51 protein-coding genes and 2 pseudogenes (1 of these 53 only partly in view) are annotated in these 57,027 nt (G+C 60.2%); 29 read left to right on the top strand and 24 right to left on the bottom strand.

Annotated elements, in window-relative coordinates; translation table 11 throughout:
- Both LDO41_RS13335 and LDO41_RS13330 read left to right on the top strand, forming a co-directional pair.
- A protein-coding gene (locus LDO41_RS13335) for a hypothetical protein (protein WP_223988829.1) crosses the window boundary here: on the top strand, positions 1–2,035 show its 3' portion. It extends 527 nt beyond the left edge of the window; the window shows 2,035 of its 2,562 coding nt (coding positions 528–2,562); its start codon lies off the left edge, out of view; it ends in the stop codon at positions 2,033–2,035.
- 139 nt (positions 2,036–2,174) lie between these two features.
- Entirely contained in the window at positions 2,175–2,504 is a 330-nt protein-coding gene (locus LDO41_RS13330; RefSeq protein WP_223988827.1) for a DUF4148 domain-containing protein, read from the top strand.
- A gap of 17 nt (positions 2,505–2,521) precedes the next feature.
- Here LDO41_RS13330 and LDO41_RS13325 read toward each other — a convergent pair whose 3' ends face one another.
- Complete coding sequence (locus LDO41_RS13325; RefSeq protein WP_223988825.1) at positions 2,522–2,893, bottom strand: winged helix-turn-helix transcriptional regulator; 372 nt, start codon at positions 2,891–2,893, stop codon at positions 2,522–2,524.
- Positions 2,894–2,981: 88 nt separating this feature from the next.
- On the opposite strand from LDO41_RS13325, the gene LDO41_RS13320 reads away from it, so the two are divergent.
- Positions 2,982–3,761 (top strand): SDR family oxidoreductase, encoded by a 780-nt coding sequence (locus tag LDO41_RS13320; protein ID WP_223988823.1) that lies wholly within the window; start codon positions 2,982–2,984, stop codon positions 3,759–3,761.
- On the opposite strand, the gene LDO41_RS13315 is transcribed toward LDO41_RS13320, so the two are convergent.
- Complete coding sequence (locus LDO41_RS13315) at positions 3,751–4,521, bottom strand: GAF domain-containing protein (protein ID WP_223988821.1); 771 nt, start codon at positions 4,519–4,521, stop codon at positions 3,751–3,753. The genes LDO41_RS13320 and LDO41_RS13315 overlap by 11 nt on opposite strands.
- 178 nt (positions 4,522–4,699) lie before the next feature.
- Here LDO41_RS13315 and LDO41_RS13310 point away from each other — a divergent pair, with 178 nt between their 5' ends.
- On the top strand, positions 4,700–6,247 hold the full coding sequence (locus tag LDO41_RS13310) for a GMC family oxidoreductase (protein WP_223988819.1): 1,548 nt from the start codon (positions 4,700–4,702) through the stop codon (positions 6,245–6,247).
- Between the two features lie 53 nt (positions 6,248–6,300).
- On the opposite strand, the gene LDO41_RS13305 is transcribed toward LDO41_RS13310, so the two are convergent.
- Positions 6,301–7,647, bottom strand: coding sequence for an MFS transporter (locus LDO41_RS13305; protein ID WP_223988817.1), 1,347 nt, complete (start codon positions 7,645–7,647; stop codon positions 6,301–6,303).
- Positions 7,648–7,935: 288 nt separating this feature from the next.
- Here LDO41_RS13305 and LDO41_RS13300 point away from each other — a divergent pair, with 288 nt between their 5' ends.
- The 3 genes from LDO41_RS13300 (at position 7,936) to LDO41_RS13290 (ending at position 12,082) form a co-directional block, all read left to right on the top strand.
- Complete coding sequence (locus LDO41_RS13300) at positions 7,936–8,973, top strand: LacI family DNA-binding transcriptional regulator (RefSeq protein WP_377741586.1); 1,038 nt, start codon at positions 7,936–7,938, stop codon at positions 8,971–8,973.
- Between the two features lie 105 nt (positions 8,974–9,078).
- Complete coding sequence (locus tag LDO41_RS13295; protein ID WP_223988813.1) at positions 9,079–10,860, top strand: IlvD/Edd family dehydratase; 1,782 nt, start codon at positions 9,079–9,081, stop codon at positions 10,858–10,860.
- A gap of 40 nt (positions 10,861–10,900) precedes the next feature.
- Positions 10,901–12,082, top strand: coding sequence for a fumarylacetoacetate hydrolase family protein (locus LDO41_RS13290; RefSeq protein ID WP_223988811.1), 1,182 nt, complete (start codon positions 10,901–10,903; stop codon positions 12,080–12,082).
- Between the two features lie 10 nt (positions 12,083–12,092).
- Here the strand turns inward: LDO41_RS13290 and LDO41_RS13285 are convergent, their stop codons facing one another.
- The gene (locus LDO41_RS13285; protein ID WP_223988809.1) at positions 12,093–13,232 is read right to left on the bottom strand and encodes an alkene reductase; all 1,140 of its coding nucleotides are present in this window, start codon (positions 13,230–13,232) and stop codon (positions 12,093–12,095) included.
- Positions 13,233–13,318: 86 nt separating this feature from the next.
- On the opposite strand from LDO41_RS13285, the gene LDO41_RS13280 reads away from it, so the two are divergent.
- Complete coding sequence (locus LDO41_RS13280) at positions 13,319–13,696, top strand: winged helix-turn-helix transcriptional regulator (RefSeq protein ID WP_223988807.1); 378 nt, start codon at positions 13,319–13,321, stop codon at positions 13,694–13,696.
- 41 nt (positions 13,697–13,737) lie between these two features.
- On the opposite strand, the gene LDO41_RS13275 is transcribed toward LDO41_RS13280, so the two are convergent.
- Together LDO41_RS13275 and LDO41_RS13270 are read right to left on the bottom strand one after the other, a co-directional pair.
- Entirely contained in the window at positions 13,738–14,262 is a 525-nt protein-coding gene (locus tag LDO41_RS13275) for a molybdopterin-binding protein (protein ID WP_223988805.1), read from the bottom strand.
- 96 nt (positions 14,263–14,358) lie between these two features.
- Positions 14,359–15,243: a LysR family transcriptional regulator gene (locus tag LDO41_RS13270; RefSeq protein ID WP_223988803.1), complete on the bottom strand. Its 885-nt coding sequence runs from the start codon at positions 15,241–15,243 to the stop codon at positions 14,359–14,361.
- 126 nt (positions 15,244–15,369) lie between these two features.
- Here LDO41_RS13270 and argC point away from each other — a divergent pair, with 126 nt between their 5' ends.
- Both argC and LDO41_RS13260 read left to right on the top strand, forming a co-directional pair.
- Positions 15,370–16,311: an N-acetyl-gamma-glutamyl-phosphate reductase gene (argC, locus tag LDO41_RS13265; protein WP_223988801.1), complete on the top strand. Its 942-nt coding sequence runs from the start codon at positions 15,370–15,372 to the stop codon at positions 16,309–16,311.
- 78 nt (positions 16,312–16,389) lie between these two features.
- A pseudogene (locus LDO41_RS13260) lies at positions 16,390–16,893 on the top strand (metal-dependent hydrolase); the annotation flags it as partial.
- Positions 16,894–16,984: 91 nt separating this feature from the next.
- Here LDO41_RS13260 and LDO41_RS13255 read toward each other — a convergent pair.
- From LDO41_RS13255 to LDO41_RS13245, 3 genes are all read right to left on the bottom strand, one after another.
- Positions 16,985–18,472 carry a peroxidase family protein gene (locus LDO41_RS13255; RefSeq protein WP_223988799.1) on the bottom strand — a complete coding sequence of 496 codons (1,488 nt, stop codon included), beginning with the start codon at positions 18,470–18,472 and terminating at the stop codon, positions 16,985–16,987.
- A 203-nt stretch (positions 18,473–18,675) separates the two neighbouring features.
- The gene (locus LDO41_RS13250; RefSeq protein WP_223988796.1) at positions 18,676–20,907 is read right to left on the bottom strand and encodes a hypothetical protein; all 2,232 of its coding nucleotides are present in this window, start codon (positions 20,905–20,907) and stop codon (positions 18,676–18,678) included.
- 185 nt (positions 20,908–21,092) lie between these two features.
- Positions 21,093–21,428, bottom strand: coding sequence for a hypothetical protein (locus LDO41_RS13245; RefSeq protein ID WP_223988794.1), 336 nt, complete (start codon positions 21,426–21,428; stop codon positions 21,093–21,095).
- Positions 21,429–21,569: 141 nt separating this feature from the next.
- On the opposite strand from LDO41_RS13245, the gene LDO41_RS13240 reads away from it, so the two are divergent.
- Both LDO41_RS13240 and LDO41_RS13235 read left to right on the top strand, forming a co-directional pair.
- Entirely contained in the window at positions 21,570–22,028 is a 459-nt protein-coding gene (locus tag LDO41_RS13240) for a DUF4437 domain-containing protein (RefSeq protein ID WP_223988792.1), read from the top strand.
- On the top strand, positions 22,025–23,542 hold the full coding sequence (locus tag LDO41_RS13235; protein ID WP_223988790.1) for an MFS transporter: 1,518 nt from the start codon (positions 22,025–22,027) through the stop codon (positions 23,540–23,542). Before LDO41_RS13240 ends, LDO41_RS13235 begins: the two co-directional genes overlap by 4 nt.
- On the opposite strand, the gene LDO41_RS13230 is transcribed toward LDO41_RS13235, so the two are convergent.
- Positions 23,507–24,493 (bottom strand): LysR family transcriptional regulator, encoded by a 987-nt coding sequence (locus tag LDO41_RS13230; RefSeq protein ID WP_318036288.1) that lies wholly within the window; start codon positions 24,491–24,493, stop codon positions 23,507–23,509. The two genes, LDO41_RS13235 and LDO41_RS13230, sit on opposite strands and share 36 nt — an antisense overlap.
- Here LDO41_RS13230 and LDO41_RS13225 point away from each other — a divergent pair.
- The 3 genes from LDO41_RS13225 to LDO41_RS13215 all read left to right on the top strand — a co-directional run bounded on the left by LDO41_RS13225 (position 24,480) and on the right by LDO41_RS13215 (position 26,989).
- Complete coding sequence (locus LDO41_RS13225; RefSeq protein WP_223988788.1) at positions 24,480–25,238, top strand: sulfite exporter TauE/SafE family protein; 759 nt, start codon at positions 24,480–24,482, stop codon at positions 25,236–25,238. The two genes, LDO41_RS13230 and LDO41_RS13225, sit on opposite strands and share 14 nt — an antisense overlap.
- Before the next feature lie 187 nt (positions 25,239–25,425).
- A complete protein-coding gene (locus tag LDO41_RS13220) occupies positions 25,426–25,980 on the top strand; it encodes a cysteine hydrolase family protein (RefSeq protein ID WP_223988786.1) in 555 nt (184 codons plus the stop codon).
- An 82-nt stretch (positions 25,981–26,062) separates the two neighbouring features.
- Positions 26,063–26,989 (top strand): LysR family transcriptional regulator, encoded by a 927-nt coding sequence (locus tag LDO41_RS13215; RefSeq protein ID WP_223988784.1) that lies wholly within the window; start codon positions 26,063–26,065, stop codon positions 26,987–26,989.
- Between the two features lie 5 nt (positions 26,990–26,994).
- On the opposite strand, the gene LDO41_RS13210 is transcribed toward LDO41_RS13215, so the two are convergent.
- Positions 26,995–27,666 carry a response regulator transcription factor gene (locus LDO41_RS13210; protein WP_223988782.1) on the bottom strand — a complete coding sequence of 224 codons (672 nt, stop codon included), beginning with the start codon at positions 27,664–27,666 and terminating at the stop codon, positions 26,995–26,997.
- 484 nt (positions 27,667–28,150) lie between these two features.
- On the opposite strand from LDO41_RS13210, the gene LDO41_RS13205 reads away from it, so the two are divergent.
- From LDO41_RS13205 to LDO41_RS13195, 3 genes are all read left to right on the top strand, one after another.
- Positions 28,151–29,029 carry a LysR family transcriptional regulator gene (locus LDO41_RS13205; protein ID WP_223988781.1) on the top strand — a complete coding sequence of 293 codons (879 nt, stop codon included), beginning with the start codon at positions 28,151–28,153 and terminating at the stop codon, positions 29,027–29,029.
- 131 nt (positions 29,030–29,160) lie between these two features.
- Entirely contained in the window at positions 29,161–30,156 is a 996-nt protein-coding gene (locus LDO41_RS13200; protein ID WP_223988779.1) for an NAD(P)H-quinone oxidoreductase, read from the top strand.
- Between the two features lie 60 nt (positions 30,157–30,216).
- Positions 30,217–30,819, top strand: a complete 603-nt coding sequence (locus LDO41_RS13195) for a hypothetical protein (protein WP_223988777.1) — start codon at positions 30,217–30,219, stop codon at positions 30,817–30,819.
- A 56-nt stretch (positions 30,820–30,875) separates the two neighbouring features.
- On the opposite strand, the gene LDO41_RS13190 is transcribed toward LDO41_RS13195, so the two are convergent.
- Positions 30,876–32,366, bottom strand: a complete 1,491-nt coding sequence (locus LDO41_RS13190) for a Dyp-type peroxidase (RefSeq protein WP_223988775.1) — start codon at positions 32,364–32,366, stop codon at positions 30,876–30,878.
- Positions 32,367–33,348: 982 nt separating this feature from the next.
- Here LDO41_RS13190 and LDO41_RS13185 point away from each other — a divergent pair.
- From LDO41_RS13185 to LDO41_RS13175, 3 genes are read left to right on the top strand one after another with little or no spacing between them, the layout of a single operon-like run.
- Positions 33,349–33,723: a hypothetical protein gene (locus LDO41_RS13185; RefSeq protein WP_223988773.1), complete on the top strand. Its 375-nt coding sequence runs from the start codon at positions 33,349–33,351 to the stop codon at positions 33,721–33,723.
- A gap of 27 nt (positions 33,724–33,750) precedes the next feature.
- Positions 33,751–37,371 (top strand): patatin-like phospholipase family protein, encoded by a 3,621-nt coding sequence (locus LDO41_RS13180; protein ID WP_223988771.1) that lies wholly within the window; start codon positions 33,751–33,753, stop codon positions 37,369–37,371.
- A gap of 37 nt (positions 37,372–37,408) precedes the next feature.
- Entirely contained in the window at positions 37,409–37,849 is a 441-nt protein-coding gene (locus tag LDO41_RS13175; protein WP_223988769.1) for a hypothetical protein, read from the top strand.
- A gap of 8 nt (positions 37,850–37,857) precedes the next feature.
- Here the strand turns inward: LDO41_RS13175 and LDO41_RS13170 are convergent, their stop codons facing one another.
- Together LDO41_RS13170 and LDO41_RS13165 are read right to left on the bottom strand one after the other, a co-directional pair.
- The gene (locus LDO41_RS13170; protein ID WP_223988767.1) at positions 37,858–39,000 is read right to left on the bottom strand and encodes a 3-deoxy-7-phosphoheptulonate synthase; all 1,143 of its coding nucleotides are present in this window, start codon (positions 38,998–39,000) and stop codon (positions 37,858–37,860) included.
- An 866-nt stretch (positions 39,001–39,866) separates the two neighbouring features.
- Positions 39,867–41,762, bottom strand: coding sequence for a cyanobactin maturation protease PatG family protein (locus LDO41_RS13165; protein ID WP_223988765.1), 1,896 nt, complete (start codon positions 41,760–41,762; stop codon positions 39,867–39,869).
- 747 nt (positions 41,763–42,509) lie between these two features.
- On the opposite strand from LDO41_RS13165, the gene LDO41_RS13160 reads away from it, so the two are divergent.
- Positions 42,510–43,556 carry a porin gene (locus LDO41_RS13160; protein WP_223988763.1) on the top strand — a complete coding sequence of 349 codons (1,047 nt, stop codon included), beginning with the start codon at positions 42,510–42,512 and terminating at the stop codon, positions 43,554–43,556.
- 23 nt (positions 43,557–43,579) lie between these two features.
- Here LDO41_RS13160 and LDO41_RS13155 read toward each other — a convergent pair whose 3' ends face one another.
- Positions 43,580–43,756 (bottom strand): hypothetical protein, encoded by a 177-nt coding sequence (locus tag LDO41_RS13155; protein ID WP_223988761.1) that lies wholly within the window; start codon positions 43,754–43,756, stop codon positions 43,580–43,582.
- On the opposite strand from LDO41_RS13155, the gene LDO41_RS13150 reads away from it, so the two are divergent.
- Positions 43,755–44,507, top strand: coding sequence for an IclR family transcriptional regulator (locus LDO41_RS13150; protein ID WP_223988758.1), 753 nt, complete (start codon positions 43,755–43,757; stop codon positions 44,505–44,507). The two genes, LDO41_RS13155 and LDO41_RS13150, sit on opposite strands and share 2 nt — an antisense overlap.
- A 284-nt stretch (positions 44,508–44,791) precedes the next feature.
- Here the strand turns inward: LDO41_RS13150 and LDO41_RS13145 are convergent, their stop codons facing one another.
- The 4 genes from LDO41_RS13145 to LDO41_RS13130 form a co-directional block, all read right to left on the bottom strand.
- Positions 44,792–45,511: an SDR family NAD(P)-dependent oxidoreductase gene (locus LDO41_RS13145; RefSeq protein ID WP_223988756.1), complete on the bottom strand. Its 720-nt coding sequence runs from the start codon at positions 45,509–45,511 to the stop codon at positions 44,792–44,794.
- Complete coding sequence (locus tag LDO41_RS13140; RefSeq protein WP_223988755.1) at positions 45,508–46,476, bottom strand: Bug family tripartite tricarboxylate transporter substrate binding protein; 969 nt, start codon at positions 46,474–46,476, stop codon at positions 45,508–45,510. Before LDO41_RS13140 ends, LDO41_RS13145 begins: the two co-directional genes overlap by 4 nt.
- A 140-nt stretch (positions 46,477–46,616) precedes the next feature.
- On the bottom strand, positions 46,617–47,399 hold the full coding sequence (locus LDO41_RS13135) for an SDR family NAD(P)-dependent oxidoreductase (protein WP_223988753.1): 783 nt from the start codon (positions 47,397–47,399) through the stop codon (positions 46,617–46,619).
- Positions 47,396–47,923 (bottom strand): 2,4'-dihydroxyacetophenone dioxygenase family protein, encoded by a 528-nt coding sequence (locus LDO41_RS13130; RefSeq protein WP_223988751.1) that lies wholly within the window; start codon positions 47,921–47,923, stop codon positions 47,396–47,398. Before LDO41_RS13130 ends, LDO41_RS13135 begins: the two co-directional genes overlap by 4 nt.
- A gap of 385 nt (positions 47,924–48,308) precedes the next feature.
- Between LDO41_RS13130 and LDO41_RS13125 the strand changes: the two are divergent.
- The 3 genes and pseudogenes from LDO41_RS13125 to LDO41_RS13115 all read left to right on the top strand — a co-directional run.
- Positions 48,309–48,896 (top strand): annotated as a pseudogene (locus tag LDO41_RS13125) (hypothetical protein); the annotation flags it as partial.
- A gap of 62 nt (positions 48,897–48,958) precedes the next feature.
- Positions 48,959–49,915, top strand: a complete 957-nt coding sequence (locus tag LDO41_RS13120; RefSeq protein ID WP_223988746.1) for a LysR family transcriptional regulator — start codon at positions 48,959–48,961, stop codon at positions 49,913–49,915.
- A gap of 152 nt (positions 49,916–50,067) precedes the next feature.
- Positions 50,068–50,301, top strand: a complete 234-nt coding sequence (locus LDO41_RS13115; RefSeq protein WP_223988744.1) for a hypothetical protein — start codon at positions 50,068–50,070, stop codon at positions 50,299–50,301.
- A gap of 9 nt (positions 50,302–50,310) precedes the next feature.
- Here the strand turns inward: LDO41_RS13115 and LDO41_RS13110 are convergent, their stop codons facing one another.
- Genes LDO41_RS13110 through LDO41_RS13100 form a run of 3 tightly spaced genes read right to left on the bottom strand, consistent with a single transcriptional unit; the run spans position 50,311 to position 53,424 of the window.
- Positions 50,311–52,533 carry a xanthine dehydrogenase family protein molybdopterin-binding subunit gene (locus LDO41_RS13110; RefSeq protein ID WP_377741588.1) on the bottom strand — a complete coding sequence of 741 codons (2,223 nt, stop codon included), beginning with the start codon at positions 52,531–52,533 and terminating at the stop codon, positions 50,311–50,313.
- Complete coding sequence (locus LDO41_RS13105) at positions 52,530–53,018, bottom strand: (2Fe-2S)-binding protein (protein WP_223988740.1); 489 nt, start codon at positions 53,016–53,018, stop codon at positions 52,530–52,532. The genes LDO41_RS13110 and LDO41_RS13105 overlap by 4 nt, the downstream gene beginning before the upstream one ends.
- Positions 53,019–53,034: 16 nt before the next feature.
- Positions 53,035–53,424, bottom strand: coding sequence for a response regulator transcription factor (locus LDO41_RS13100; RefSeq protein ID WP_223988738.1), 390 nt, complete (start codon positions 53,422–53,424; stop codon positions 53,035–53,037).
- Between the two features lie 273 nt (positions 53,425–53,697).
- On the opposite strand from LDO41_RS13100, the gene LDO41_RS13095 reads away from it, so the two are divergent.
- Together LDO41_RS13095 and LDO41_RS13090 are read left to right on the top strand one after the other, a co-directional pair.
- On the top strand, positions 53,698–54,312 hold the full coding sequence (locus LDO41_RS13095; protein WP_223988736.1) for a response regulator transcription factor: 615 nt from the start codon (positions 53,698–53,700) through the stop codon (positions 54,310–54,312).
- Positions 54,309–55,358, top strand: a complete 1,050-nt coding sequence (locus LDO41_RS13090) for a sensor histidine kinase (RefSeq protein WP_223988734.1) — start codon at positions 54,309–54,311, stop codon at positions 55,356–55,358. Before LDO41_RS13095 ends, LDO41_RS13090 begins: the two co-directional genes overlap by 4 nt.
- Here the strand turns inward: LDO41_RS13090 and LDO41_RS13085 are convergent.
- Both LDO41_RS13085 and LDO41_RS13080 read right to left on the bottom strand, forming a co-directional pair.
- A complete protein-coding gene (locus LDO41_RS13085; RefSeq protein ID WP_223988732.1) occupies positions 55,307–55,501 on the bottom strand; it encodes a hypothetical protein in 195 nt (64 codons plus the stop codon). The genes LDO41_RS13090 and LDO41_RS13085 overlap by 52 nt on opposite strands.
- Positions 55,502–55,782: 281 nt before the next feature.
- On the bottom strand, positions 55,783–56,133 hold the full coding sequence (locus LDO41_RS13080) for a hypothetical protein (RefSeq protein ID WP_223988730.1): 351 nt from the start codon (positions 56,131–56,133) through the stop codon (positions 55,783–55,785).
- Between the two features lie 552 nt (positions 56,134–56,685).
- Here LDO41_RS13080 and LDO41_RS13075 point away from each other — a divergent pair.
- On the top strand, positions 56,686–57,027 hold a 342-nt coding region (locus LDO41_RS13075; protein ID WP_223988728.1), incomplete at its 3' end, for a two-partner secretion domain-containing protein.

Here is a 57,027-nt window from a genome sequence, read left to right as displayed (position 1 = left end):
TCGCATCGAGTTTCGCTTTAATGGTACCGACGGCAATTCCAACGGCTTCCGCATTCTCGATGTGCAACTGCAGGACAACAGCGGCCGCGATCTGCTGAGCATGCCAAAGCGATGGAAAGATATCGCGGCGGAAAAGGTGACCACCGCCTACACCGTGTCGGATGCGCAGGCAGGCAGCGCGCTCTGGCATGGCGGCAATGTCCTGCGTAAATCGCCGATCGTGGCCCGGACATTGCGCGCGGCATGCGCATCGTGCCATGCCAGCGATGGACGCGATCTGCAGTACTTCAATTACTCGAATAATTCGATCGTGCAGCGTGCGCGCTTCCACGGCCTGAGCACGGAGCAGGGCAATCAGATCGTGGCGTATCTGCGTACGTCGCTGGCTTCATCGGTGCCGCACGTGGCACAGGCCGCGCCGTGGAATCCGCCGTATCAGCCGGGCCCCGGTCTCGACAGCCGCCCCGTGGCAGAGTGGGCCGCAGGCGCGGGGCTGGATGCCGTGTTGCCGGATGCCGCGTCCTTCCTCAACGCCTTCACAGGCAAACCTGCTGGCAGCGCCGCAGCGGTCACGCAAAGCGATCTCGATGCCGCGATGGACCCGAGCCCCGGCAAGGTCCTCAACACGCGCGAGATGCCGATTCCGTTGGAGTTACCGGACTGGAACGCCTGGCTCCCGATCGAAAGCCCGCTGGATATCTGGGCGCCGGAAGCGGGTCAGAGCGCGGGATTGTTCGAGACGCGTGGCATCCCGGATCAGAACCCGCAGCAGGTTTTTCAACGCATCGACGATTGGCTGAAGGCCAACAGGAATCCCGCTGGTGGCTACGGCGACTGGAGCCATCTGAGCACGCCCCAACGTGAACGCGCGCAGGCGTGGCTCGGCGATCTTGGTGCCCGTACCATCGAATTCGGCGGCGGCGGACGCGGCTCGCATCTCTCGCCGGATCCGTCGCAGCCCTATGGCGGCGAGATTGGCGGCAGAATCCTGCAAGCCAGAATGTCCGCGCAAACGGCTGGGCTAGCGAACCTGCCCGCGGCGTTCACGCGAGAGGCGTTCGTCGAACGCGCGCAGTTTGGCGTGATGCACTGGATGGGCGTCAGGCAATGGGAGCTCGCGCATCGCCACGGTCTGGAAGGCCCGCAGGCATGGCTGCATGGATCGCGCGATGGCAATGGCGCATGGGTCGGGCAGGGCGAACGGCGCGGCTGGCCGTTCAGCTGGCCGAGCGTGTTCTATGTCGCGCCGCACATGCTGTACGTGCAGCAGGGTGGCCGCGAGAACTACTTCTCGTGGGAGCCGCGTCTGGTGTCGTTCTATCGCACCAACCAGTGGTATCAGTTGCAGATGACGATCAACCCCGGATGGCCTGGCGCATCGGTCGGCCCGATGGACTGGCCGTATCACATGGGGTTCATTACGGGCCTCGCCGATGATTTGATCACCGCCAAAGCACCGGGACCGGTCACGTCGATGCATCTGGTGCGGTTCTTCGAGGTACGGACCAAGCTGGCGCAGCTCGCCAATACCAATCTGCCGTTCGATGCGCCGGACCCGAACGATCCCAATAATCTGTTCAGAAACGGCGGCCTGCAGAGTCGGGCCGACCTCGCCAACCACAAGCTCGGTGTCGGCGAGGTAGTGGATCGCGGTCCGGATACATGGGAGAAGTCACGCTTCCGCGAACTCGAGACCGTGACACCGGGCTTGCACCTGAAATTCATCAACAGCTCGATCTCGCTCTACAACAGGATGTACGCGGATACGACCTATGCGCAGTGGCGTCGCTGCGATCCGAACGCGCGCTTCGGTGACGAGATCGAGAGCAAATCAGGATTCCGCTTCTGCCTGGACCCTCAACGCACGCCGCTGCCATTGAACAGCAAGGGGCAGCCCCATCTGGTGGGCGGCTGGGTCGATTGGACGACGCAGCAATACACGCTATGGAGCGTCATGTCCGCCCGCAATCACGGCGCGGAGCCCACACGCCTGAAGGTGTTCTCCGATTGGGTGGATCGGATGTGGCCGAATTGATGTGAAGGGGGTGCATGCTGACAATCTTGTAATGATTCGGTCAGTCTCGGGTCAGTGCTCAACGCCAATACTGCGTACAAGTTCATCGCATGATGATCTCCCGCCAAAAGGCAAACCAACCCAGAGAGAGGTACCAATCATGAAAACACTTGCACGCACCCTGCTGATCGCCTGCACCCTGGCTGTTCCCGCTGTCTCGTTCGCTCAAACCGTTGATCAGAATGGCCCGGTGACGCGCGCTGAAGTCCGTGCGGATCTGGTCCGTGTCGAAAAGGCCGGTTTCACCCCGTTCCGTGGCGACAACTACACCTACCCGGCTGCCATCCAGGCTGCTGAAGCGAAGATCGCCAAGCAGGACCATACGGCCGCAGTGGGCATGTCGGTGCAGCCGCAGGCTTCGGGCTTCCACCTCATGGCCGCGCACTATCGCATCGACGATCCGCGTAGCGTCTACACCGATGGCGCCTGATACGGTTGCGGTATGAATTATCTTCCGCGCTCTTCTCCCTCGGGGAGAAGAGCTGTGGATGACTGCGCCTCACGTTGTTCCCCCCACATCAGCATCGCATCCAACGCAGGACATAGCGCCTGGCCCCATTCGGTCAAACGGTATTCGCCCTTTGGCGGCACCTCCGCATACATCTTTCGCGACACGATTCCATCCGCTTCCAGTTGTCGAAGCTGCTGGGCGAGCATCTTCTGCGAGATGCCGGGAATCAATTTCTCGAGGTCGGAATAGCGCTGAATCTTTCCGTCGAACAGATGGAACAGGATGATCAGCTTCCAGCGGCCTTCCAGTTTCCGAAGAACCTCTTCGACCCCTAGTGCGGCGGTTTCCGGCGTGTAGACCTTTCTCATGAGTCAGTGACTTACCTTTTCGTGCGTTCTTGCGGAGTCATTAGTCTATGCCGAGAATTCCGTACGGCAACAATCATAGTGAGATCGCATGGAACTGGAATTGGGATTGCAAGGCAAGCGTGTGCTGGTGACCGCAGGCACCAAAGGTGTGGGCAAAGCCGTCGTCGGCCTGCTCGGCAAACTTGGCGCAACGGTTCTCACCACAGCACGAGAACGACCGTCGGAAATGTCGGCTGAGTTCTTCGTCGCGGCCGACCTGACCACCGCTGAAGGCTGCGACGCGGTGGCAAAGGCCGTCATGACCCAGCTGGGCGGCGTCGACATCATCGTTCACGTCTTGGGCGGTTCCTCTGCACCCGGCGGTGGTTTCGCCGCGTTGGGCGAGCGGGAATGGCTGCAGGAGCTGAACCTCAACCTGTTGCCTGCCGTGCGGCTGGATCGCGCTTTGTTGCCGGGCATGCTGGCACAAGGTGCGGGCGTCATCATCCACGTGACCTCGATCCAGCGAGAGCTTCCATTGCCGGAAGCGACCACAGCTTATGCCGCAGCGAAGGCTGCGCTCTCGACGTACAGCAAGAGCCTGTCGAAGGAAGTGTCGCCAAAGGGCGTTCGCGTCGTGCGCGTGGCGCCGGGGTGGGTAGAAACGGAAGCCTCTGTCGCGCTCGCCGAACGCCTGGCCGCTCAGGCGGGCACCGACTACGAAGGCGGCAAAAAGATCATCATGGATTCGCTGGGAGGCATTCCTTTGGGCCGCCCCTCGAAACCCATCGAAGTGGCCAACCTCATTGCCTTCCTGGCATCGCCGCGCGCCGCCACGATCACGGGTACGGAATACGTGATCGACGGCGGCACAATCCCTACCGTATAGCGCGCAGCTTGCGTTCGCGTTGGTCCTGCAACTGGCGCAACGCACGTTCAGTCTGCGCGAGTCGAATCTCGCTGGACGCGATGGCCGCCAGTGACTCGAGCGTCTTCGCCTGTTCGGCATCCAGCCAGCGCGGCTGGTAATCGACCACACAGATCGATCCCAGCGCATAGCCCCCCGGATCCAGAATCGGTGCGCCCGCATAGAAACGGAAGTGCGGTGCGCCCGCGACAGCCGGATTGGATGCAAAGGCCAGATGGGCCGACAGGTCGTTCACGACGAAGACCTGCCGCTGCAGGATCGTGTGATTACAGAACGCCCAACTGCGCGGGGACTCGGTCATGTCCAGACCCTGGCGGGATTTGAACCACTGCCGGGTCGGAGTCAGGATCGTCATCAACGCCACCGGTGCCGACAAGCTCTGCGCGGCCAGCCGGGTGATGCGGTCGAACGCGGCTTCTGGCGCGGTATCGACCAGTCCCGAGCGTTCCACCGCCAGCAGTCGATCCGCCTCATCAGGCCCCACCGGATAACCATCGGGCGACGCCACCGCGGCGTTGGCCGCCATGCGCACGGGCGGGGTCGGCAAAGCCGGCCGCTCGCGCGCCATCAGTGCCTGCACCTCGGCGCGAAACACGCGGCGATGCCCACCGGGCGTTTTCCAGGACGTCAGCGTGCCACCTTCGATCAGCAACTGCGCGGTTCGTACGGAGATGCCGAGCATCTTCGCGACCTGCGTGGTGGTGAGAACGTGGTCTTCCATGTGATTCATGCGTAAGCGGGGTTGCGGTCCGTAGTGTAACCAGCCACGCGGCCTCGCGTCGTAACCACGACGCCGCCGTGCGAATTGGACAGAAAAATCATATCAAATTGATAGATTCGATGGAATCGAATTAGACTTACCGGGTCGAATTCACCTCACCAAGAAGAAGGAAGCAGTCATGACCCTGGAGCACGAAGCGTTTGATTTCATCGTCTGCGGCGCGGGTACCGCCGGCTCGGTCGTCGCGGGCCGGCTGGCCGAGAACCCCGAAGTTCGCGTGCTGCTGATCGAAGCAGGCGGCAGCGACAACGTGCCCGAGGTCATGAACCCCGCGCAATGGCCGCTCAACCTCGGCACGGTGCGCGACTGGAATTTCGTCGGGCAGCCCAATCGCCACCTGAACGGACGCGCGATTCCGCTGAACATGGGCAAGGTGCTGGGCGGCGGCTCGAGTATCAATGTGATGGTGTGGGCACGCGGCCACCGCAATGACTGGGAGGATTTCGCGGAGGCCACGGGCGACCCGGGCTGGGGATACGAGTCGGTGCTCAAGATCTACCAGCGCGTGGAGAACTACGACGGCACGCCCGACCCGCTGCGCCGCGGCGTAGGGGGTCCGGTGCATGTCGCTCGCGCGAACCCGGCCCAGCCAATCGCGCAGGCCATGGTGGATGCCGCGCGCGATCTCGGCATTCCCAGCTACGACAATCCGAACGGATCGATGATGGAAGGACGTGGCGGTGCCGCGCTCAACGATCTGATCGTGCGCGATGGGCAGCGCTCGTCGATTTACCGCGCCTATGTCCATCCGCGCATCGGCCAACCGAATCTCAAGGTCATGCCCAACACGCTGGTATCGCGACTGGTCCTGCGCGGCACCACGGTGATCGGTGTGGAAGTCATCAGCGACGGCGAGCGCCGCATCTTTCAGGCGAACAAGGAGGTCATCCTGTCGATGGGAGCCATCAACACGCCGAAGGTACTGATGCAATCCGGCATTGGCCCGGAGGAGGAATTGCGCAGGCATGACCTGCCGGTCGTCCAGCATCTGCCAGGCGTCGGCGCCAATCATCAGGACCACGTGTCCTTTGGCGTGATCTTCGAATACCGCTCACCGCAGCCGATCAGCTATGGCGGTTCGGAAGCCACGCTGTACTGGTCGAGCGAGGCAGGCATGCGCCTGCCCGACATGTTCCATTGCCAGCTTGAGTTCCCGGCGCCAAGCGCCGAAACGATGGCGCTCGATGTCCCTGTGCATGGCTGGACCATGTTCGCGGGTCTCGCGCACCCGAGGAGCCGCGGGCGCGTGCGTCTGTCCGGGGCGAATGTGGGCGACGTGCCGATCATCGAAGCCAATACGCTTTCGCATCCCGACGACATGAAGACCGCGCTCGCCAATATCGAGCTGGTGCGCGAACTCGGTGCGCGCCCGTCCTTCGACGCGCTGGTCAAACGCGAGGCGCTGCCGGGAAATCTCAGCCGCGACGACATGGAAAACTATGCGCGCGATGCGGCGGTCACCTATTGGCATCAGTCCTGCACCGCCAAGATGGGGCGCGATGCGATGTCGGTGGTCGATGGAAGACTCAAGGTCTACGGCATCGAAGGCCTGCGCATCGCCGATGCATCCGTTATGCCGCATATCACCAGTGGCAACACCATGGCACCATGCGTGGTCATCGGCGAACGCGCCGTGGAGCAGATCCGCGCAACGTACGGGATCTAGGGCGAAAAAAAACGCGTCCCGAAGGACGCGTTTTTTGACGATAGCGCAGAGGCCTAGTGCTCCGTTGGCGGATGCAACATCGCCTTCGGAATCAGGGTGATCAGCACACAGCTGACCAGCAGGCAGGCGCCCAGCGCATACGTGCCGTGATTGATATTGCCGGTCATTTCCTTGACCACGCCGGTGATCATGGACCCGGTGAAGCCCGACAGATTGCCCACCGAGTTGATCAGCGCAATGCCGGCGGCAGCGGCGGTACCGGAAAGAATCTGGCCGGGGAACGTCCAGTAGATCGGCATCAGCGACAGGATGCCGCAGGTCGCAATGGTCAGCAGCACGATCGACAATGCCACGTGATCGGCAAAGGCGGCGCTCAGGATCAGGCCGACGCCGCCGATAAACGCCGGGATCGCGGCATGCAGACGGCGCTCGCCAGTCTTGCGGGAATGCCGCGCGTTCCACACCATCGCAAAGATCGCGGTCAGGTAGGGAATGGCGGTCAGCAGGCCGATATGCAGCGGGCTCTTGACGCCCGACGCGCGAATGATGGACGGCAGCCAGAACGCCAGACCATAGAAGCCGGTATTGAACGTCAGCAGGATAAACGTCAGCAACCAGACACGCGGGCTGCGCAGCGCGCCGGCCATGCTGTGCGACTTGTGCGCGGCCTCGCGTTCGAGGTTACGCGACAGCACAGCTTTTTCCTGCGAGGAGAGCCACTTCGCCGTCTTCGGGCCATCGCCCATGAAGGCCAGCACGACAAACGCCACGAGGACGGACGGCAGCCCCTCCAGCAGCAGCATCCATTGCCATCCGCTCATACCGGAGAAGCCGTGCGTCTGCTCCATCAGCCAGCCCGACACCACGCTCCCAAGCGTCAGGCTCAGCGGAATGGCCACGAGGAAACCTGACATCGCCACGCTCTGGCGGCGCGCCGGGAACCAGTAGTTCATATAGAGGATGACGCCCGGAAAGAAGCCCGCTTCGCAGATCCCCAGCAGGAAACGCAGGATGTAGAACATCGTGGACGTCTGCGTGTTGAAGAACTGCGCAAGCGGCACGACAAAGGCCATCGAGGACGACACGATGCCCCACGTGATCATGATGCGCGCGATCCAGAAGCGCGCGCCATAGCGATGCAGCAGCAGATTGCTGGGCATCTCGAACAGAAAGTAGCCCCAGAAGAAGATGCTCGCGCCGAGCGCGTAGACGGTATCGCTCAGGTGCAGGTCGTCGAGCATCTGCAGCTTGGCGAAGCCCACATTCACGCGGTCCAGATAGGCCACCACGTAGCACAGCAGGAGCAATGGAAGAATGCGCCGCATGACCTTGCGGTAAAGGGCGTCTTCGGACGCGTCGACGGCTGCCGGGATGGCAGCGGTCTGCGTAATGGATGACATTGGTGTCTCCTGTTTGTCTAGGTCTTATAGGTGCGGGCGTGATTTTACGTTACCGATAACATTTGATGGTCGAAAAAAACGCCAGCAGGGGCATGGCGAGCGAACCGAAGAAAATGATACCGGTAACTAAAAATAAGGTAGCACGTCGAATCGCCGTGCTTCAAGTCCCGCGGAGCAGGTAGTTTCCCTAATGCCTGCTATCGGAGCGCGGGCTTGCACTTCGCTGGGCTTCGCATCGGGACGTAACGGTATGATGTGGCTTCTTCAGGCTTCACGTTCGCGATTTCGATGACCAGCTCCAACGCATCCCGGCATGCCGGACCGCCCCGCATGTCTGATGTCGCCCGCCTGGCCGGGGTCTCCAAGATGACGGTGTCCCGTGTACTGGCGGGGCATAGCGTCTCCGAGAAAACGCAGGAGCGGGTCCGGCAGGCCATCGACAAGCTTGGGTACGTGGCGGACGCGGCCGCAGGGGCGCTATCGTCGGGACGCTCCGAGTTTGTCGCGGTGCTAGTGCCGTCGCTGTCGAGCTCCAACTTCTCCGACACCGTGCGCGGCCTGATGTCGACGCTCGAGCCGCACGGGCTGCAACTGCTGCTGGGCGACACCGATTACGAACTCGAACGCGAAGAACGCCTGGTGCGCTCCATGCTGCGTTATCAGCCACGTTGCATCGCGCTGACGGGCGCCCAGCATACCGACGCGACCCGCAAGCTGCTCGAGCGTTCCGCGATTCCGGTGGTCGAGATGTGGGACCTGCCGTCCAAGCCCATCGACACGGCCGTGGGCTTCTCCAATGTCCGCGCGGCCCGGGCGATGGTCCGGCACCTTGCGGAACGCGGCTATCAACGCATCGGTTTTCTGGGTGGCGCCAGTGCGCTGGATAGCCGCGGTCTGGATCGGTTGAAGGGCTATCGCGCGGAGATCAAGGCGCTGAACATGGGCGAACCGCGCGTTATCCGGCTCGGCGAATCGCCGATCACGATGAGCCACGGTGCGCCGGCCATGGCCGCGATGTTGGAGAAGTATCCCGACACCGATGCCGTGATGTGCGTGAGCGATATGTCGGCGTTCGGCGCGATCATGGAGTGTCATCGACGCGGCCTGAGCGTGCCCGACGATATGGCCGTGGCGGGCTTCGGCAACTTCGAAGTGGCAGAGTGTTGCCATCCGAGCATCACAACGGTTTCCGTCGATCCATTCGGCATCGGCCTGCGAACCGGAGAAGCGTTGCTGGCAGCCTTGGAAGCCCGCGACACGGGCGCGGAAATCGCGTCGCAAAGCATTCCAATCGAATACACGATCATCGCGCGCGGCAGCGCCTGACGCGCAAATCCCCATTCCCACACGGAAATCTCCGTGCTAACATCCGCAAAATTGTTACCGGTAACGTAAGCCGGGAAAACAACATTTGTCAGGAGACAGCACAAGATGTCACAAGCCCCGCGACGCCTGCGTAGCCAGGAGTGGTTCGACGATCCCTCGCATGCGGACATGACCGCGCTCTATGTCGAGCGTTTCATGAACTACGGCCTGACGCGCGAAGAGTTGCAGTCGGGCCGGCCGATCATCGGCATTGCGCAGACCGGCAGCGACCTCGCTCCCTGCAACCGGCATCACATCGAACTGGCCGCGCGCACCAAGGCGGGCATCCGCGACGCCGGCGGCATTCCGATGGAGTTTCCGGTGCATCCGCTGGCCGAGCAGAGTCGCCGGCCCACCGCGGCGCTGGACCGCAACCTCGCGTATCTGGGCGTCGTTGAGATCCTGCATGGCTTTCCGCTCGATGGGGTAGTCCTTACCACGGGCTGCGACAAGACCACGCCCGCGTTGCTGATGGCGGCCGCGACGGTCGACATGCCTGCCATCGTGCTGTCGGGCGGGCCCATGCTCGATGGCTGGCACGAAGGCAAGCGCGTGGGCTCCGGCACCGTGATCTGGCACGCGCGCAACCTGCTTGCGGCCGGCGATATCGATTACGAGGGCTTTATGGCGCTGACCACCGCGTCGTCGCCGTCGATCGGTCACTGCAATACGATGGGCACCGCACTGTCGATGAACAGCCTCGCCGAGGCGCTGGGGATGTCGCTGCCGGGCTGCGCCAGCATCCCCGCCGCTTATCGGGAGCGCGGCCAGATGGCCTACGCCACCGGCAAGCGCGCGGTCGAGCTGGTGCATGAGGATCTGCGGCCATCGAAGATCATGACGCGCGCGGCATTCGAGAACGCGATCGGCGTGGCCTCCGCACTCGGCGCATCGAGCAACTGCCCACCGCATCTGATCGCGATCGCGCGGCATATGGGTGTGGAGCTGAGCCTCAACGATTGGCAGGAGCTTGGCGAGAAGGTGCCGCTGCTGGTCAACTGCATGCCCGCTGGAGAATATCTGGGCGAGAGCTTTCACCGTGCGGGCGGCGTGCCGGCCGTGCTGCGCCAGCTCGATGCGGCAGGGCTGCTGCGGCGCAACTGCATGACCGTGTCGGGTCGCCGTCTGGGCGATATCGCGGACGTCGCGCCCGATGCGGACCGCGACGTTATTCGCACCGCGGCAGATCCACTCAAGCACGGTGCGGGCTTTATCGTGCTGTCGGGCAATTTCTTCGATAGCGCCATCATGAAGATGTCTGTCGTCGGTGAGGCCTTTCGCAGTACGTACCTCAGCGAGCCGGGCGCGGAGAACACCTTTGAAGCGCGGGCCATCGTGTTCGACGGCCCCGAGGACTATCACGCGCGCATCAACGATCCGTCGCTGGAAATCGATGAGCGGTGTATTCTGGTCATTCGCGGTTGCGGCACGGTGGGATATCCGGGCAGCTCCGAGGTGGTCAATATGGCGCCACCCGCGGAGCTGGTACGTCGTGGCATCACGTCGCTGCCGTGCATGGGCGATGGTCGGCAAAGCGGAACCTCGGCGAGTCCTTCGATCCTCAACATGTCGCCCGAGGCGGCCGTCGGCGGTGGTCTCGCATTGCTGCGCACGAATGACCGGGTTCGCGTTGACCTCAATAACCGCAGCGTGAACCTGCTGGTCGATGACGAAGAACTCGCACATCGCCGCGAGACCGCCAGCTTTACCATCCCGCCGGCGCAGACGCCGTGGCAGGAGCTTTACCGGCAAACGGTGGGGCAGTTGTCGACGGGCGGTTGCCTCGAGCCCGCCACGTTGTATCTGAAGGTCATCGAGGAGCGTGGAAATCCGCGCCATTCGCACTGATACTGCTTATCAACCGATTCTCGCCGAAACGACAACGACCATGCATACCATTTCCGTATCGGATTGCCTCCCGCAAGACCTTGCTCACGCGTTGCTTATCGGCCGCGTCTGGCGCAATGACGGTGCTCATCCCGGCCCCAGCGTGATAGCCGTACGCGGTGGCGAAGTGTTCGACATCACGCGCCATGCACCGACCACTGCCGATCTGTTCGATCGACCGGATGCCGTCGAGGTGGCACGTCACGCGCCCGGCGAATCGCTGGGCCGCGTGGAGCCGCTGCTGCAGGCAGCGCTGAATGGTCGCGCGGACGGGCCCTCGCTGCTCGCGCCGTGCGATGTGCAGGCGATCAAGGCCGCGGGCGTGACGTTTGCGGTCAGTCTGATCGAGCGCGTGATCGAGGAACAGGCGGGTGGCGACCCGGCAAAGGCCAAGGCCGTGCGCGAGACGATCGCGGCCACCATCGGCACCGATCTCTCGAAGATCGTGCCGGGTTCGGATGCCGCCGCGCGCTTGAAGGCGGAGCTCGAACGACGCGGTGCATGGTCGCAATATATGGAGGTTGGTATCGGTCCCGATGCCGAGGTCTTCTCGAAATCGCAACCGATGTCGGCCGTCGGCTTCGGCGCGGATGTGGGCTTGTTGCCGGTGTCGGTCTGGAACAACCCGGAGCCGGAGATCGTGCTTGCCGTCAATGGCGAGGGCACGATCGTGGGGGCGACGCTGGGCAATGACGTGAACCTGCGCGATATCGAAGGGCGCTCCGCGCTGTTGCTCGGCAAATGCAAGGACAACAATGCATCCTGCGCGATCGGCCCGTTCGTGCGCTTGTTCGACGAGCACTTCACGCTGGATAGCGTGCGCCAGGCCAGCGTGACGCTGCGTGTGGACGGCGCTGACGATGATTTCAAACTCGATGGCGTGAGCCATATGAGCGAGATCAGCCGCGATCCGCTGGATCTGGTTGCGCAGACCTGCGGCAAGCACCATCAGTATCCGGATGGGTTCATGCTCTTCCTGGGCACGATGTTCTCCCCGATTCAGGACCGTGATGCACCGGGCGCCGGCTTTACCCACCACCTCGGTGATCGCGTCACCATTGCAGCGTCCGCACTCGGCGCGCTGGTGAACACCGTGCAGTTGTGCACGGAGATCACCCCATGGACCTTCGGCGTGCGCGCGCTCTACAAAAACCTCGCCGCGCGCGGGCTGCTGGCCAGCTGAAGCGTTTCCGTCAGGCCCGCTCATACGCGGGGAAATCGGTGAACCCGATTTCTCCGCGCCGCGTGTAATAGCTGGACCGGTCCGCAACCACGATCGGCCAGTCATGCCGCAGGCGCGCGACCAGATCCGGGTTGCCGACAAACGGCCTGCCCATCGCAATCATGTCCACCAGCCCGGTATTGAGCGCGGCCTGAGCGCGCTCGCGCGTCGTAAAGCCGCCGCACCAGATGATGGCGCCGGGAAACGTCGCCCGCACCTTGGCGAGCACCACATGATCGATATGGAGCTCCCGGAACTGAGCGCTCTCCATGTTTCCCGACGGCAGCAACTGATAGAGCAGGTGGAGATAGGCGACGCCGCGCTTCCCCAGCTCCTTGCAGAGATACAGCAGCGTTTCTTCGGCCAGCGGATCCGTCGGCATGGAGTTGTACGCACCGAAAGGGGAAAGGCGAATCCCCACGCGCCCCGGACCGAGAATGCATACCGCTTCATCGACGACTTCCATCAGGAAGCGCGTCCGATCCTCCATGCTTCCGCCACCGTAACGATCGGTGCGTGTGTTGTGCACCGAGTTCAGGAATTGCTCGAACAGATAGCCATTGGCCGCGTGAAGCTCCACGCCATCGAATCCGGCATCACGTGCATTGACGAAGGCCTGGGCGAACGTACCCACCAACGCTGACACTTCGTCCGTACTGAGTTGACGCGGTTCGCCCGCGGGCATGTAGCGCAACTTGCCTTCCTCGTCGTGGGCAAACACGTCCGAGCCGTCGGCGCGTTGCGCGGTGACACCCCAGGGGGCTTCGCCATTCGGCATGAGCGACGGATGCGCCATCCGTCCGACGTGCCAGATCTGCGTAAAAATCGTGCCGCCGTGACGGTGCACTTCGTCGGTGACCAGCCGCCAGCCTTGCCGTTGGGCTTCGGTGTAGATGCCCGGCGTCCTGGCGTAGCCGTTGCTGGACGGCGCCACGTCGTTGGCCTCGGCCACGATCAGGCCAGCGCTGGCGCGCTGCCCATAGTAGGTGGCCATCAGTGCATTCGGAATGTCGCCGTCTGTGGTGCGCGTGCGCGTCATGGGGGCCATGACGATACGGTTGTTCAGCAGCACGGTGTGGCCAAGCAGGGCGGGGTCGAACAGGTCTATCATGATCTTCTGCGCGGGTGGTTATCGAGAAGACAGCTTACTTTTCGAAAACCCGTGCAATCTACACACCAATTGGTCAGTGAAGCGTTATGAAGATCGTCAAGAGACTGCCGGGCTTGCCCATCGAGCGGGCGCTGGGTGTCCTGTCCGGGCGCTGGAAAGCGCTTATCGTCGATGTCCTGATGGATGGCCCGCATCGCACCTGCGATCTCGAGAACCGCATTGCCGGCGTCTCGCAGAAGGTACTGATCGAGCAGCTACGCGCGCTCGAGGAGCATGGCATCGTGGGCCGACGGCCCGGCCCCGAGAGTCGTCAGGGCATCGAATACTTTCTGACCCCACTGGGCGAAAGTCTCCGGCCCATTCTCAAGTCGTTGATCGAGTGGGGCGTTCACCACGCTACCGAGCTCGATGAGGTGGACAGACTGTTGCCCTGCGAGGCGGTCGTTCGAGACCGCCCCGCCTGAAACCCTATCGTGGTGCCGACAACCTCCGGCTTGCCAGCCGGTTACCAGCTCCTGATTTCTATGGTCTCCACTGCCAGCGCCTGCCGTGGCCCCAGGTGGAAATCTCCGAGCGAGATCAACTGCAAGCCGCCGGCGGAGGGGGGCAACACCTCTCCATCCTGCTCGACCAGAAGCATCGCTCCCTGACCGATGGGCGAGTTGTAGAGCTCATGCCACGTAAACAGGGCGACATACCCGTCGCGCGCACGCACGGCGAAGATCAATTTCTTGCATTGCGCGCGCGGTAGCGCACGCAGGCCGGAAGCGTCCAGCAGCTCGGTCAGTCGCACGCCGCGGACATAGGCCACATCGCGAATTGGGCGGCCGGAATAACAGATGATCGAGAGCGGTCCCGATTCGGCGTCGGCCATTCGCTCGAGTTCGGTCTTGTCGAAGCATCTTGGCTCGAGGCCAAGACCGAGCACCGACACGCTGTCGGAGAAATGGCGGCGCCGCGCGGGCGCTTCCGGCACCTCGCCGATCTGGCCGGCAACGACAGGCGGGGTCGATTCGATATGCAAGGTCATGGCGTGCGGAACCGATGTAAGCGACCCCGTAATATATCATCGGATATAACGAAAGCGAGCGTTACAGTCGCGGGGGAGCGTGGCCAGTACAGTTCGCTACGCCAGCCGCAAATCCCACAACACATCGAGCACATATTGCGTAGAGCGTTCAACATGCCCGGCGCGGTGGGCAATGCCGAGCCGCCGCCACAACGCCGGCCGCAGCGGCCGCGTGACGATGCGCTTATCGGGCAGCGGGGTCGTGGCTTCATGCGGCAACAGCGCCGCGCCATAACCGGCCGCAACCAGACTCTTGATTGCATCGTTGTAGTTCAGCTGAATGCGCGGTGCGGGATGGTGTCCCGCAGTGGCGAACCACTCGGTGGTCAGGCGCGAGAGGCGTGTGGTCGTGTCATTGAGAATGAGCGGTTGGGCGGCGAGCCATGCGGGCGTGACGCGCGCGGGACACGGCCAGTGCGCTGGCACGAAGGCCATTACGGGGTCGCGGCGCCAGGGTTTGATCACGAGTCCGGCCACCGGGGGCTGAGGCAGTGCGATCAGCCCGACATCGAGCGTGCCATCCGCGAGCCGGGACAGCGATTCCTGCGACGTAAGCACCGCCACCTGAATATCGATGGCGGGATGGTCCTTGCGCAGGACCTCTAGCGCCTGCGGCAACAGATGTGCGATCACGCCAGTCGCCGCCCCGAGTCGTACGCGTCCTTCCAGCCCCTGCACCTGACGCTGGATATCGTCCAGCGTCTGCTCCGCGTCGGCCAGCAGCCGGCGCGCGCGTTCCACCAGCGCCTCTCCAATGGCCGACGGTTTGACGTGTCCGCGCTTGCGAGACAGCAGCGGCGCCCCAATGCGCGCTTCGAGCTCGGCGATATGAAGACTTACCGTCGGCGGCGCCAGATGCAAGGCACGCGCCGCATCGGCGAAGGAACCCCGGTCGGCAATCGCGACCAGCGTACGCAAACGATCCAGACTGATTTCTCGCATGCCGGTATCCAGATTCAGTAATGCTGAACGTCAGCGTTATGAAATTCAACTTTCCCTATTCTAGCGAGAGATGGAAGATAGGGACACCTTCTTACTGCAACCCACCGGCACCGGAGTCTTTCACGCATGAGCTCTCCCATTGTTTTTATCGACGGCGACCAAGGCACCACCGGGTTGCAGATCCACGAACGGCTGCGCAATCGGACCGACCTGATCCTGCTTACGCTGGCGGCTGCGGACCGCAAGGATCCGCGTCGTCGCGCCGAGGCCATCAACGCCTGCGATATCGCCGTCCTGTGTCTGCCCGACGCCGCCGCGCGCGAGTCGGTGGCAGCCATCGTCAATCCCGACGTCCGGGTCATCGACGCAAGCTCGGCCCACCGCACGCATCCGGATTGGACCTACGGTTTTCCGGAAATGGCACCGGAACAGGCTGCGCGCATTGCGAACGCACACCGGGTCACCAATCCCGGCTGCTACCCGACCGGCGCCATCGGCTTGCTGCGCCCGCTGATGCAGGCGGGGCTGATCCCGGCCGATTACCCGATCAGCATTCATGCGGTGTCGGGTTACTCGGGACGCGGGCGTGCCGGCGTTGAGGAATACGAGGGGGAGGGTGCCGTCAATGCGCCGTCGTTTCAAGTGTACGGGTTGGGACTCGGGCACAAGCACACTCCGGAGATCCAGCAGCACGCGGGCCTTGCCCAGCGTCCGATCTTCCTGCCGGCATTGGGTGCGTACCGTCAAGGCATCGTACTGACGATACCGCTGGAACTGCGGTTGCTGGCCCCGAATGTTGACGGCGCGGCATTGCACGCTTGCCTGGCTGCGCACTATGCCAACGCGGATCACGTGCGTGTGCTGACGCCGCACGAAGCGCACGACGTCAAGCATCTGGACCCGCAGGTGCTGAACGGCACGAACGATATGCAGCTCGGCGTATTTATCAACGCGGAACACGGCCAGGTCCTGCTATCCGCAGTCTTCGATAACCTTGGCAAAGGCGCGTCGGGCGCGGCGGTACAGAACCTGAATCTGATGCTCGCGCGGAAGTCGAACGAGATGTAAATACGCTGGCGCTTGGGGGCCATCTCTGCCAAGATTGCGCCCCCTCAACGACCCGCGGCAAGCAAGCGCAGCAGCATCATGGCCTCAAGCAAAGCACATCATGCCACCGGTTGGGCGGCAGCCGTTATCTGCGCCGCGGTGGTCGTGAAGCACGGTGGTGCAGGATGGCAATGGGGCAGCGTGGCTGGGTTTGTGGCGGCGCTGTTTGGCAGTACCGCGCCCGATTGGATGGAGGTGGCGTGGTGGTCCAGATCGCGGCGTCTGTGGGTCACCCATCGGACCATCACGCACTGGGGCGTCGCGTGGATTGCCCTGCTGGTGGGGGCGTACTACGCGCTGGGAACGCACCCGCTGGCCGCGCCGGCATTCGGCTTTGCGTGCGGTGGCGTGATGCACCTGCTGGCCGACTGGCCCAATCCGCTCGGCGTGCCATGGATCGCCGGTCGCCATTCGCTGAACCTGTGGAAAAGCGGGCGTTGCGATTTGATCATCGTCGCGGCGTCATGGCTGATTGCGGGTGCGGTTTCCTATGACATCTGGTTCCAGGGGAAACTGAGCCTCGCGTTCGTGCACCATCTGCGGCAGGGGGGGTGCTATTTCGATAAGCGGGTGCGCAATCACCCCGAGTCATCCATCTGTGCTGGCACCCACAGCATCATCCCCAGCCTGAACGCTAATCCCCCAGCGGATTAATGACGCCTGCAGCGGGAATATTGCTCTGCCCCTTCTTTGATTCGACAAATTTGAAGAGATCGCCGATCTTGAAGTCCTTGCCTGCTACCGGCAGAGCGTCGGCGGTGGAGTTCAACACGCTTTCGGGGTCGCTGCGGAGTAGCCCCACCATGACCTCGGCAACGATGGTGCCGCCGATCGGCCCCAGATGCGTGCCGCCTGCGCTGACTTCTGCTTCCTTAAGGATGTAGAACCAGAGCGGAGTGTTCTCTCCGAGATTGAACTTCTTGATCACTGCGCCGGTAGGGCCAGATTCAAGCGCTTCTTTGCTCAGAGGTTTGGTGCACATACGTTTGGATACCTGCTGACCCGACGGCAGGCAGTAATGCAGCGTGCTACCGCGCTCCAGGTTGAGCAGTGCCAGAGGAACCTTGTCCGGCCCGATGACTAATTCAGGAGCTAGCAGTGGGTCGATTGCCTTGGTGACCTGCGGTGAGCCGCCGAGGTCAGGAAAGAACTGTTTCCAGTTCAGCAGCCAATTGGTGGGGTAATGATGCAGCGCCGGCGGGAATCCGCTCCCCGTGAACTGAAAGATCAGATTGGTGGAGTTGCCGGGGAACACAGCATTGAACTTGTACCCTGATCGGATCATGCTATGACCGAACCGGTATGCCGCGCCGGAAAATTCGAGCGGGATGAACGGTTCCGTCGCCGCTTCCCCAACGCCGATTCGGTAGTACTTCAGTTGCGCCAGTGCTTCAGCGGTTTCCGTCTTGCCCGCAATCATCGGTAGGAACTGATTCAACAGTACGTGCTGGTAGTAATGCATGACGGTCTTGCGCACCGTCCGGAAGTCCGACTGCGGGAAATGCAGGCACACCGCGTTATGAAAATGCAGCATCGTTCGATGAAGCTGCGCGACGATCAGGTTCTCGTCGTTGCGCCTGTCGCCGAGAATGGCAGTGTGCTCGCTGATGCCATCGCAGACCCGCGGCAAATCATATGTGTGGCCATCGAGTGCGATGGCTTGCGAATGATCTGCGCCGGGCGCGCCTGCCGGTGGACGAACGACCGGCCCAACGATGAACTGTTCCGACTTGGTCCCGCTACTTCGCAGGTATAGAAAAGGCTGATCCCGTGGGCCGGAACCATACAGACAGTCCAGGTCGAGCGCGGGCGTTCGGAAATTCTTCAGGTCATCGAGGTCGACGGCATTCTCCCCGATGCTTGTCGGGTCAAATGTCATGTCGTGGTCGATGAACTGTCCCAAATAGGTGAAGCCGGCGGGTATCACACCATCGATTGGCTGATTTGCATGCATCGCCGTGGCAAGCTCCGACGCGACTGCCCTATCTTTTGCCGTATCACCGGTCGTCCATGGTGGTAGCTCGGGAAACAGACGGCCAAATCGGCCAGGTTTGACCACGTTGCTGCGCGGTGCGTTGGCGTGTGCGGTGCATTGCCCATGGTTCTGTGGGGTGGGTTCCATGAACTGCTCCTTCGATGTATCGGTCGCCCCGGCGTGACAATGGTCGTTATATTGTTGTCACGAAAAAGATGATGAATAAGTCATTAAATTTCACGGTGTCTATTTTTATAGTTTTCGAATATACGACGCCGACATGTAATGAATAAATGAAAATAAATAAGATGAGAGTTAAGAGATTGCGCCGCGCGTTGAATAGGTCGCTACTATGAAATCATCCAGTCGACGATCTTTCCGACCTCGGGAGAGGTTTCGTCGAAATAGTGCGTGTGCGCACCACCGCCAAGCGATATGTCGATCCTCGTCGCGCTCTTGCTCAGGCTACTGCTGTTGTTCGCACCGCCCCATAGATCACGACCCACGTAGTCTCCCGTGCGATATGCATTGATCCATCGTTCGATCCCGAGCGGGCGATGATCCGGATTCAATGCCCATCCGTACCAGACTGGAAATCGAGACAGGTACAGCTGCTTGAGCGGGCAACCTGCGGTAAGCAACTCGATTGGAGGAATCTGCGCGGGCCATCGAGTGTGTCGCAGCATCCGGAACAGATCGGCACTGATGACCGTGCCCTGGCTGTGCGCGACAACAATGATCTTGTCGTATCTATCTTCAGCGCAGACCGCCTTCAACAGCGCGATATACCGGGTCATAATCCTGCCGCGAGGATTGACGTTGAAAGGTCGCTCCTTCAACCAGTTGCTGACGTCCAGTGCGATATCAAGAATCGCCGCCGCTGCTCTGGGCAACTGGGTTCTTAGCAAGACTGCGAATGGCACCGCCGCGGCTATGAGCACGCCTCCCATGCTGATCCAGTCATCGATCGCGGTGCCCTCCTTCACCAGCCGATAACCACTTGCGAGCGCCACGAGCGAGATCATCAACGCAATCTCCGCAGGCCACAACATCCAGCCGGAGCGGTCCAGCCAAGTCTTGAGTCGAAGCGCGAGGGGACCTTTGCTGACTTCTACGGACGGGGGCTTCGTTTCATACCAGGCACTCGGCAAGACGCTACTTGCGGCAAGTATGAGCGCTGCGACGGCAATGATGAGGAACTGGTTCGCTCGAGTGCCGACGGTCAGATCGAACAACGTCGCGGTAAAGTGACTGAGTGTGAAGGTTTTCGACAACCCCAGATACAGGAGCCGGGGAAAGCCGCACCCGAACTCAAGGATCGTACCTATTCCGTCCACCTTTTGAACTTGTGCCAATAACGCGGCCCACAGCAGCGCTGTGGTTAGGAAAAACAGGGTAGTGGAGACGAGCGCGCCCAGTCGGCCAGTGCGAAGCGCTCGTGTTTCCATCGAACCAATTCCGGCGATGCCGCCGGCCAGCGATAGAAGACAGATTGCCGCGAGCAGTAGGAATAGCAGCAGCCAAAATATCTGCAGCAACAAGAACATCGCTGCGGCCATCCATACAGCAATGCCAAGCACGCCGGACTCTGATCCAAGGTCGCCTCGCTGCTGTTCGATCGCGGCGGCGAAGAAAATCAGCGTTATGATCGCGCCTGCTGCGGCAGAAAGATTCCGGGTTCGAGCCTTATAGCGCGACATCAGCCATCGACTGGCTGCCCAGGCAAAGAAGAATCCAGCCAGCATCGCCAGATAGCCAAGTGCTACTTCCATACTGAGGCGGATCCGTAAGGTCAGCACGATCGCCCCGCCGGCGACCAGCAGCACGGGCAGCATCATCGGTGCTGCCCGCGCCGCAAACAAGAGCCACACGCTAGCCGCAAGAATTGCCAACGCGACTATCGCGGCCGCGATCCATGGCGCCCACGTGTGCGGGACCCAGAGTGCGACAAGTGCCAGTGTTGGAACCAGGAAGAACAGATTGGCGATCGGTATCGCGGTGGGCAGCAGTGCCTCGATCCATTGATGCATAGTGGCGGATCCATGCATCACGAGGCGGGACAGGGGGGATGCCAACGCATTCGATGATTCCGAGGCGGAAATCACCGTTTTTCTGCCCAGCGAGGCGAGGTGGAAGTAGATCTGGTAAAGCTCGACCACAAATTTTGTGAGAATGCGGGTGCCACTCGACAGGTCGGCCCATCGCATCTCGTAGACATCGACTGCGGTCGCCCCTCTGATTGCGTCGGTCCGTGTGCCGGATAGCTTGATCGTTCGGTAATGCGCCAGGCAGTCACAGTCGTCGAGCTTTTCGATTGCCTTCAGCGAAAAATGCACGTCTGGAGGATGCGAGCTGCCTTGGATGCTGCCGCTATTCCATCGCTCGACGGGAACCTCTATTGAGGTCTCGACGAATGTGCTGTAGCCGACGTTGGAGGTGCGGGCGCTACCATGACGGTGCAGCAAGGTGGCAAGACGACGTGCCGTATCGCCAAATTCTGGCGCGCCCACGCCATGCACGGCAATGACGGCGACCTTGCCCGGTACATCATCACCTTGTACTTCGTCATCTCCGTCTTCCATAGCGCTTCTCCCTCGAGCAGCATTTCTTGTTTTACGTATAAAGCGGCGCAGGCGGTGTCGAAATCGGAAATAGAATAATTTTTATTGACTATGCAGATAGTATGAAGATGGATTTTTCCAATCAAGATGATAGTCGTAAAAAATCATCTGACGGCTGATACTCAGAGAAAATATCGATGTGGTTTTCACTCCAGCAGCGTCTTCAGCGTTTGCTGGATGAACGTCTCCTTTTTGTCGGGGCTTGGGCAAGCCTCCGGCATCTGACGCTCCTCGGCACGCGTTTTCGTCGAGTAGTGGAGTTGCTCGCAATCGCAGCGCAGCGTTGCCACTACCGCCTTCGTTTGCACGTTTCTGACTTGCGCGACCCAGCACGAATCGCCGCAGCCGCAGGAGCGGTACTCCAGCACCTGGCCTTTGGTATTCCATGGCAGACGGTAGGTGCCGGTGCCGCCCGATGCGAAGACCGGCGTGGCGATCAGGCTTGCCAGCAGCGCGGCGGCTAAGAGTTTGAGGGTTTTCATTCCGATTCTTCCTGTCCCGGTAACAGTGCCTTCCACCAGATCGTTATTCTATCGGCGGCTTTAGCCATCTATTGTTCGAGGCACTCCAGTTAGAGGAGAAGGGCGCTGCGGTACGCGCCCTCGCAACTATTAGGAACTGCCATGCTATTCACGAACAACGTCAAGCGGATCGCACTCGCCGCCGCCTTTGTTGCCACCATCCCCGCGCTTGCCGTTGCGGCAGGGGAGACGTCGGATTTCTATGCTGACACGACCAAGGTCGTGCCGGTTACGGAACTGAAGTTCTATCAGAACAAGGAAGGCCTCACCATTGCCAACGGCTGGGGCGATCCCGCGAGCGGTGCGCACAGCAACTACATCAAGATGGCCGGTGGCACTGCCAGCGGCGTGCATACCCACAGCTCGTCCTACTACGGCGTGGTCGTGGCCGGCGTCGTCGCCAACGAAGCCCCGGGCGCCACGCATGATCGCCCGCTGTCCGCAGGCTCGTACTGGTACCAGAAGGGTGGCGAGCGTCATGTCACCAAGTGCATTTCACAGACCGAGTGCATTTTCTTCGTCACGTCCAAGGGCGGCTTCGATTATTTGCCCGCCAAGTGAGTAAAAACAATCTCGCATTGGCGGCGATATGCCTCGCGTCGCTGATGTTCGGTCTCGAGATTTCGAGCGTGCCCGTCACGCTGCCCGTTCTCCAGCGCGTCTTCGATGGCGACTTCCGGGATACGCAGTGGATCATGAACGCCTACACGCTCGCGGTCACCACCGTCCTGATGGCGACCGGCGCGCTTGCCGATCGGTACGGCAGGCGCAAGGCGTTTCTCGTCAGCGTCACGCTTTTCGGTCTGACATCGCTGCTCTGCGGCCTGGCGCAAAACATCCCAATGCTGATCGTCGGACGCGCGCTGCAAGGCGCGAGCGGCGGCGCCATGCTGATCTGCGAGGTCGCTGTACTCTCGCATCAGTTCAACGCGGGCAGCGAACGCGCGAGGGCATTCAGCATCTGGGGTGTGGTGCTTGGCATCGGATTGGGCTTCGGGCCGACCATCGGCGGCTTTCTCGTCGACACCCTGGGTTGGCAGTGGGTCTTCCTGCTCCATGCCGTTATCGCGCCGATCACGTTGATGCTCTTGTGGTTCAACGTGCAGGAATCCCGCGACCCGCATGCGCAGACGCTTGATATTGCCGGCGTCATCACGCTCTCGCTCGCGGTGTTCGGTCTGGTGTTTGCCATCACCCAAGGCGCCGAGATTGGCGTAATGGGCACCATGCTGACGCTTGGCGGGACGGCACTGGCGACCGCCGGGTTTATCTGGGCAGAGCGCACGAGCCCACGGCCCATGTTCGATTTCTCGGTCTTCAAGGCGCCGCGATTCTCCGGCGCGCTGATGGGATCGATCGGCATGAACTTCAGCTTCTGGCCGTTCATGATCTATATCCCGATCTATTTCCAGATCGGACTGGGTTATGACACGACCACCGCAGGCTTGGCGCTGCTCGCTTATACGTTGCCCACGCTGGTGTTCCCGCCACTCGGCGAACGCGTCATCGCGCGCTTTGGAGCGGCCACCGCCGTGCCAGCCGGGCTGTTCACGATCGGGCTCGGCTTCTTTCTGATGAAGCTCGGAAGCATGGCATCGCACCCGAGTGCGCTGACGATGCTGCCGGGTTGCGTCATCGCCGGTGCCGGTCTCGGACTGACCAACACCCCCGTCACCAACACGGTCACCGGTGCCGTCAGTGCCGACCGCGCAGGCATGGCATCAGGCATCGACATGACAGCGCGCATGCTGACGCTCGCAATCAACATCGCGTTGATGGGTGCGATCCTGATGGCAGGCATCCTCAGAGAGCTGCAGGCCAGCCTGCCGGAGAGCGTCGACGCCACGTTGCTGCACCGACTGGCGGAGCGCATCGTGGCTGGCGATGTCGATGGCATGCCAGCACTCAAGGCACTGGACCCATCCGGGGCGGTCATCCGCGCCGCGCTGAGTCACGGCTTTGGTTGGGCCATGCTCTACGGCGGCATTGGCGTCTGGGGATTGGCCGCGCTCAGTGTTTGGGTATTTCGGCGCGAATCGTCAGATGGAGAGCTCCATCAACTGACGAGCCAATAAGTCCGCATGCGGCGATAGCGCAGAGAAATCCCTTGCGCAGAGAATCAGGCGACGTGCGCCCCAGACTTCGGCGAGCGGAAGTATGGCCACATCGCGCGTGACGGTGCGGGCCGGCGCTTCAGACAGAATCGAGACGCCGATGCCCGCTTCCACATGCATTGCCACGTCGCTGACGTTACGCAACTGCACACGAAAATTGAATTGCCCACCGAGGCGAGACGCGCGCTCGCCGAGATAGCTTTCCAGCGCGCTATCTGCCATCCCCACAATCGGCTGCCCGAGAACATCGGCAAACGTGACGCTGGGCAGCGATGCCAGAGGGTTCGATCGACTGGTCATCACCACCAGGTGGTCGAGCGCCACCACGTGCGTCTGCAGCGAGCCAAGGTCGGTGGTATCCGCGACGATCCCAAGGTCGCCCCGCCGATCGGCAAGTGCGCGCACGATGCCCACGCTGGTGCGCTCTTCGATATCGATCGATAAATCCGGATGTGTCGTTAGAAATCGGCATAGCTGCGCCGGTAAGAAACCACCCAGCGCCGCGGTATTGGACAGCAACCGAATGCGGCCCTTCAAGCCGGTCGCATACGTACGTAACTCCCCGCGCATCTGCTCGACCTTGCCCAATATCTCGCGCGCATGGTGCACCAGCGCCGCACCCGCGGCCGTCGTAGTCACCCCTCGGCGATTGCGATCGAGCAACGGCGTCCCCAACGCGGCCTCCATTCCTGCAATCCGCTCGCTGGCCGACGCCAGCGCCAGATGCATGGCACGCGCGCCCTGCGTAATGCTTCCGTATTCCACGACGGTCAGAAAAAGCCGCATATCGGTCAGATCGAAACGCATTGGGAATAGGGTGTGAATTCGGAATAGCCGAAGGCTAGCACGGGAAATGCCAGATTGTGAAACGAATGCACCATGAACTAGCATTCGCTTCATGGAAGCAATCATGTTGGTTTTCGCGGCGGGAATGCTCGGTGGTGCGATGAATGCGCTGGCCGGTGGCGGCTCGTTTGTCACGCTGCCGGCGATGATCGCCGCTGGTGTCCCCCCGGTTCAGGCGAATGCTTCGAGCACGGTGGCGCTTTATCCCGGTGGTCTGGCCAGTGCCTGGACCTACCGCGATGGCCTGGGGCCGGTGGGGTCCGTGTCGTTGCGTGTGCTGACCCTCGTCACGCTTTGCGGCGGGCTGGTTGGCGCGCTGCTGCTGTTGCACACCTCGTCGGTGGCCTTCACGTTTGTACTGCCCTGGCTGCTGCTGATTGCATCGATCGCCCTCGCATTCGGCCGCAGGATCGGCGAGGCCTTGCGCGCACGGGTTCGCATCCATCGTCACGCGGTGCTGTCGATCCAGTTTGCGCTAGGCATCTACGGGGGCTATTTCGGCGGGGCGGTCGGCATCATGATGATGGCGATGTGGGGACTGCTCGAGAGCCGTGAGCTCAAACACCTGAACGCGCCGCGCACGCTGCTGGTCAGCGCCGCCAATACCGTGGCAGTCGTGGCGTTTATCGCGGCGCAGGCCGTGCAATGGCCCGAAACCCTCTCCATGCTCGTGGGCGCGGTGATCGGCGGCTATGGTGGCGCTCACCTCGGCCGCCGTACATCGCCGGCGCTTGTCCGCACGATCACATTGATCGCCACAAGCCTGATCACGCTGATGTTTTTCATCAAGGTCTACGGACACCATGCTTGATGCGCTTCTCTACCCGCTTCTCGACACCATCGGCGCGCTGGCAGTCCTGGCCAGCATTGCCGCAAAGATCCTTCCTCTGAAGCGAACAGTTCATTCCTGCATTCGACGATTCCGCTAATCGCGCGATTCCATCAACATGATTGCCACTGCGGGCCTGTTGCCCGGCATCGTATTGAAAGGAATTGAAATGCCAAAGACTGCACTGATCGTGGTCGATATCCAGAACGACTATTTCCCCGGCGGGAAATGGCAACTCGACAACGTGGAGGCTGCCGCGGACAACGCGCACGCCGTGATCGAGGCGGCCCGACGCAAGGGCGATCTCGTTATCCATATCCAGCACGTGTCGCTGGAAAAGGATGCGGCATTCTTCGTGGCCGATACCCATGGCGTGCAGCTTTACCCGAAGACGGCGAACCTGCCCAGCGAGCGCGTGGTCGTCAAGCATCATATGAATCCGTATCGCGGCACCGATCTGCACAAGATCCTTCAGGAGCATGGCATCGAGGCAGTGGTAGCAATCGGCAATATGAGCCATATGTGCATGGACGCGGTGACGCGCGCCTCTGACGATTTCGGCTATCACACAACCGTGGTCCACGATGCCTGCGCCACGCACTGCCTCGAATTCGAAGGCGTCAAAGTCCCGGCCCAGCAAGTGCATGCCGCGTTCATGGCGGCTTTGCGATTCGGCTATGCCGATGTTGTGTCCACCGAAGCCTTCGTGGCTGCCAACGCGTAAGCACCCCGACATTCCGCGTTGATTCTCGCCATAATGGTTATCGTCGCTCAAGGCAGCGACGGTTACCAAGCGGGAGAATTACGTGGAACGACTCGAGGCAATGACCATCTTCGTCGCGGTAGTAGACGAAGGTGGCTTCGCTGCTGCAGCGCGCAAACTGAAAATCTCGCCGCCGGTGGTCACACGGGCGGTCAACAGTCTGGAAGCGCGCATGGGTGTACGGCTGCTGGCGCGTACCACACGCGTCGTGCGCCTGACCGAGGTTGGCGCGCGCTACGCGGACGACTGCCGCCGCTTGCTGGCCGATCTCGCGGAACTGGAGGAAGCTGCTGCGGGCACGCACCAATCGATCCGTGGACGCCTGGTCATGACGGCCCCCGCGATGTTCGGCCGCATGTATATCACGCCCATCGTGATGGCCTACCTGCGGTCCTATCCCGATACTGAAGTCGAATGCCGCTTTGTCGATCGCGTCGTCAACATGATGGACGAGGGCGTCGACGTGGCCATCCGCATTGGCGTGTTGCAGGACTCCAGCTATCAGGCGCTACCCGTGGGGCAGGTACGGCGCGTCGTGTGCGCGTCCCCGGCCTATCTCTCGGAGCACGGCGCTCCGCGCGCGCCCGCGGATCTGCGACAGCATGCGTTAATCGCGACGACGGGTCTGACGCCCTCGCCAATCTGGCGCTTCGATCAAGCCGGCGAGCAGGTCATGGTGCAGGTGCGCCCGCGCCTGATGGTCTCTTCCAACGACGATGCAATTACCGCGGCCACCGGCGGCTTTGGCATTGCACGGCTGCTGTCGTATATGGTGGCCAGGCCGCTGGCCGAGGGCGCGCTGACGGAAGTGCTGCACGGGCACGACACCGCGATCTTGCCCATTCATGTGATTCAGCACGAGGGGCGCCACGCCGCGGGCAAAGTCCGAGCGTTTCTGGATCTGGCCACGACAACATTGCGTGGCGATGCCGCGTTGCAACTACAGAAGGCGGGCAGGACGCGGAAGTAGGCGCTTCAAATCGCAGCCTGCGCTCGCCCGCGGCCTCGCACCGATAGGGCGTCCGCCATGGTCACCAGCTCCGCGAACGTCTTTGCCTCCATCTTGCGCATGGCCTGACCGCGGTGAATCTTCACCGTGGCTTCGGCAATGCCAATTGCACTGGCCACCTGCTTGTTGAGCAGCCCCGCCGTGGCAAGCGACATCACCTCCTGCTCGCGCGGCGACAGTTCCGCATACCGGCCCCGCAGTGCGTGCACACGTGCATCCTTGGCGTGGCGGGAACGATCGTCGTCCAGCGCACGGTAGACGGCGTCGAGCAGATCCTGCTCGCGAAATGGCTTGGCGATAAAATCGCACGCGCCGCCTTTCATCGCCGCCACACCCGTCGCAAAGTCGGCATGGCCGGAGATAAAGATGATTGGCATGGCAGGCCGACGCTTGCGCAACTGCGACTGGACGTCCAATCCGCTCACCTCACGCAGGCGCATATCGAGCACCACGCAGAACGGCGAATCCGGCAGCTTCAGCGTCAGTAATTCATCGGCGGACCCCAGGGTCAGGTTTCGCAGGCCAACCGAGTTGAACAAGTTGGCCAATGCCGAGCGCACGCCAGCGTCGTCGTCCACGACAATCACAAGTCCATCGTCATCCGCCTCGATGGAGTGCATAGCGGGAGCGTAGAACATCACCGCCTCCTTTCGTGTTGGGCAAGTACAGGAAAGTCGGGCCGCCTCAAGGGATATGCGTCGCTTTATGCACTTTTACTCAAGGCGGACCTCTTTAGGTTACGCGCGCGCCGGCAATGTGTGCAGGCCGCACTTGTTCAGCGCCGCCACATTGTGGATCTGCCGGTTGCGGGGCGTATTGACGATGCCATTGCGGAGATCATCCGTCACAACCCCATCCTTTCCTTGCATGGGCTATGCCAAGGTGTGATCCCCCTAAGCGATTTGCCGGGCCCGCCTGCTCCTATGTGCAAGAGCTTTAAACCGGGCAAGTCGATACCATGCGTATCTGTTCCAACAGACCGTGAGAGCTCGATGTTCAATTCCCACGCATTCTTTGAAACCAGCCGCCGTTATCTGGAGCTGGTGTCGACCGCGACCGCCGAACGCCGCGAGGCCCCTGTACTATTGCCGCAGTTTTCAACTTCATGGGTCGGGCACGTAAGTGAACTGGGACGATACTCGAATCTTTCTGGCGCTCCAGCGCGAGGGGACGCTGCGTAGCGCGGCGCGCGTGGCCGGTGTGGATCAGGCCACGGTAGGGCGTAGATTGGCGGCGCTCGAGCACGCACTGGGGGCCACGCTGTTTCTGCGTACGTCTGACGGCTATGTGCTGACATCCGCGGGTGAGAGCGTCTTGCGCTCGGCCGAGAAGATGGAGAAGTCCGCCAACGATCTGGTCAGGCAGGCACAAGGCACGGATACGCGGCTGGCCGGCGAGGTCAAGGTGACCACGACCGATACGCTGGCATTGGGGTTTGTCATTCCCGCGATTGCGCGGCTTCATGCCGAGCATCCGGATGTGCAGGTGAACCTCAACACATCCACGCAGATGCTGAACCTCGCACGACGCGAGGCCGATATCGCCATCCGCAATCAGAAGCCCGAGAATCCGGACCTGGTCGCGCGGCGGCTGGCGCGCTGGCCGGTGGGACTGTACGCATCGCGCGAGTATCTGGCGCAGCGCGGAGAGCCGAACGACAACGACGCATTCGCCGGACATGACCTTGTCATGTTCCAGTCGCATGCCACCGCAAACCTTCCATCAACGCTCGTGGGACTGCCGATCGACGCTGGCAGGCTTGCGGCCGCGGTCAATTCCAGTTTGATGTTGCGCGCGCTGATCCGCATGGGCAAGGCCATCGGCGAGGTGCCGGTGCCCATGGCGGAGCGCGATGGGTTGGTGCGCGTTCTGCCGGATCGCGAACGGGCCAAACGATATGAGGTCTGGTTGGTCACGCATCAGGACCTGCGGCATACCGCACGGGTCAGGGCAATGATCGACAAGATCGCAGAGTCCTTCAAAGACCAGGACGCAGTATAAGAGGAAATGGCGGTAGCACCGTGCATGCAATTTGCACCATCAGTGATGCGTTTTTGCATCGCTAATTCTCACGGATCAAGCGCTACCATGACTCTCCTCATGCCGAGACCGGCATTCAAGAGTCAAGCCAAATGAAAGCAATCCTGTTCAAGGAGTTCGGCGACGCTGCCGTACTTCACCTCGATGACGCTTCCGTACCCACGGTACGGCCCACCGATCTCCTCGTACGTGTCCACGCAGCCGGCGTCAATCGCGCCGACCTGACCCACCGCCGCGGCGGATATGGCCGCCCGGACTTCGGCGACTCCACCATCATGGGTCTGGAGATCGCGGGCGAGGTCATCGAGGTCGGTAGCGACGCGCATGGCTACCACGTAGGCGACCGCGTCATGGGCGTAGTCGGCGGCGGCGCTTATGCCGAGGTTGCACGCATCGACTGGCGCATGGCAATGCCGATTCCAGCCGGCATGGACTATATCCACGCCGCAGCGATTCCAGAGGTGTTCGTCACCGCCCACGAAGCGCTGCTACACCTCGGTCGCTTGAAGAAAGGCGACGCCGTGCTGGTACACGCAGCCGCCGGCGGCGTAGGTTCCGCGGTCGTACAACTTGCCCATGCGACAGGCGCAACGGTGTTTGCTACCGCCGACGCATCAAAACACGACCGCGTGGTGCAGCTCGGCGCGGACCACGTTATCGACTATCGAACCGAAGATTTCGCCGCAGTCGTCGCCAAATTCGTCGCGGCAAAGAGCGAGAAGGGTGGGGTGGATGTGGTGATCGATTTCATCGGCGCACCGTACTTCGCCAAGAACATCGCATCGTTGACCCATGGCGGTCGCCTGATACAAGTCGGCCTACTGGGCGGCGGCGGAGAAGTCGGCTTCGACCTGGCGCAAATCCTGTACCGACACCTGCAAATCATCGGCACCGTCATGAAGTCCCGCACCCAAGCGGAAAAACACGCCATGACCCGCCGCTTCCGAGAACACTGGCTCGAGCATTTCAACGCCGGCACAAGCTTGATGCCCGTGGTCGACAGCACATTCCCGCTAGCGCAGGCAGCAGACGCGCATCGCCGCATGGAGTCTGCGGAGAACGTCGGAAAAATTATCCTGACAACCTGAGGCAATAACTAAACGCAGGAAATATCTAAAAAATAAGATTGAGATGCAGTGCAGGAGACTATGACCAAGCAGCATCGCTCGCTTGATTTCTTTCTTACTCATTGGAGAAATACCATGACCTCCGTCCGCAACGATCTCGTCCTCTCGCAAAGCGCCTTCAGCCACGTGATCGACGTCGATTACGACACGGTGGACATCGCGCAATGGCTGTTCGCGCTGCCAGATGCGGAGTACCAACGCTGCGCCCCGCCCGACCATATCGCTGCTGGGGCCACGTGGACCGACGACGGCAAACGCATGTCCATCAACGTGGAAATGATCGGCTCGGGCTTGGTGGTGCAGCACTACGTAGGCGAAGTCACGGAACCGGGGTATTGCAAGATGGTGTCCATCTCCGACGTCTTCACGCCGCATGGCCGCACGAAGGTGCAGGTGATTTGGGAGCTGAAGGCGAAGCGACTGGCGGATGGGAAGACGGAATACACCAACGCGGTGACGTCGCACCCGACGGATGATTTTCTGGCGTTTATCGAGAAGAACGGCCTGACCTTCGAACAAGCTGCAAAAGATCGTCAATCCGCATCGGGCGACCACAACCGCCGGGAAACACCGCTGTTCGCGGAGAGCATTGCCAGGGCGGCACGGTTGAAGCAGACGGCTTAAGCGCAGTCAGTGACGCGCGACGGCGCTAAATCATCGCCCGTCGCGCGTCCTGCCGCTCAGTTCAAGCCGGTGAGGAACGGAATGCTCGGCGCAAAGAAAAACTCGCCACCCTTCATCGTGACAAACTTTCCGAAGAAGGACTTCTTGCTGCCAGTGGGGTCGTCATAGGTCGGAAACCAGCTTTGATCCTCTGTTGGCGTGCCGACTTGTCCGATGATAGGGTCGGTGCCGGTTTTATCCCCTGCATGCGGGATGAAGCCCTCATTGTTTGCCCAAGAGTGCTGCATGAACGCAAACTGATTGCGGATACTGGACTGATAGCACATGAACAGCAGCCCGACATCTTTCGACGGTAGATCGTCCAGCGCCTGAAACGCATTGGGATGGCGATTGCGCGTCCCATAGGGGATGCCCCGCCGAGCGATTCGATGGCCACGTTCGTCGTCGAATGGAGCCCCAAGTTCGCGCACCGTGTCGCCCCGCGGGTTGGTCTTGCGGATGTGTGCCTGGAATGGGCATTTCGCACCGGACACATCGCCTGTGGCGCCGTCATAGATGAAGTCGTTGGCCTTGACGGGTGTGTGATGATCGGAGCCTGACTTGACCAGAGGCGAGCCGTCACGGAAACGTCCCACCACCATCGCCCCTGCGCGCTCTCGCTCCTCGTCCTTGAGGTCGAGTAGGTCTGCGAGCCTCTGTTCAGCAATGGTGAAGTCGCGCACATTCTGTTCGAGTTTGCGAAACACGAAGTAGCTACCGAAGCAATCGGTGCCGCTCGCAAGGGTATCTTCGTGGAGCACCAGCCCCAATGAAGCAAATGGCTTCCAGTCGTTCATCGAGCCACCACTGGCTTCCTGGGTTGCCGGGCCGATCGCGCCGGCTTCCAGATTACGGAACTCGGTGGTGAGAAACAGCGGCTGGCTGCGGCCATCGACGTACCCAAAATGTTCGATGCCTTCGCCGTCATCGGTACGCAGCGCCGTACCGCGCTCGACACACACAAGTTCGCACTCGGCCTCGAGTTGGTCGATTGCCTGGCGCGCCTCCGTTATGAGTCGCTCATTGTCATCGTCTGCGAGCAATAGCATGAGGTCGATGTTGCCATCCCGAAACCCCAGGTCCCACTGCTCCTTTGCAGGATCGCCCAGTTCAGCGAAATTCGCCGCCATACCATCCAGAAAATTGGATTGCGTGGGAACCGGTGCCGCCTTTTCGACGAAGGCGGCTTGCAATGCTGCATCGTCAAAACCGAGCTTACGGTAACCATTAGCGGAAACCAGCAACGTGCGGAACAGCTCGCCAGGAATACCAGCCTCCTTGAAGAGCTTGCGGTGCAGCTCCTGCTTGTGAGCCGACGTGACAGTGCTGCCCAGCTCCCGCACTATGCGTCTGGCCGCGGTCTGGTCAGCGGGCAATCGCAGGAACACATGAATCGTGTTATCCCGGCCATGACCGGAAAGAATATTCCCCCGCAACTTGCTTAACCACGTCCGGTTCTCTGGTGTCGAGGGATCGATGGGGTTGGTATTGCCAAGGTCGACAGGCATCGGGACTCTCCTCACTTGATGGCTCAATGATGGATACAAATGGATTCTCCATTGAGAGGATTCCTGCGCTGTAGAGAGAGGTGGGGGCGTGTGAACAGCGGCACGACGAAGCATAGGCGCAGCGACGTCCGAGTAAAGAGCTACGTAGCGTTTTGAGTGTTGAATCTTATTTTGCGCAGTGTTAAGTCGCGTTCAGAGTGTTTCATTCTTGATGCGACGTGAACGTCAGCGGTTGCTTAAGAACACCGTAGTGAGTCGCCGTCCATCGTTTGCCTAATACTTATGGAGGAGAGCCATTGCGGAATCAGCCACTATGCTATGGGTGATTGAGATAAATTTAGTGTTTGTGTTGACTACAAATCATTGTGACACAACAGTGTTATTTACGTTTTAAGCGGATTGAGAAGGTTGAAGAACCAGTCGTCGCTCGGGGGGACGTTGACACGGCTGTGCGTCTTTGCGGGACGCCAGCCAAGAAGCCGGGGCATAAGGTACTGTCTGCGGATTGCGTTGCAGGCCACAGGGGGAAACACCATGCCGTGGCTCGGATTGCAACTTTCGGGCGTTTCGCTCGCATTGGTGGCTTGCACGGGACCATCCGTCGGCAGCCATCATCTCGGTACCAGTGAAACACTCGCCTCTACGGCCGACACCCGCCTCGTCTATAACCGTTCTGCCGGTCAGTGGAACGAGGGCAACGTGACGCCCAACCAGATCAAGAATGGCGCGTTGACGCGAAACAGCTACACGCATCTGCTCAGTCGCTTTGGCGACGTGATGGTCACGATGCTGGCAATCGAGCTGGTTGCCAGCGATGCGCCAGGACCCCTCATGGTTTCGGCGCCACCCGCGAAGGCAGATGTCACGACAGACAAAGGTGAGGCTCACGCGCAACCGTCTGGCACCCAGGCTGGCAGCACGGGAAAGACGCCTAACTCCAGCACTACGCTGGAAGTTGTCGCGCAGCAGGGGGGGCTCAGTGATGACCGTTCCCCGCGCCGCATTGTCGGACAGCCAGGTCGCGGCGATCGAGGCAATGCAGGAGCGATTCCTCGACGGCAGCGATGCGGGACCGATGGTGATGACCTGCTCCGGTGCGTTGGAAAGTGGAAAGAACTCACGCAACCTGCTGGACATTTGCGAGAAGTTCCTTCGGGAATATGGGCAAGCCAAAATCGCTCTGTTGAGTGCTCGCACGGCGCGTGCTGCCCAAACAATGCCAATGGCGCCGCCGACCAACGCTACCGCTCTTCCACGCAGCACGCAGCACGCAGACCAGACGATAGTGTCGTGGAGTTCGGCCGCGTTGATCGAGGTTCCCGCATTCGTTGCTACGCCAACATCGATGCTGGCGTAGCGCAGGCATGTCCTCGGAGTAATCACCATGAGTGAACATCAGGACAACATCGCCCCACTTCCCACTGCGTCCGAGGCCAACCCTGATCAGGCGACATTCATCCGGGATCTATACGAGCGGAGACGGCGAGCATTGCCGTCCGCGTTGCAAGGACATATCGAAGCTGACCGCAAACCATGGGGACTCGCGCTCTCTGGTGGCGGCATTCGAAGCGCCACGTTCTGTTTTGGACTAGTCAGTGCTCTGGCAAGGCGCAACATATTTCATCAGTTCGATATCCTTTCGACCGTTTCCGGAGGCGGCTACATCGGATCGACGATAGGAAAGTTGTACCATCATGCCACCCCTGCATCTGGCCAGGATGCCAGCACAGTGGAACAGTCGCTCGGCACGCCTGACACACGCTGGTTCGCTATCTGGCTGCGAGCGAACGGCCGCTATCTAATACCAAAAGGCACGGACGACGTACTGTTCGCGGCCGCAAATTTCGCACGAAACCTGATCGGTGTGCACGTCGAGCTCGCCGTGCTGTCTTTAATGTTGGGGAGCTTGCTTGTTGGATTTGACCTTCTGGTCTGGGGGCTGGCGGATGGGCTGTATAACGGTACGCTTCCGATGCCAGCGATCTTCGGCGATTGGGGCGGACTAGTCAGTTTGCTCGATTTTGTGGCGCTCTGGCCGACACTCTGGATACTGTTGCCAATTCCACTGTATCTCTGTGCAGTGCTCAGTTGTGCCTACTGGATGGCACCGCCCTCACGTAAGGCTATATCCGGTGCGCACATCCTGACGGCGCTATTCGCGTTGATCGGCATCGCATTAATCGTCTCGCACAAGATTGCGGTTTCCCGTGGATTATCAAGTGTGACGGGTTCCATCGCATTGCCGCTCCCGCTCGTATGTCTTGCCATCGCGCTGCTATCCGCATGGATCGTTGGACTCCTTCTTGCATCATTCAAGGCGTTCACGGCGAGCCCGGAAGCCATGCGTAACGCGCTGACCCGCTCGCTCGCAAACGCCATCCGCGTGGCACTCGTGATCATCTTGTTGGGGTTGGTCGACTATGTTGCGTGGATTGTTGCCAATCCGCTCTCTAGGCTCCACGGGATACTAGGGGGGGCATTGGTGCTTCTGGCCGTTGGGTTACGGGCGGCGGTTCCCCGTCTGGCCAATCTTCCTAAGAACCTCACACCATTCATGCGCAACGCCGCAATGTCATTGATCAGTATTGCGGGAATGATTCTGGCCATTGCGCTCCTCGTTTTTTGGGTCAGCGTCATACACGGCGCGGTGACCCTGGCATTGTTCCCAGATCAGGAGGCAAGGACAGAATTTTTTCTGAAGTTCTCGCCCGCTGTGCAATGGTTGCTATGGATCAGTGTCCCGACCTGGCTATATGCTCTGACGTCGCATCGCAATTTCGATTTCCTGAATCGGTCTTCACTGTTCACGTTCTATCGTGCCAGGCTAGTGCGTAGCTATCTCGGGGCCGCGAATGGCAAACGATTCTCGATAAGTCCCGGCGCGCCAAAGAGTCCACTTGAAAAATACACGTCGGAAACTCCCTTTCCGGTGACTGAAGTACTCGACGGCGATGACGTACCCCTGGCTGAGTACGCGCCAAATGAGAATGGCGGGCCCATCCACCTGATCAACGTATGCGCCAACCAGACCCGGGATCCTCGAGGCGCGCTTTTCAACCAGGATCGCAAGGGTTTGTTGCTGACAGTCGGCCCCAAAGGTTACATGTCCTTCGTACCGGACCGGTGGTCAAAGGCAACCGAGAAAGGCGCAATGACGCTTGGCGCATGGATGTCGATCTCGGGTGCTGCGGTGGCGCCGGGGCTTGGTGCTTCCACCCGATCCGGGATTTCGGCGATCCTCATGGCAGCAGGAGTTAGGCTTGGATACTGGTGGGACAGTTACGCTGGACTACCCTTAGATGATCTCAAGCGGAAGCGCAGCGGAAAATATGCGGCATTTGTCGACGAGTTTTTCGGCCGGTTCGACGGCACGTCGAACCGCGAATGGTTCTTGACTGACGGTGGTCATTTTGAAAACACTGGCGCGTACACGTTGTTGCGTGAAGGGTGTGAAATCGTGATGGTGGCCGATTGTGGAGCTGACCCGCGCTATGCTTTTGGCGATCTGGAGAACTTGGTCCGCAAGGCGCGCATCGATTTGCAGGCGGAGATCACGTTTCTCAGGCCCAACCGCTCTGGTACGACGCAGGCGCCGTCCCGTTTCGGTTCATTGAACGACATTGCCTCGCCCAACAGTCAGGCTTGCGTTGCGCTGGCCAGAATCAACTACCGCAGGCTCGGAACCAAAGGTTACATGTTTATCGTCAAGCCGAACATGTCCCAAGGATTGTCGGTGGATCTTGTAAACTTCAAGGCCGATAATCCACTATTCCCTCAGGAGCCGACGACGGATCAGTGCTTTAGCGAGGCGCAGTGGGAGAGCTACTTTGAGCTAGGCAAGGCCCTGGGTAGCACGCTTCATCCAGCAGATCTCGAGAACGCTGCCGGACTGGCGGACTTGTTCGTTATAGACGATGGCGCGATTGCTTTGATGGACAGCGAAACGGGTGCAACAAAGCTCAGCTATGCGACGACACGGCTGTCTTCGCGCATCGCATCCACGGGCGTCGTTTCGGCTACTGTGGGTTTCGGGGCGTTGACTACCTTCGGGTTCGGAGTGTTGCAGGCCATGCAGCAGCGGCTTGATGCCGGCAAGGCAGCAGAGCGAATCGACCCGATAGCCTTCAAGGAGTTGACCGACCTCTTTGGGAAGATGACGGTACGGACGGGGTCACAGACCGTGGTGGCGGCTACGGCCAGTTCTGGCACGCAAGTGGGAGAAATGGCCACTGCGTTGCTACGGTTTGGTGACGTGGTTTGCAATGATGACAATGCCTCGGCCTTCCGCAGATCTTCGTTGATGAAAATGATGGTGGTCGATACCAAGGCAGTCTGCAAACAGTATCCTGCACTGCACCCTTCGTGTTCACGTTTGACCGAGGAAATCCTGCTGACTGCGGCATGCTTGCAGAGCGACCCTCGCAAGGCTTGTCGACCGATGTACTGGACTCGCAGCTACAGCACTCCGAGAAACTCGAGCGACGCAGGTGAAATGCCAAATTGCCCGGAAAAGTCGATTCCCGTCCAATTGTTCTCCTATATCACCGATCAGATGTCCACGCATCTCGAACAATCGGGTGTTACTCGGACGGTTAAAGAGACGGGCGAAGCAAATTGGTCTTCCACTGCTCCGGTCGCGCCAGGAGCCCCGATGTCGTCTTTCCGCGAGTGCGATAGGAAGACCATCTTTATCCGAATCTATGGGCCGTCGCTTGGCGAAAAGGTGTTGCAGTACCGCGCGCCATGGAAAAATGTAGGGGCCACGATCTCTTCAGTTGAAGATGTATGGGAGTCCGCGCGTCGTGCAGGAACTCGCTCGCGCATACCGTACGAGATCACTACGGTGCTATACCACAACGAACAGTCGAAGGAATGTGCGTTGGCATTGCAGGGTGCTGCGCAGGCGGAGGGCGCGCCATGGGACGTCAAGCCGCTTTCAGAAAGTTACGCCGGTAATCCGAACGCCATCGAAGTTTGGATCGCGCCGCAGACGAAGACAAACTGAGCACGCCCATGCGGCGCGAATTAGGGGGAGGGAAGTCATGACAGGATCAATTTCCCTTGCGGCATTTGCGAGCGCAGGTAGCCAGGAAGTACTTGAGGAGGTTCAACGTGCTCTAAATTCGTGGGATACGTGGGCCTGGATCTCGAAGACGGGTGCCGTTTTCCTAGGAGTCATCGTTTCGGCGTGCGGAGTACTGATCGCTAGCAAGCAATTGCCGGACAACTGGCATTACGGAGTCTCCGCGTTTGTTGCCGCCTGCGTATTTGCGTACGGTCTACTTCAGCCGTATGAGGAATATAAGCAGTTCCGTCTGGCTCAATACAAACTCCACGGTGCTTACATGGCCTACTTGATTTCGGGGCGTTCAAGTGACGACCTGACGGCGCTCAAAACAGCTTTCGATGAGGCGAGAAATGAGCTAAAGGAGGATTGGGTATCGCCGAGCGTGTCTGCCTCCACGGGTAAGGCGCCGTCGTAGGTCATGCGTTATGATCTTGAACCTCGCCCGCGGCGCGTCTTGACGGGCTTGCTAAGTTCTTCCAGTACGGCCGCAGAGTCATCCCACCCAATACACGCGTCCGTGATGCTCTGGCCATAGGTCAACGAGCTCGGGTCATGCTGGCCCGGCGTGAATTTCTGCGCACCAGCAAGCAGATTGCTTTCAACCATGATCCCAAAGACGGATGCGCTGCCGCTGCTGACTTGCTGAGCCACGTCCTTCGCAACATCGATTTGCTTCTGATGTTGCTTGCTGCTGTTAGCGTGGCTGCAATCAACCATCAGTGAGCTACGAAGCCCGGCCGCCTCCAACTCGCGGCAGGCGGTCGCGACGGAATCCGCATCGTAGTTCGGCGCCTTGCCGCCACGAAGGATAACGTGGCAGTCTGGGTTGCCCTTGGTGTGCACCGTCGCCACCTGGCCGTTCTTATGCACTCCAAGGAAATGGTGCGGACGCGACGCAGCCTGAATCGCATCGATCGCGATCTTGGTATTTCCGTCCGTGCCGTTCTTGAAGCCAATCGGCGCCGAAATACCCGACGCCAATTCCCGGTGGATCTGGCTCTCAGTCGTCCGGGCACCAATAGCACCCCACGAAATCAGATCGCCAATGTACTGAGGCGAAATCACGTCCAAGAACTCGCCAGCCGCTGGCAACCCCAGGCGATTGATATCAAGCAGCAAGCTACGCGCAATCCGCAGACCCTCATCGATGCGGTAGCTCTCATCAAGGTACGGGTCGTTGATCAGCCCCTTCCAACCCACCGTGGTACGCGGCTTCTCGAAGTACACGCGCATCACGATCTCAAGCGAGTCCGCATAGTGCTCCCGCTGCGCCATCAACCGCTTCGCATACTCGAGCGCCGCCTGCGGATCGTGAATCGAGCAAGGCCCCATGATCACCAGCAGCCGGTCATCCTCACCATGCAAAATGCGCGCGATACGCTGACGCGTCTGGGTCACCAGAGTCTCGATAGGCGTACCGCTGATGGGAAAGAAGCGAATCAGATGTTCCGGCGGAGGCAACGGAATGATGTCTTCCACATGAGCGTCATCTGTCACGCTGGTGCGATCGGACGCCGCCAGCCGCCCGTTGGCGATGACGGGCGGAGTGTTTTGTGGGTCATTCATGGTGAAACTCCTGAGGAACTTGGAAATGCGGCAGGTCAAGGATGAGAGTCTAGCTCAGGAGGGTATTCGAAAGATGCTATGAGAGAGTTGACAGGTTCAGACAGTGGTCTTTCACGGGCTCTTCGCGACGGCGTCCCACAGCGGAGACACCCATGACGACTGCACGGTGAACCTCATGAGATTTGGTCCATTAGGTTGCTGTGTTTTGAAACTAGGCGGGAATCGACGAAACTACTGCGGTTTGTTCGGTGCTAGTTAGATAGAAAGTCCAGGAACGGGCTGTTGGTCATAGCCTTTCTCTTAACCGGATTGTGAGTTTCACAGGTTTGTTAGCGTTCCTCTACCGGTCGCAGAGAGGAGCCACGACCGGAAGGAACTCAGCAGGCATATCTCCGCCTAAGGATTAGTCGCAGCCCCCTACCAAACAAGTACAAACAGACCCCAGAGGGGTAGGGATGCAAGTCTCAACACAGCATGCCGGCATCAGCGTGGCCCCATATCCCAGAAAATCTATGTCCGGTTGATGAATGTTTTTGCCCTTCTGCGAGAGTCTATCTGAGGGGGGAAGGCAAATTGGAAGGTTCATAGCCACTCCAAAAGAATAACTATTTATTGAATCGAAAGACGGAACTTCTCTGTCAATCGCAGCCGCCGACCGCACACACACAACCCGCCAATGTGCAAAATTCCACGCAACAAGCAGGAGTAACCATTTGATAATAGTATTGAGCTTCGTAGTAAAAATTGTTGTCCGAATTTTCGAAAAAATAGGTTCTGTCAACAGGTTCTAGAAAGGTTGGAGGCCGCATATTAACTCCTTTGAAATTTTTTGCATAAAAATAGATTAAAAATTAAATCGATAATACTTATGCGAGTCCGGCGCTTGATACATGCCACGTCCGAACAGGTCCTACCATGACGGGCATGACGTCACTAACGTCAACAGTAAATCTAAATGCTCGACTAGCTTTGGTAAGTCTATTTGAAGGGTCAAAAAATATAAGAACAACATCATAACAATCCGACTCCGGCCTACATATTGGACTTCTTTCAACAGTCGGGGTATCTCGCAGGACGAGACCCTCCGCAATGGCTCGGTCAAAGACCTTTGCAACTTGCCATGCTTGAGTCGCGCTGTAATTTAGAGCCCTGTCCGCGCCACTTTGTCCAAGGTTTCTAAGTTCAAAATACACTCTATTTAAAAAATCGATTAAATAATTTTTGTTATCAACGGTTTTAATTTTGTCGGAATTAGAATCTTTCTGTCGTGTTGAGCAGGTGTCAGCTAAGTGTTCGACACTCCAGTCATACATTCCGCGAAGGTCTGGATGCAGGGTGGGTACAACATAGCCATTCAAAAGACGCGTCGTGCCAGAAATTAATCCAGGGATCGAGATAAGATCGATTCGGTTGTCACCATCCCCGAAGAATGTCATGTATGCTTCCCTGAGCCGCCTTGATATTTCTGTCGCGTACGGGCCGGACGTTTTGATGCAATAGATAGGAGTAGTGTCTAATTTAACTACCCACGATAGACCGGCATCAAATTCTGGATTATTGTCTAGAAAACTTTTGATCAATTTTCTATCGTTATGATTTTCGCGTGGGTTGGATTCATCGCGTTGCCACGCGTTTAGATGTTGAAGGAATGAGTCGCGCCGGGCTTCCGTGCCAAAATCAATATCTAATTGGCCAAGGACGTATGCCAACCGGGCGGCATTCCCCTTGCCGCAATTACACGCGGCTTCATCTTGGCACGCCGGAGCTATTTGATTCTTGCCGCTTAGCATTGGCGCGATCTGGGTTTGCGCTTCTTCAGCCATGGGCAATACATTTTCAGAGGTGGTTTTTTCCATGAAATCTCCTCTTGTGGTGGAATTGATGGCGGTTCCTCGAATCCCATTTAAGCCGAGTCTAGATATGACGTTATTAAGATTTAACTTCTTTCCTGGCCATGGTTGGCAGTCTTGGCAATTTTCCCCCGCGCAGCAGTTATCCGCCTCTTCAAATATTATATTTGCGATTTCTAATGGGCGAATTTCTATATTATTTTCTTGTAAAGTTGCCATTAGGCGTGCGACGACTGAAGAAAAAATCGCCGTGGAAAAGCTGGTACCATTTCTTTCAACGACGCCGCCTTTCGCGTTTGGCACTGGAATCTTTGATCCGGGCATCAATATTCCAAATTTGCTGTAATCTTCTCCAAAATTGGATGTTTGTAGTAGCCTTCCGTCTTCATCGGTCGATCCTATTGGAACCACTCCTTTTATGGCTGCCGGTAAGCTCAAACATGAGCATCCATCATTCCCTGCTGCGGCAACGACGAGGATTTTCAAACTTTCACATCGCGATATCTCTCGTTTTAAAATGAGATCAGATAATGCTGAGTTGGTAGGTTGTGCGCCACTGATGTTAATAATATCGGATCCTTTCTCGATCGCGTATCCTATGGCCGCCGACAGCATCATTTGTGATGCGCCTTGAATTCTTCCAAATTCATCATCAGAATAGATAGGAATGGATAGTCCGGTGCACAAATGACTCAATCCGCGATAATAAGTGTCAGGTTGTCCGAATAGAATGCTTGCTATTTGGATCCCATGTTCAGCGGCACCTCCCTCCGACGTCTTGCTTAACTGAAATATATCCTCCTGAGTTAGAAGACTTTCGCTCAAACATGGATCATTCAAGTTCACAGGGCCATCTAGAATCGCCACTTTTATCGAAGGTGCTCCTGGGGAGAGAGAGGAGAGCAGATTCATCTCGACCAAATAGTGTTTCGAGCGCTCTCATAAAATCTATCTTCTCTCTAAAAATTGAATTCTTCGATGTTGGAAAAATTACAACAAATATCAGAAAAGTCAAGATGATTTGTAATCTAAAGATTCAATAGAGTGTCTTGTGTGGTTTCATTTTTTTAACATTTTTATGCCTGTAAGTGATTTTGAAGAGATGAGAAAGTCAAATAGGTGACTCTTCGGTAATTAATCCCTACCAAAGGAGGGGGCTTGAAGGGGCGCCTGTCGGGTACGAACACGTTCATACTTTGTCGTCGTCTCAAGCTAACCGGCCGATGGGGAAACGCTGTTGAGATGAATTGCCCAGGCACTTCTAGCACTATGACGAAGGTTGTCTGACCTGATGAGTCGGCCGATCGTCCTCATCGTCAACATAGCCATTTACATCTGTGATCCCCTCCGACCACTAAACCCAGATCGCACCCCATCTGACATTTCGAGCATCCCACCACTCGAAATGTCACCCAAACTGTATTTTGTACTCCAAATAGACACTTCAATTTGACGTGTCCCGCTGGAACAATCTGCCTCGGCGTTGACACAACTGCATTCAATAAGCAGTTGGCATCCCCTCCAACAGCACAAGAAAAACATCAGGCCTGACAAAGGCGACACAGCCCCTGGCGAGCGGGTTGTGAATCGTCTCGGCCATTCAAAACCGGCGCGCATCAAAGACCGGTTCACGAATCACCACAGAGGGAAACCGAGAGCATGAAGAGAGAGCTGGTAGCAATGGCCCTGGCGGGCCTGGGTTGTCACGCGTATGCGCAGACGTCCGTCACGCTGTATGGCGTGGCCGATGTGGGCGTCGAGTACGTGAATCATCAGAAGGGCGCTGGTAATAGCGTCGTGCGGATGCAGTCCGGCAATATGTCGGGCTCGCGCTGGGGTCTGCGTGGGGCGGAAGATCTCGGTGGCGGTCTGCGCGCGATCTTTGCGCTTGAGAGCGGCTTTAACGTTGACGATGGCAAGAGCGGGCAGAGCGGTCGCCTGTTTGGTCGTCAGGCGTGGGTCGGTCTGGATTCGCAGTACGGCACGCTGACGCTCGGTCGCCACAACACGCCGATGTATGACATTGGCGTGCAATACGACCCGATGGGTATTTCCACGCGCTACTCGATTGGCGTGCAGGACGACACCTTTCAATCGCGCGCGGATAACTCGATTAAATACGTTGGCAAGGTCGGTCCGGTCACTGCCAAGCTGATGTATAGCTTTGGCGCGGACGGTACGTCCGGTGTGAATGGCGAAGTGCCGGGCAATCCGAAAGTGGGTCGTGAATACGGCGCGAGCCTTGCGTACGAGAGCGGTCCGCTTGCTATCGCTGCCGTGTATGACGAGCTGGATGGCAAGACCGTTGCTACCGCGGACGATCGCACGCGCAAGGCTGCGTTGGTCGGCACCTACGTGATTGGTCCGGTGAAGTCGTACCTTGGTTATCGCTACGCGCACTTCCAGATTGCGCCGACGCCGAGCACGTCGTCCAACCTGTATTGGGCTGGCGCTTCGTGGGACATTACGGCTGCCTGGTCGCTGACCGGTGCCGCGTATTACCAGGACTTCCGCAAGTCTGGCGCGGATCCGTGGCTGTTCATCGTGTCGGCGGATTACTCGTTCTCCAAGCGTACCGACGCATATTTGAACGTTGCTTACACGCGCAACAAGGATGGTTCTGACCTCGGCACTGGCGGCTTTGGCAGCACGGTGCCCGGCAAGAATCAGACCGGTGTGCTGCTGGGCATCAGGCATCGTTTCTGATGTCGTGATCGCTTAGGGCTTCCTTAGGCGATCGCAACAAACTTTCCTTGTCCTTTTAAACGCCGTGGCGTCGCGCCCCGGCGTTTTTTTGCGCTTGCATGCGCGATAATGGCTGCTTGTTTATCGTCGGACACGCCATTACTCATGCCTGCTTCCTCTCCCGCGAAGGTCGCCGGTACCGCCGCGTTTTCCAAGTTCATGGTGGTGCTGCAACAGGTTGCCGATGCCGAGGAACCTGTCACGATCGCCGCGCTTGCGCGCGATGGTGGGTTTCCGCGTCCTACGGTGTATCGCATCGTTGCGGCGCTGGTGGCCGAGGGGATGTTGTGCGAGAACCCTCGTGACAACACGTTGTCGTTGGGGCCGCGATTGATGCAGCTTGCGAGTCGTAGCTGGTCGCGGTCGGATTTGCGGGTGGCGGCGGTGGAGGCGCTCAAGACTTTGCGCGATGTCACGGGTGAGACCGTGCATCTGGCTGTGCCTCACGGCAATACGATGATTTATATCGAGAAGCTCGAGAGCCCGAGTGCGGTGCGGATGGCGTCGCGTATTGGGACTTCGGTGTCGATGCATTCGACTGCGGTGGGCAAGGCTTATATGTTTGCGCTCGCGCAGGATGCGCTGGACGAATTGATTCCGCAACTTGCGTTCACGCGTTATATGCCGAACACGATTGGCGATGCGAAGACGTTACGCAAACAGCTGGATGCGTTTCGTGCGCAGGGATGGTCGGTGGATGACGAGGAGAATGAAGCGGGGATTCATTGCTTTGGCGCGCCGATTGTCGATGCACAGGGGCGACCGTTGGCTGCGGTGAGTGTGAGTACGTTGCGCTTTCGGCAGAAAGAAGATCCGGTGGCGGCTTATGTTCGGCCGTTGGTGGAGGCTTGTCGGGAGATTGGGGTGAGGGTGGGGGAGACGCCAGCGTTGGCTGGCGGTCGAGATGTTTGAAGCGTGGGTTGCCCTCACCCCCGGCCCCTCTCCCCGAGGGAGAGGGGAGCAAACAATAGGGATTTAAGTCACCCTCTCCCCCGGCCCCTCTCCCTCAAGGGAGAGGGGAGCAAACCGCTGGTATGCGATGCTTTTGCGCTGGCATTGACCTGCGGCGTCTCCCTCCGGGGAGAAGGGAGCAAAACGTTGGCATGCGCAGCGCTCGCGTCGGAGAATGTCGCGGCCGCACATGCGCGACAGGTCGCGCAACCCCGCACGAAACGTGAGCAGGGCGGTCACGACGCTCAACTCACCATATACCCACCATCCACCGGCAAAATCACGCCTGTGATAAACGCCGCCGCCGGTGCGCACAGAAACGCCACTGCCTGTGCAACATCCTCCGGTTTCCCCCAACGCCCCAGCGCCGTGCGCTGAAGAATCGGCCCCGCACGCACCGGGTCGTCCTGCAACGCCTGCGTAAGCGGCGTTGCAATCCAACCCGGCGCTACCGCATTGACGCGGATGCCATCCGCCGCATACGCAAGCGCCAGCGACTTGGTCAACTGCGCCACGCCGCCCTTGCTCGCCGCATAGCCCGGCACCAGCGAGCCGCCGAAGAAGCTCAGCATCGACGCAGTGTTCACAATCACGCCTTTGCGCGCGGCCAGTAGCGGTCGCGCGGCGGAGCAGATGCGCATGGTGCCGGTAAGGTTCACGTCGAGCACCTGTGCGAACACCTCGATCTCGTGCTCGGCGCCGCGGCGGATGATGCCTGCGCAGTTCACCACGATGTCGAGGCCATCGAAGCCGCCGATCAGCGCGGCGACGTCGGCGTCCTTGCTCACGTCGGCAAGCTGCACATCCACCGCGCCGTCCAGCGAACCGTCGCCGCGATCGATGCCGGTGGCGGTGACGCGCGCGCCAAGGCTCGCGAGCCGGTTGGCCACGCCCGCGCCGATGCCCTGCGTCGCGCCGGTGACCAGCGCGCGCTTGCCTGCGAACAGATTCGACTCAAATGTCATGGATTCAATCCCAACTTGGCGATCAGGGCCTTGAAGTAGGCATCGTCCTTGGCGATCGCATTCTTAAACTCATCCTGATCCGCATACGCGAAACCGAGGTTCTGCTTGTCCATCATCTCGCGCAGCGCGGGCTCTGCCGCGGTTTTGGCCGCAGCGGTGCGCAACACGTTGATGACTTCCGGCGGCGTGCCCTTCGGCGCGCCGATGCCGCGCCACGTGCCAATCGACAGATCGATCTTGCGTTCCTTGAGCGTGGGCACGTTCTCGAAGCCCTTCACGCGCTGATCGGCCATCACGGCGAGCGTCTTGAGCTTGCCGGCGGACACGTACGCATAGACCTCTGCGGGGCTTACCGTCACCGCATCGATATGGCCGCCGAGCAGCGCGAGCACTGCCGGGTTACCGCCCTGGAACGGAATATGGTTGAACTTGGTACTGGTCTTGTCTTCGAGCGCCGCAGCGGCCAGATGCCAGATCGAACCGTTGCCCGCATTGCCGACACGCATACCGCCCGGATTCTTGCGCGCGGCCTCGAGGAACTGTTCCACCGTGGTGTATGGCGAATCGCTGCGCACGGTAATGGCCGACGGGTCCGCGTTCAGGCGCGCGACCGGCGTGAAGTTCTCGTACGTGAGCTTGGTCAGCCCGAGGTGAGGGACGATGGTCAGGTCCGCAGTCAGCAGCGACAGCTTGTAGCCATCGGCCTTGGCGTTGGCCACATCGGCCCAGCCGATCGAGCCGCTGGCGCCGGGCTTGTTCACCACGATCACGCTCTGCGGCAGATGCTTGCGTGACGATTCAGCGAACGCGCGCGCCAGCGCGTCGGTGCCGCCGCCGGCCTGGAACGGCACGACGAGCTCGACGCTGTGGCTCGGATAGGCGCTCTGCGCCTGCACGGTGGGGCCGGCGAGGCACGCGGCGGTCAGCGCAATGCCGCAACCAAGGCGGAACGCGAGGGTTTTCATGAGGCTGGTCTCCTGTGTGATCTTGTTTGGTTGGCCCGTGGTCGGATGCCAGGGTCCCGTTTGCACTGCGGGTCATGCCGGTGATGCTTGTGCTGCATTTGCCAATGGGAATACGAACTCAATACGACCTCAATACGACCTCAATACGTCGCGCGGCCTCCGGAGAGATCGAAGATCGCGCCGGTGTTGAATGAACACGAGGCGGAGCACAACCACAGCACCATCTCTGCCACTTCCTCCGGTTCGCCGAGCCGATGCATCGGGCTCTTGTCGATCATCGTCTGGACGTGGGCCGGGGCCATTTGCTCGAGCAGCCGCGTGCGCACTGCGGCGGGCGCGATGGCATTGACGAGCACGCCGTTCATCGCGAGCTCCTTGCCGAGCGATTTGGTCAATGCAAGCACGCCCGCTTTAGCGGCGCTATAAGCGGAGGCGTTGGGCGTGCCTTCCTTGCCCGCAAGCGATGCGATATTGACGATGCGTCCGCTGCCGGCCTGCCGCATCGCGGGCACTACCGCATGGCATGCGTGGAACACGCCAACGAGGTCGATATCGATGATGCGTTGCCATTCGACGGGATCGTACGCATCGAGCGGCACGGTCGGGCCCGCATAGCCGGCGTTGTTGACGAGGCAGTCGATGCGACCCCAGCGGGAGAGGGCGTCCGCGGTAGCCGCGCGTAGCGTGTCGGGTTGCGTAACGTCGACAGGGCTGAACAGGCCATCGCCGGTGGCATCCAGCGTATTCGGCAGATCCCACACAATCGCCGTCGCGCCATGCGCGCGCAGTCGCGCGACGATCTCCGCGCCGATACCGGAGGCGCCGCCGGTGACCACTGCCACCGTGGCGGAGAAGTCGTATCGCGCGAATGGGCCACTGTGCTGCGCGGGCAGCGTGCCCACGGGTTTCAACGCCGCTGTCATCGAATGAACTGATCGGTGTAGTCCGCTCCAAGGCCAACGGCCTCGAAATGCTTGCGGCACATCTCGATCTTGGTGAACACATCCTCGTAGCCCATGCCCTTGCCATATGGGTCGGTGTAATACATCACGCCGTTCACCTGAAAATACGTGATCATCTCTTCGACATCGGGCGGCACGTAGAGCGTATGCGTCTCGCCCGGTGGCTCGAACACATAGCTGCCTTCCACAGCTTCCCAGTCATGCTCGAGATATTTCCAGCGGCCCTTGAGCACAAAGCCATGCACAGCCTGCGGATGGCGATGCCGACTCAACACACCGGACTTGCGCACGCGCAGCAGATTCATCCAGTAACCCTGGCTCGCATTGAGGCACAACGGCCGAAACCACACGTTCTCGGCCTGCGGCACCCACAGCCGCTCATCAGTCGGAATCGCCTGCGGCACTACGATTTCGGGCAGCGCGTTGGGCGGATTCGGGTACTGGTAGGGCGTCAGCGGTTCAGCGTCAGTCTTCTCAAGCGGCATCGGGGACCATCCTTTTGTCCATATTATGGAACTACAAACTACAATATGGACTTATTTTAGGGGTGGTCAGGGCCGCCTGTGGGATAGGACTTTCCCTATTTGTTGTCCCTAAATGAGGTGTTGCTTGCCCTCTAGGCGGCACGCGAAGATAATTCGTGACGTAGCGGCGTCGCGGTTTAAACGATCCGCTCGGCCCGGAATGCCTGCGACAAAATGCGTCGTGATCGTAAGCGTACTTTGAGTACGTCAGGCCCGGGTACCGCAACCATTCTCAATAGCCTCCCAAACGGGAGGCTATTTTCTTATGGCCATCACGATTTATCTCGACGAAAGCGGTTGTCTCGGTTGGCGGTTGGACGCTCCATAGCAGCGAGGAGGCTCGAGCCGACATTTCACGTTGGCTGCGGCAATCATTCCGGATGGAATGGAGCGCGTGCTGAGCCGGCCCATGCGGGGCCTGTATACCAAGCGTAAACGGCCACTGCAACGCGAGTTGAAGTCGGTAGAGATGTCGGCGGGAGAGCGGATCGGGTTTGCCGAAGGCTTGTCGCGTATCGCAAAAGATCGTCCCGATGTTCACTTCTGTGCCATTACGGTCTGCAAGACGAACGTGAATCCCGCGTTCCGCGCGCACCCAAATGGGCTGTACAACTACATGGCCAAGCTGCTGCTTCTGGACATCATGGGGGACCACGAGACGGTCTGCTTCATCCCCGATGCCAGGTCTCTCAAGACCGAGTTCAAGCATGCCATGCATGACTATCTGCGGACTGAATTGGCAGTTCGTGGCGCTGCCACGCGGTTGCAGACAACGCCATGGGAGAGCAGGGACTGTCTGCCTTTGCAGTTCACCGATGTGCTGGCTGGCATCGTTTGGGCGCATCACGAGTTTGGCAATAGCGAGCCGTACCGAATCTCTCGCGATGTCATCCGTCAACGAACACTGTTCTTCCCTCGGGCTGCAAGTTGTTAGAACCCGTTTGCACCCGCTACGCTATATAGTCACGCATCATTCCCAACTTCTAGTTGCCAAATATGGACAAGGCGCGCGTGTTGACGTTGTTCCTCGGGGTCGTGCGGGCGAAGAGTTTTGCGCAGGCGGCGGTTGAGGCCGGCGTAACGCCGCAGGCGGTGAGCAAAGCGGTGCGGACGCTCGAGGATGAGCTTGGGGTGCGGTTGCTGCATCGGACCACGCGCAAGTTGAGTCTGACGACTGAAGGAGCGCGGTTGTTCGAGTTGGCGGACCCCGGTATGCGGCAGCTCGACGAAGCGTTGGAGCAGGTGCGTAGCAGCCGGCGTGAGGACGATGGCATGTTACGGCTGACCGCGCCGCATTCGGTGGCGGTGCGGGTGCTGGTGCCGTTGATCAGGCAGTTTCGTCAACAGTATCCGGGCATCACGTTCGATGTGGTGGCCAGCGATCTGTTCACCGATCTCGTGGAATCGCGCATTGATGTGGGGTTTCGGGCAGGCACGAGTCCTGGGCAGAACCTCGTTGCGCGCAAGTTATGCGATTTGCCATTGCTGATCTGCGCTTCGCCGGACTACCTCGCCAAGCATGGCACGCCCAAGAACGCCGACGAGTTATTGCGGCACGACTGCACCGGCTTCCGGCGGCCCGTTACGGGCCGAATGATTCCGTGGGAGCTGACTATCGATGGGGATCTGGTCTACCTCGAGGTGCCCGCGGTGGCCACGTTCAACGATGTGGAGACCGAGATCGAGGCCGTGCGCGCTGGGGTTGGCATCGGGCAGTTGTCGGCTTACATGGTGCAGGACGATCTGACTGCCGGCCGGCTCGTCGCGATCTTGCCGCAGTACGACAGCAATAACGTTGGGCTCTATATGTATTACCCGCACCGCACGCACATGCCGGTGCGTGTGCGGCGGTTCATCGATTTTGTCGTGGCGGCTAGTCGCGGCCCGGGAGACCTGTTGCTGGGCCTCGGGGGGACGTCGATCGTTGCGCCGGCGGGGCGCAAACGCCACTGACAACCGACAACCATTGGTTGTCAGTGAATCACCATTCATCGCTCTAGTGTGTTGATGGGGCAGCTCCTACATTGGTTCTCAACGGCGACACGCTTAGGTTTTCAAGCGCAGCCGCACCCAAGTTGAATCTCACCAATCTCAGGAGTTTGATCATGACGTCTCATCTTGCACGCACGCTTATCCTGGCCTCGATGACGCTGACCATCGGCGTCGCGCTGTCTGGCAACGCCTATGCCGGTCAGGACCGCAGCGGTGTCTCCGCGCCCCCGTCGCGGACGCTCGAAGTGTTCGATCATCTTGCACATGCCGAGCGTATCGGTGCGCGCGATGCGTACACCGACGGTGCACGCATCGGTCCGCGTAATGCGTTTGCTGACGGGGCCTAAGGCTGACTATCAAGCGGATTTCAGGGAATCGGCATCCAACGGGTAGGTGCGGAAGCGCTTGCCCGTGGCCGCGTGCACAGCGTTGAGCACGGCCGGCGCCACCACGATGGTGCCGACTTCGCCGGTACCACCGGGGTCAGCCTGGCTCGGCACGAGGTGCACGTCCATCGCCGGCATCTCGTTGATGCGCAGTGCCTGATAGTCATGGAAGTTGCTCTGCATCACGCGACCCTTGTCGATCGTGATGCGTCCATACAGCAACGCCGTCAGCCCATACACCTGCCCACCCTGCATCTGCGTGATCACACCATCCGGATTGATGGGCTGCCCGCAATCTACCGCAGTGACCAATCGCTTGACAGCTAACTGACCATCCTTGCTGACGCTGACTTCCGCCACCGTCGCAATGTAGGCGCCCCATGCATTGGCCACGCATACGCCCATCCCGCTGCCGGCCGGTAGCTTCTTTCCCCAGCCCGCTTTCTCGGCCGCGAGGTTGAGCACGGCAAGTGCGCGTGCATCCTTCCCCAGCATGCCGCGTCTAAACGCGACGGGGTCCTTGCCCGCGGCGTTGGCGAGTTCATCGATAAACCCTTCGGTCACGAACACGTTATGCGTCGGCCCCACACCGCGCCAGTTGCCGGTGCTTAGCCCCTTCGGCGGCTCCGACGGCACGAACTCGACGTGGCGGTTCGGAATGTCGTAAGGCGTCTCGGCAGACTCCACCGCATCGCCATCGATATCCTTGACCCACACCGACGCATAGCGCGTGATCACCGCCGAGCCCGCAAAACGATGACTGAACGCGATCAGCTTGCCGTCTTTGTCGAGCGCGCCCGAGAACTCGTCGCGAAAGAATGGCTTGTAGTAATCGTGCTGGATATCTTCTTCACGGCTCCAGATCACCTTGACCGGCCCCTTGACCTGCGCGCCAATGCGGGCGGCCTGCTCAACCCAATCCGCCTCCAGCTTGCGCCCGAAGCCACCACCGATCAGGAAATTGTTGACGGTCACCTTTTCGACCGGAATGCCGAGGGCCCGCGCCGCGAACTGCTGCGCGCGTGCCGGCGCCTGCGAACCCACCCACACCTCGCAACTGCCATCGTGCACATGGACCGTGCAGTTGAGCGGCTCCATCGTCGTATGCGCGAGTGGCGGCGCAAAATAGACCGCCTCGATGCGCTTGGCCCCGGTGGGTGCCACCTTCGCAACATCGCCATCGTGATGCGCGATCTGGCCCTTGCCCTTGAGCGCCTGTTCCAACTGACTGGCCCACACCGCGTTCGAGAAATTCGCGTTCTCGCCCTCGTCCCACTGGATCGCAAGCGCCGCAAGCCCTTTCTTGGCCGCACCGTTGTGATCGGCCACCACGGCCACGGCGTCATCGAGCTTGACCACCTGCCGCACGCCCTTGATCGCCAACGCCTTGCTGTCATCGACGCTTTTGAGCTTGCCGCCGAATACCGGGCATGCCGCCACCGCGGCGATCTTCATGCCGGGCACGATCGCATCGATACCGAACTTCGCGGTGCCATTGACCTTGCTGGGCGCATCGAGCCGACGGATCGACTTGCCGATGACCTTGTACTCCGCGGGCTTCTTGAGCGTAACGGTCTGTGGCACCGGTAGCTTGGCCGCGTCGTCGGCCAGCGCGCCATAAGCGAGCTTGCGGCCAGTGGGCACATGAATGACCTGGCCATTCTCGGCCTTGCAGGTATCGGGCGAGACATTCCAGCGCTGCGCCGCAGCCTGCACGAGCATGATGCGCGCGGCAGCGCCGGCGGTGCGCATCTGCTGCCATGCGCCACGAATCGACGCTGAGCCGCCAGTCACCTGCAGCTTGAACAGCGGGTGGCCATAGCGTTGTTCATCGGGCGGCGCGGCCACCACGGCGATGGTCTCGGGATGCACCTCGAGTTCCTCGGCTACCAGCATCGGGATCGAGGTGTAAGTGCCCTGGCCCATCTCGGTGTACGGCACGGTCACCGTGACCTTGCCATCGCGCGCGATGGTGACGAACGCATTGGGCGCAAAGCCAGCATGCGACGCTGGCTCCGCGGCGTCGGCCTCGCGCACGAACATCGGCAGATGGGCACCGATCATCAAGCCGCCTCCAACCGCGGCGCTGGCAACGAGGAACAACCGACGTGAGGCGGACGGAGAGGCGGACTGAGAGGCGGACTGAGAGGCGGACTGAGCGGTGGCCTGAGAGGAGGGAGGATTCTTCGTCATGCTGCCACCTTCGCCGGCTTGTTCGCGGGTTTGCCGCCGGCGGCGTCCTTGATCGCTGCCTTGATGCGCGCATACGTGCCGCAGCGGCAGATATTGCCGGACATCGCGGCGTCGATATCGGCGTCGCTCGGACGCGGGTTGGTGGCCAGCAGCGCCGTGGCGGACATCACCTGCCCGGACTGGCAGTAGCCGCACTGCGGCACGTTGTGCGCGATCCATGCGGTCTGGATGCGCTTGCCCGCAGGTGTCTTGCCAATGGCTTCGATCGTCGTGATCTCGGCGGTACCGACGGCCTGCACCGGCGTGATGCACGAGCGGATGGGCTTGCCGTTCTGATGCACGGTGCAGGCACCGCACAGCGCCATGCCACAGCCAAACTTGGTACCGGTCATCAGCAGAACGTCACGGATGACCCAGAGCAGCGGCGTATCGCCATCCACGTCGACAGTCCGACTCGTGCCGTTGATTTTCAGGGTGTAGCTCATGGGAAGGCCTCTTCTTTCAGGAGGGGGAAATCGCGAGCGCATGCTCGATGGCGCCGACCATCGCGGAAGGCAGGAACGGTTTCTCCAGCAGCGCTGCCGCGTGCAGCAATGCGGCTTGCTCGCGGCATGCATCGTCGGCCGCCGCGGTCATAAAGATCACCGGCATGCGGTAGCCGGCGGCCAGCAGCGAGGCGTAGAGCGCAAAGCCGCTCATGAGCGGCAGCTCGATGTCGGCGATCAGGCAGGTGGTGGCGGCGAGTTTGGCGGACTGCAGGAACGCGCGCGGGGTGGCGTAGAGCGCAACGGGCAGGCGCAGCGACCGGATCAGCCCGCCGAGCGCCGTCCGGACTCCGGGATCGTCCTCTACAACGGAGATCAGCGGCACCAGGGTGGACGGGTTCGGCATGGGCGTCAGTGCTCAGCGATGTGCGAACGATGGCATGTGGTCAATGTATGTGCAGGCGCGCGCGCGGGCTTTACCACCACGGTCGGCTCGAACTCATACCAAAGTCGCAGATGACGCGCCGAAGCACAGCTTTTTGTGGCGGGCGCCGCCCAGTCGGCATACATTTTCTGAGTAGTCAGAAGAACATGCGCGGATTCGCCAAAGGTACGAGGGGGTACTGTGACGTTCCATGCCATTCCCACCGGTCCTTCCCAAGTCGAGGAGGAAGGACTCGTGCTTGCCGTTGATGACGACGCCGCCATGCGCAGGGCGCTGGCCAACCTGTTTCGATCGGTCGGACTGCGATACGAGACACTTTCTTCCGCCGAGGAGCTGCTGGCGCTGACACCGCCGGACCTGCCAACCTGTCTGGTGCTGGACGTGCGGCTGCGCGGCATCAGCGGCCTGGAGATCCAGGCGCGGCTGCGGCAGCGGCAGCATCCCATCCCAATCGTGTTTATCTCGGGCTATGCCGACTTTGCGATGGGCGTCGCCGCGATGAAGGGTGGCGCATGCGACTTTATCGCCAAGCCATTTCGTGACCAGGAACTGCTCGATGCGGTGCATCGCGCACTCGACGTCGATCGTATGCGCCGTTTGGCGGAGTTGCGCGTGCGCGCGCTGCGGGCCCGCTTCACGCAACTCACGCCGCGCGAGCAGGAGGTGATGTCGCTGGCTACTGCGGGTTTGCTCAACAAGCAGGTAGCGAGTGCGATCGGCATTACCGAAGCGACGGTCAAGATTCACCGCGGGCAGGTGATGCGCAAGATGCAGGCGGATTCGTTCGCGGAGCTCGTGACGATGGCCGACGCGCTTGCCGTGCGCGGCGCACGGGCGCTACCGGTATGACGACGGGCATCGCGGCCGGCATGACGACGCCCGGGCTGACGCTGGCGCGCACGGGCTCACATGGGGTACTGCTGGTGTGCGCGGTGGTCGCCTTGCTGGTGGTGCTGACAGTCGCGGTGTTTATGCTGGCCACGCGCTTGCGCGAAGGCCGCCGCGAGATCGAGCGGCAACGTGCGGCCTTTGCACGGCTGCAGGACACGCTGACGCATGTCAGTCGGCTGGCCACGCTTGGCGAGATGGCAGCATCAATTGCACACGAGATTCGTCAGCCGCTGGCGGCAATCTCGCTCGACGCGGATGCCTCGCTGCGCTGGCTGTCGCACGACCGGGTGGATCTGAAGGAGGTATCCGACGGGCTCGAACGCATGCGCGACGAGGCGCTGCGCGCGGAGCGTGTGGTGCGTGGCTTGCGCGCGCTGAGCCGGCGCACCGGGCGCGACGTTGCGCCCATGTCGTTGCGCGAGGCGTGGGATGAGACCGTGCCACTGGTGCCGCTTTCGCGGTTGTCGCACGTCGAGCGCATGGACGTGGATATCGCCCCTTCGCTGCCCGACGTACTGGCCGATCGTGTTCAGGTGCAGCAGATCATGCTGAACCTGCTCACCAATGCGCTGCAGGCGGTGGCCGCGGCGATCCCGCCATCGACGTTGGGGGCGAGCTCGCAGCCCGCGCCACGGGTTGGACACCTGCGGGTGCGCGCGTATCAGCCCGATCGCAACGGACCAGTCTGGTTCGAGATCACCGATAACGGCATCGGCATCGATCCGCGGCATTTACCGCGCATCTTCGAGCCATTCTTTACGACAAGCCCCGAGGGTATGGGCATGGGTCTCGCGATTTGCCAGCGCCTTGTGGAGGCACACGGCGGTGCGATGACTATCCGCTCGAGCGAAGGCCGGACTACCGTCGCCTTCTCTTTACCCGCGTTGCCACTCGGCCCTGCGGCCCCGTCCGGGGGCGCGTCCGGTGGCAAGAGCGGGGAGCCACGACAGGCTCAACCTGCGTTGGACTTGGTGCCCGATGCCTTGCGGGCTTCCTGCAGCTGATGCTGCAGTTGCGCCTGCTGAACCTGCTGCTGGTGTGCGTAGGTGCGGGCGCGCTCGATGACGGTCCAGTCAGGGCCGGCAAACGCGGAAACGGAAGAAACCAGGGCGGCAGTGCCGACGAGAGCAAGAAGGACGCGTTTCATTTTCAACTCCAGATGGGTGGGACAAGACCAATGCGTTAAGCGATGGCTTAAGAATGGACGCTGCCTCCCATTGGGTCAAAGACCCATTTCCAATATCCGTCATAGGTTGAACCAATAGTTCGCCAGCGTGCAGGAGGCGAAGATACCGGACCCATTGGATGGAGTTTCCGAGTCGTAACCGGAACTATTCAAATTGCCGGATACGTGACGGATAGATTGATGGCATGCCCCCTAATGGTGCTATTTACCCGCCTGCCATCGAGGTTCGCTGCGAGCTGTTGTCATGGACGTGCCACATTGCGACCGGGTCGCAGATTGGCCGTGTTCTGCTTCCATGCCGAGAACACCCCGTCCAGACAGTCGAGCGTCGTGCACGCGTCGCGCTGCCGCCGGAAGGCCGTCACATCCGCGTCGCTGATCTTCTGCTCGCGCAGCAGACGCTGCTGATCGGCAAAGATCCGGCGATATCCCATCGACAACAATGCGTGATCGCAGATCAGCTGCTCGGCGGCTGAGGCACTGCTGCGTGTGGTGGGGTCGCAGGTGATATCGATGCCCTGACTTTGCGCGTGGGCGAGGGCGGGGGCTGCGATGAGAAGCGAGACAAACAGGGGATGAAGAAGCCGGTGCATCGAGGAGGTTCGGCGGGGCCGAAGCGGGATGATGTGAAACGGTCAACAGTGTAGCGCGGTCGGTGGGGCACACCGCGAACGCCGGTGACAATCCCACTCCGGTAGGGCGGCGGCCGTAACGGTAGGAAGCATCCGATGCAACGTCGAGATGCGGTCGAATTTTCCCTTATCGAAGATTAACGGCGCGCCTTCATCAGACTTGAGGTCGCCGCGGCGCGGGCATCGGCCTGAGCGCGGCGCTGGTGCTTCGTTTCAGCGTGGTGGCAGTCTGCTTGCGTCCCGTTACGGCCGCAACGCTTTAACGCTCGATACGTTCCGAATAAATATTCCAATAGCCGTTCGTATGAAAGTTGCGGCATTTTGACGAATGCCAAAGATGTGTGGATCAGTGCTTTTCGATAAATTTTTCGTTTGCTATCTTGGCGCCGCCATTGCGCGTCGCACAAGAATGAAATACCAAAAGCGGCTCGCGTAGATCAAGAAGAAAGAAGGAGCGGGTCGTTGTATCGAATTTGCGCGCGCGGAGCGCTGGCAGGACTGATGTGGTGCGCCATGGTTACGCCTTGCCTTGCGGCAGGGGTTGTTGCCGACGGCAGCACCTCGACGACGGTCACAACGGGTGCTGGCGGACACATCACGGTGGGCGTCGCTGCAGCAGTGGGCGGCGTGTCCACCAATAACTATCGTGACTTCAACGTCCCGCGTGCGGGTGTCGACCTCGATAACACTGCAGCTCGTGCGCGCACGATTCTGAATCAGGTCACGGGCACCAACCCATCGTTGCTGGAAGGTCCTCTCAGCGTACTGGGGCCGCGCGCGAACGTGGTGATCGCCAACCCGAACGGCATCAGCGTTGACGGCATGGTCGTCCGCAACGTCGGGAATCTTGCGCTG

The sequence above is a fragment of the Cupriavidus pampae genome (assembly GCF_914271485.1).
GTDB classification, from domain to species: domain Bacteria; phylum Pseudomonadota; class Gammaproteobacteria; order Burkholderiales; family Burkholderiaceae; genus Cupriavidus; species Cupriavidus pampae.
The sequence above is the reverse complement of the archived record's forward strand: the minus strand, read 5'-3'. Positions and strand labels throughout refer to the sequence as shown.

Coding starts and splice junctions, on each gene's coding strand:
- LDO41_RS13100 (WP_223988738.1), bottom strand. CDS start 53,424: ATGCCGAACCCGTCCACCCTGGTGCCGCTGATCTCCGTTGTAGAGGAC.
- LDO41_RS13325 (WP_223988825.1), bottom strand. CDS start 2,893: ATGAGAAAGGTCTACACGCCGGAAACCGCCGCACTAGGGGTCGAAGAG.
- LDO41_RS13195 (WP_223988777.1), top strand. CDS start 30,217: ATGACCAAGCAGCATCGCTCGCTTGATTTCTTTCTTACTCATTGGAGA.
- LDO41_RS13330 (WP_223988827.1), top strand. CDS start 2,175: ATGAAAACACTTGCACGCACCCTGCTGATCGCCTGCACCCTGGCTGTT.
- LDO41_RS13165 (WP_223988765.1), bottom strand. CDS start 41,762: ATGAATCTGCTCTCCTCTCTCTCCCCAGGAGCACCTTCGATAAAAGTG.
- LDO41_RS13285 (WP_223988809.1), bottom strand. CDS start 13,232: ATGATAGACCTGTTCGACCCCGCCCTGCTTGGCCACACCGTGCTGCTG.
- LDO41_RS13155 (WP_223988761.1), bottom strand. CDS start 43,756: ATGAACTTGGAAAACGCGGCGGTACCGGCGACCTTCGCGGGAGAGGAA.
- LDO41_RS13185 (WP_223988773.1), top strand. CDS start 33,349: ATGACCGTTCCCCGCGCCGCATTGTCGGACAGCCAGGTCGCGGCGATC.
- LDO41_RS13080 (WP_223988730.1), bottom strand. CDS start 56,133: ATGCACCGGCTTCTTCATCCCCTGTTTGTCTCGCTTCTCATCGCAGCC.
- LDO41_RS13140 (WP_223988755.1), bottom strand. CDS start 46,476: ATGAAAACCCTCGCGTTCCGCCTTGGTTGCGGCATTGCGCTGACCGCC.
- LDO41_RS13270 (WP_223988803.1), bottom strand. CDS start 15,243: ATGCGAGAAATCAGTCTGGATCGTTTGCGTACGCTGGTCGCGATTGCC.
- LDO41_RS13135 (WP_223988753.1), bottom strand. CDS start 47,399: ATGACAGCGGCGTTGAAACCCGTGGGCACGCTGCCCGCGCAGCACAGT.
- LDO41_RS13255 (WP_223988799.1), bottom strand. CDS start 18,472: ATGGAACCCACCCCACAGAACCATGGGCAATGCACCGCACACGCCAAC.
- LDO41_RS13105 (WP_223988740.1), bottom strand. CDS start 53,018: ATGAGCTACACCCTGAAAATCAACGGCACGAGTCGGACTGTCGACGTG.
- LDO41_RS13090 (WP_223988734.1), top strand. CDS start 54,309: ATGACGACGGGCATCGCGGCCGGCATGACGACGCCCGGGCTGACGCTG.
- LDO41_RS13170 (WP_223988767.1), bottom strand. CDS start 39,000: ATGAATGACCCACAAAACACTCCGCCCGTCATCGCCAACGGGCGGCTG.
- LDO41_RS13245 (WP_223988794.1), bottom strand. CDS start 21,428: ATGAAAACCCTCAAACTCTTAGCCGCCGCGCTGCTGGCAAGCCTGATC.
- LDO41_RS13225 (WP_223988788.1), top strand. CDS start 24,480: ATGGAAGCAATCATGTTGGTTTTCGCGGCGGGAATGCTCGGTGGTGCG.
- LDO41_RS13320 (WP_223988823.1), top strand. CDS start 2,982: ATGGAACTGGAATTGGGATTGCAAGGCAAGCGTGTGCTGGTGACCGCA.
- LDO41_RS13145 (WP_223988756.1), bottom strand. CDS start 45,511: ATGACATTTGAGTCGAATCTGTTCGCAGGCAAGCGCGCGCTGGTCACC.
- LDO41_RS13305 (WP_223988817.1), bottom strand. CDS start 7,647: ATGTCATCCATTACGCAGACCGCTGCCATCCCGGCAGCCGTCGACGCG.
- LDO41_RS13275 (WP_223988805.1), bottom strand. CDS start 14,262: ATGACCTTGCATATCGAATCGACCCCGCCTGTCGTTGCCGGCCAGATC.
- LDO41_RS13190 (WP_223988775.1), bottom strand. CDS start 32,366: ATGCCTGTCGACCTTGGCAATACCAACCCCATCGATCCCTCGACACCA.
- LDO41_RS13120 (WP_223988746.1), top strand. CDS start 48,959: ATGGACAAGGCGCGCGTGTTGACGTTGTTCCTCGGGGTCGTGCGGGCG.
- LDO41_RS13115 (WP_223988744.1), top strand. CDS start 50,068: ATGACGTCTCATCTTGCACGCACGCTTATCCTGGCCTCGATGACGCTG.
- LDO41_RS13280 (WP_223988807.1), top strand. CDS start 13,319: ATGAAGATCGTCAAGAGACTGCCGGGCTTGCCCATCGAGCGGGCGCTG.
- LDO41_RS13250 (WP_223988796.1), bottom strand. CDS start 20,907: ATGGAAGACGGAGATGACGAAGTACAAGGTGATGATGTACCGGGCAAG.
- LDO41_RS13175 (WP_223988769.1), top strand. CDS start 37,409: ATGACAGGATCAATTTCCCTTGCGGCATTTGCGAGCGCAGGTAGCCAG.
- LDO41_RS13220 (WP_223988786.1), top strand. CDS start 25,426: ATGCCAAAGACTGCACTGATCGTGGTCGATATCCAGAACGACTATTTC.
- LDO41_RS13210 (WP_223988782.1), bottom strand. CDS start 27,666: ATGTTCTACGCTCCCGCTATGCACTCCATCGAGGCGGATGACGATGGA.
- LDO41_RS13290 (WP_223988811.1), top strand. CDS start 10,901: ATGCATACCATTTCCGTATCGGATTGCCTCCCGCAAGACCTTGCTCAC.
- argC (WP_223988801.1), top strand. CDS start 15,370: ATGAGCTCTCCCATTGTTTTTATCGACGGCGACCAAGGCACCACCGGG.
- LDO41_RS13300 (WP_377741586.1), top strand. CDS start 7,936: ATGACCAGCTCCAACGCATCCCGGCATGCCGGACCGCCCCGCATGTCT.
- LDO41_RS13110 (WP_377741588.1), bottom strand. CDS start 52,533: ATGACGAAGAATCCTCCCTCCTCTCAGGCCACCGCTCAGTCCGCCTCT.
- LDO41_RS13240 (WP_223988792.1), top strand. CDS start 21,570: ATGCTATTCACGAACAACGTCAAGCGGATCGCACTCGCCGCCGCCTTT.
- LDO41_RS13130 (WP_223988751.1), bottom strand. CDS start 47,923: ATGCCGCTTGAGAAGACTGACGCTGAACCGCTGACGCCCTACCAGTAC.
- LDO41_RS13310 (WP_223988819.1), top strand. CDS start 4,700: ATGACCCTGGAGCACGAAGCGTTTGATTTCATCGTCTGCGGCGCGGGT.
- LDO41_RS13085 (WP_223988732.1), bottom strand. CDS start 55,501: ATGAAACGCGTCCTTCTTGCTCTCGTCGGCACTGCCGCCCTGGTTTCT.
- LDO41_RS13230 (WP_318036288.1), bottom strand. CDS start 24,493: ATGATTGCTTCCATGAAGCGAATGCTAGTTCATGGTGCATTCGTTTCA.
- LDO41_RS13295 (WP_223988813.1), top strand. CDS start 9,079: ATGTCACAAGCCCCGCGACGCCTGCGTAGCCAGGAGTGGTTCGACGAT.
- LDO41_RS13160 (WP_223988763.1), top strand. CDS start 42,510: ATGAAGAGAGAGCTGGTAGCAATGGCCCTGGCGGGCCTGGGTTGTCAC.
- LDO41_RS13150 (WP_223988758.1), top strand. CDS start 43,755: ATGGTGGTGCTGCAACAGGTTGCCGATGCCGAGGAACCTGTCACGATC.
- LDO41_RS13180 (WP_223988771.1), top strand. CDS start 33,751: ATGAGTGAACATCAGGACAACATCGCCCCACTTCCCACTGCGTCCGAG.
- LDO41_RS13315 (WP_223988821.1), bottom strand. CDS start 4,521: ATGGAAGACCACGTTCTCACCACCACGCAGGTCGCGAAGATGCTCGGC.
- LDO41_RS13200 (WP_223988779.1), top strand. CDS start 29,161: ATGAAAGCAATCCTGTTCAAGGAGTTCGGCGACGCTGCCGTACTTCAC.